This window comes from Mesorhizobium sp. INR15 (genome assembly GCF_015500075.1).
Lineage (GTDB): Bacteria > Pseudomonadota > Alphaproteobacteria > Rhizobiales > Rhizobiaceae > Mesorhizobium.
In genome coordinates this window covers 337,012-389,300 of sequence record NZ_CP045499.1, presented here as the reverse complement: position 1 = coordinate 389,300, position 52,289 = coordinate 337,012, and the positions used below count along the sequence as shown (strand labels likewise).

The 52,289-nt window shown below is 59.8% G+C and carries 44 protein-coding genes and 15 pseudogenes (1 of these 59 running past the window's edge); 25 read left to right on the top strand and 34 right to left on the bottom strand.

All coding sequences use genetic code 11. From position 1 onward, the window contains the following. From GA829_RS36175 to GA829_RS36100, 16 genes and pseudogenes are all read right to left on the bottom strand, one after another. Positions 1-585 (bottom strand): annotated as a pseudogene (locus GA829_RS36175) (cytochrome C); the annotation flags it as partial. A gap of 18 nt (positions 586-603) precedes the next feature. After that, complete coding sequence (locus tag GA829_RS36170; RefSeq protein WP_195180480.1) at positions 604-1,038, bottom strand: cytochrome c oxidase assembly protein; 435 nt, start codon at positions 1,036-1,038, stop codon at positions 604-606. Beyond that, on the bottom strand, positions 1,035-1,307 hold the full coding sequence (locus GA829_RS37755) for a cytochrome c oxidase assembly protein (RefSeq protein WP_195180479.1): 273 nt from the start codon (positions 1,305-1,307) through the stop codon (positions 1,035-1,037). Before GA829_RS37755 ends, GA829_RS36170 begins: the two co-directional genes overlap by 4 nt. Before the next feature lie 572 nt (positions 1,308-1,879). Next, positions 1,880-2,479, bottom strand: coding sequence for a cytochrome c oxidase subunit 3 (locus GA829_RS36160; protein ID WP_195180187.1), 600 nt, complete (start codon positions 2,477-2,479; stop codon positions 1,880-1,882). Then, positions 2,472-4,440: pseudogene (locus GA829_RS37750) on the bottom strand (cytochrome c oxidase subunit I). The gene GA829_RS36160 and the pseudogene GA829_RS37750 overlap by 8 nt, the downstream one beginning before the upstream one ends. Continuing rightward, positions 4,437-4,574 (bottom strand): hypothetical protein, encoded by a 138-nt coding sequence (locus GA829_RS36150; RefSeq protein ID WP_195180478.1) that lies wholly within the window; start codon positions 4,572-4,574, stop codon positions 4,437-4,439. Before GA829_RS36150 ends, GA829_RS37750 begins: the two are co-directional and overlap by 4 nt. After that, positions 4,574-4,918, bottom strand: a complete 345-nt coding sequence (locus GA829_RS36145) for a cupredoxin domain-containing protein (RefSeq protein WP_195180477.1) — start codon at positions 4,916-4,918, stop codon at positions 4,574-4,576. The genes GA829_RS36150 and GA829_RS36145 overlap by 1 nt, the downstream gene beginning before the upstream one ends. Positions 4,919-4,975: 57 nt before the next feature. Next, positions 4,976-5,413, bottom strand: a complete 438-nt coding sequence (locus tag GA829_RS36140; protein WP_195180476.1) for a cytochrome c oxidase subunit II — start codon at positions 5,411-5,413, stop codon at positions 4,976-4,978. A gap of 5 nt (positions 5,414-5,418) precedes the next feature. Continuing rightward, positions 5,419-5,958, bottom strand: a complete 540-nt coding sequence (locus GA829_RS36135; RefSeq protein ID WP_195179918.1) for a c-type cytochrome — start codon at positions 5,956-5,958, stop codon at positions 5,419-5,421. A gap of 15 nt (positions 5,959-5,973) precedes the next feature. Further along, positions 5,974-6,957 carry a PQQ-binding-like beta-propeller repeat protein gene (locus GA829_RS36130; protein WP_463671736.1) on the bottom strand — a complete coding sequence of 328 codons (984 nt, stop codon included), beginning with the start codon at positions 6,955-6,957 and terminating at the stop codon, positions 5,974-5,976. 395 nt (positions 6,958-7,352) lie between these two features. Further along, on the bottom strand, positions 7,353-7,802 hold the full coding sequence (locus GA829_RS36125; protein ID WP_195180474.1) for a hypothetical protein: 450 nt from the start codon (positions 7,800-7,802) through the stop codon (positions 7,353-7,355). A 61-nt stretch (positions 7,803-7,863) separates the two neighbouring features. Beyond that, positions 7,864-8,988, bottom strand: coding sequence for a pyrroloquinoline quinone biosynthesis protein PqqE (gene pqqE, locus GA829_RS36120; protein ID WP_195179920.1), 1,125 nt, complete (start codon positions 8,986-8,988; stop codon positions 7,864-7,866). After that, positions 8,985-9,281, bottom strand: a complete 297-nt coding sequence (gene pqqD, locus GA829_RS36115; RefSeq protein WP_195179921.1) for a pyrroloquinoline quinone biosynthesis peptide chaperone PqqD — start codon at positions 9,279-9,281, stop codon at positions 8,985-8,987. Before pqqD ends, pqqE begins: the two co-directional genes overlap by 4 nt. After that, positions 9,278-10,036: a pyrroloquinoline-quinone synthase PqqC gene (gene pqqC / locus GA829_RS36110; RefSeq protein ID WP_195179922.1), complete on the bottom strand. Its 759-nt coding sequence runs from the start codon at positions 10,034-10,036 to the stop codon at positions 9,278-9,280. The genes pqqD and pqqC overlap by 4 nt, the downstream gene beginning before the upstream one ends. Continuing rightward, positions 10,033-10,971: a pyrroloquinoline quinone biosynthesis protein PqqB gene (gene pqqB / locus GA829_RS36105; RefSeq protein ID WP_195179923.1), complete on the bottom strand. Its 939-nt coding sequence runs from the start codon at positions 10,969-10,971 to the stop codon at positions 10,033-10,035. The genes pqqC and pqqB overlap by 4 nt, the downstream gene beginning before the upstream one ends. 121 nt (positions 10,972-11,092) lie before the next feature. Then, entirely contained in the window at positions 11,093-11,188 is a 96-nt protein-coding gene (locus tag GA829_RS36100; RefSeq protein ID WP_195179924.1) for a pyrroloquinoline quinone precursor peptide PqqA, read from the bottom strand. Positions 11,189-11,560: 372 nt separating this feature from the next. Between GA829_RS36100 and GA829_RS36095 the strand changes: the two are divergent. Continuing rightward, positions 11,561-12,830 (top strand): annotated as a pseudogene (locus GA829_RS36095) (cation:proton antiporter). Positions 12,831-12,837: 7 nt separating this feature from the next. Here GA829_RS36095 and GA829_RS36090 read toward each other — a convergent pair. The 4 genes from GA829_RS36090 to GA829_RS36075 all read right to left on the bottom strand — a co-directional run bounded on the left by GA829_RS36090 (position 12,838) and on the right by GA829_RS36075 (position 19,050). Then, positions 12,838-14,172 carry a DUF2254 domain-containing protein gene (locus GA829_RS36090; RefSeq protein WP_195179925.1) on the bottom strand — a complete coding sequence of 445 codons (1,335 nt, stop codon included), beginning with the start codon at positions 14,170-14,172 and terminating at the stop codon, positions 12,838-12,840. Positions 14,173-14,216: 44 nt separating this feature from the next. Next, on the bottom strand, positions 14,217-16,763 hold the full coding sequence (locus tag GA829_RS36085; protein WP_195180473.1) for a membrane-bound PQQ-dependent dehydrogenase, glucose/quinate/shikimate family: 2,547 nt from the start codon (positions 16,761-16,763) through the stop codon (positions 14,217-14,219). 128 nt (positions 16,764-16,891) lie between these two features. Beyond that, on the bottom strand, positions 16,892-17,353 hold the full coding sequence (locus tag GA829_RS36080) for a hypothetical protein (protein ID WP_195180472.1): 462 nt from the start codon (positions 17,351-17,353) through the stop codon (positions 16,892-16,894). Positions 17,354-17,460: 107 nt separating this feature from the next. Beyond that, the gene (locus tag GA829_RS36075; RefSeq protein WP_195180510.1) at positions 17,461-19,050 is read right to left on the bottom strand and encodes a GMC oxidoreductase; all 1,590 of its coding nucleotides are present in this window, start codon (positions 19,048-19,050) and stop codon (positions 17,461-17,463) included. Between the two features lie 124 nt (positions 19,051-19,174). Here GA829_RS36075 and GA829_RS36070 point away from each other — a divergent pair, with 124 nt between their 5' ends. From GA829_RS36070 to GA829_RS36040, 7 genes are all read left to right on the top strand, one after another. Next, the gene (locus GA829_RS36070; RefSeq protein WP_195180471.1) at positions 19,175-19,648 is read left to right on the top strand and encodes a DoxX family membrane protein; all 474 of its coding nucleotides are present in this window, start codon (positions 19,175-19,177) and stop codon (positions 19,646-19,648) included. 17 nt (positions 19,649-19,665) lie between these two features. After that, the gene (locus GA829_RS36065) at positions 19,666-20,589 is read left to right on the top strand and encodes an SMP-30/gluconolactonase/LRE family protein (RefSeq protein WP_195180470.1); all 924 of its coding nucleotides are present in this window, start codon (positions 19,666-19,668) and stop codon (positions 20,587-20,589) included. 1 nt (position 20,590) lies between these two features. Further along, positions 20,591-21,352: a VOC family protein gene (locus GA829_RS36060; protein ID WP_195179931.1), complete on the top strand. Its 762-nt coding sequence runs from the start codon at positions 20,591-20,593 to the stop codon at positions 21,350-21,352. A 634-nt stretch (positions 21,353-21,986) separates the two neighbouring features. Further along, positions 21,987-22,796 (top strand): SDR family oxidoreductase, encoded by an 810-nt coding sequence (locus GA829_RS36055; RefSeq protein WP_195180468.1) that lies wholly within the window; start codon positions 21,987-21,989, stop codon positions 22,794-22,796. A 20-nt stretch (positions 22,797-22,816) separates the two neighbouring features. Continuing rightward, complete coding sequence (locus tag GA829_RS36050; RefSeq protein ID WP_195180467.1) at positions 22,817-24,250, top strand: GH39 family glycosyl hydrolase; 1,434 nt, start codon at positions 22,817-22,819, stop codon at positions 24,248-24,250. 4 nt (positions 24,251-24,254) lie between these two features. Beyond that, on the top strand, positions 24,255-25,544 hold the full coding sequence (locus GA829_RS36045) for a glucoamylase family protein (RefSeq protein WP_195180466.1): 1,290 nt from the start codon (positions 24,255-24,257) through the stop codon (positions 25,542-25,544). Continuing rightward, entirely contained in the window at positions 25,541-27,028 is a 1,488-nt protein-coding gene (locus GA829_RS36040; protein WP_195180465.1) for a mercuric reductase, read from the top strand. The genes GA829_RS36045 and GA829_RS36040 overlap by 4 nt, the downstream gene beginning before the upstream one ends. Before the next feature lie 353 nt (positions 27,029-27,381). On the opposite strand, the pseudogene tnpC (GA829_RS36035) reads toward GA829_RS36040, so the two are convergent. The 5 genes and pseudogenes from tnpC (GA829_RS36035) to GA829_RS36015 all read right to left on the bottom strand — a co-directional run. Further along, positions 27,382-28,884 (bottom strand): annotated as a pseudogene (gene tnpC, locus GA829_RS36035) (IS66 family transposase); the annotation flags it as partial. Positions 28,885-28,955: 71 nt separating this feature from the next. After that, positions 28,956-29,297: an IS66 family insertion sequence element accessory protein TnpB gene (gene tnpB, locus GA829_RS36030; protein ID WP_258052477.1), complete on the bottom strand. Its 342-nt coding sequence runs from the start codon at positions 29,295-29,297 to the stop codon at positions 28,956-28,958. Then, positions 29,294-29,638 carry an IS66-like element accessory protein TnpA gene (gene tnpA / locus GA829_RS36025; RefSeq protein ID WP_195180462.1) on the bottom strand — a complete coding sequence of 115 codons (345 nt, stop codon included), beginning with the start codon at positions 29,636-29,638 and terminating at the stop codon, positions 29,294-29,296. The genes tnpB (GA829_RS36030) and tnpA (GA829_RS36025) overlap by 4 nt, the downstream gene beginning before the upstream one ends. Positions 29,639-29,817: 179 nt before the next feature. Continuing rightward, the gene (locus tag GA829_RS36020) at positions 29,818-30,024 is read right to left on the bottom strand and encodes a hypothetical protein (protein WP_195180464.1); all 207 of its coding nucleotides are present in this window, start codon (positions 30,022-30,024) and stop codon (positions 29,818-29,820) included. A gap of 207 nt (positions 30,025-30,231) precedes the next feature. Further along, the gene (locus GA829_RS36015) at positions 30,232-31,782 is read right to left on the bottom strand and encodes a Do family serine endopeptidase (protein WP_195180463.1); all 1,551 of its coding nucleotides are present in this window, start codon (positions 31,780-31,782) and stop codon (positions 30,232-30,234) included. A gap of 283 nt (positions 31,783-32,065) precedes the next feature. Here GA829_RS36015 and tnpA (GA829_RS36010) point away from each other — a divergent pair, with 283 nt between their 5' ends. From tnpA (GA829_RS36010) to GA829_RS35995, 4 genes are all read left to right on the top strand, one after another. Then, on the top strand, positions 32,066-32,410 hold the full coding sequence (gene tnpA / locus GA829_RS36010) for an IS66-like element accessory protein TnpA (RefSeq protein WP_195180462.1): 345 nt from the start codon (positions 32,066-32,068) through the stop codon (positions 32,408-32,410). Then, positions 32,407-32,748, top strand: coding sequence for an IS66 family insertion sequence element accessory protein TnpB (tnpB, locus tag GA829_RS36005; protein WP_258052477.1), 342 nt, complete (start codon positions 32,407-32,409; stop codon positions 32,746-32,748). The genes tnpA (GA829_RS36010) and tnpB (GA829_RS36005) overlap by 4 nt, the downstream gene beginning before the upstream one ends. Before the next feature lie 71 nt (positions 32,749-32,819). Then, a complete protein-coding gene (gene tnpC, locus GA829_RS36000; RefSeq protein ID WP_195180461.1) occupies positions 32,820-34,445 on the top strand; it encodes an IS66 family transposase in 1,626 nt (541 codons plus the stop codon). A gap of 2 nt (positions 34,446-34,447) precedes the next feature. Then, a complete protein-coding gene (locus GA829_RS35995; RefSeq protein WP_095204419.1) occupies positions 34,448-34,672 on the top strand; it encodes a hypothetical protein in 225 nt (74 codons plus the stop codon). A 141-nt stretch (positions 34,673-34,813) separates the two neighbouring features. Here the strand turns inward: GA829_RS35995 and GA829_RS35990 are convergent. From GA829_RS35990 to GA829_RS35975, 4 genes and pseudogenes are all read right to left on the bottom strand, one after another. Further along, a pseudogene (locus tag GA829_RS35990) lies at positions 34,814-35,554 on the bottom strand (KUP/HAK/KT family potassium transporter); the annotation flags it as partial. Between the two features lie 84 nt (positions 35,555-35,638). Beyond that, positions 35,639-36,505 (bottom strand): TniQ family protein, encoded by an 867-nt coding sequence (locus GA829_RS35985; RefSeq protein WP_195180460.1) that lies wholly within the window; start codon positions 36,503-36,505, stop codon positions 35,639-35,641. Then, the gene (locus GA829_RS35980) at positions 36,502-37,383 is read right to left on the bottom strand and encodes a TniB family NTP-binding protein (protein ID WP_195180459.1); all 882 of its coding nucleotides are present in this window, start codon (positions 37,381-37,383) and stop codon (positions 36,502-36,504) included. The genes GA829_RS35985 and GA829_RS35980 overlap by 4 nt, the downstream gene beginning before the upstream one ends. Positions 37,384-37,395: 12 nt before the next feature. Continuing rightward, a complete protein-coding gene (locus GA829_RS35975; protein ID WP_195180458.1) occupies positions 37,396-39,009 on the bottom strand; it encodes a Mu transposase C-terminal domain-containing protein in 1,614 nt (537 codons plus the stop codon). 153 nt (positions 39,010-39,162) lie between these two features. Here GA829_RS35975 and GA829_RS35970 point away from each other — a divergent pair. The 4 genes and pseudogenes from GA829_RS35970 to GA829_RS37840 form a co-directional block, all read left to right on the top strand. Continuing rightward, positions 39,163-40,416 (top strand): annotated as a pseudogene (locus GA829_RS35970) (Mu transposase domain-containing protein); the annotation flags it as partial. Beyond that, entirely contained in the window at positions 40,413-41,306 is an 894-nt protein-coding gene (gene istB, locus GA829_RS35965; protein ID WP_195180457.1) for an IS21-like element helper ATPase IstB, read from the top strand. The pseudogene GA829_RS35970 and the gene istB (GA829_RS35965), both read left to right, overlap by 4 nt. Positions 41,307-41,360: 54 nt before the next feature. After that, a pseudogene (locus GA829_RS37215) lies at positions 41,361-41,859 on the top strand (tyrosine-type recombinase/integrase); the annotation flags it as partial. A 9-nt stretch (positions 41,860-41,868) separates the two neighbouring features. Continuing rightward, positions 41,869-42,062, top strand: a pseudogene (locus tag GA829_RS37840) (transposase zinc-binding domain-containing protein); the annotation flags it as partial. Positions 42,063-42,144: 82 nt separating this feature from the next. On the opposite strand, the gene GA829_RS37205 reads toward GA829_RS37840, so the two are convergent. Continuing rightward, positions 42,145-42,336 (bottom strand): hypothetical protein, encoded by a 192-nt coding sequence (locus tag GA829_RS37205; RefSeq protein WP_258052476.1) that lies wholly within the window; start codon positions 42,334-42,336, stop codon positions 42,145-42,147. A gap of 108 nt (positions 42,337-42,444) precedes the next feature. Here GA829_RS37205 and GA829_RS35945 point away from each other — a divergent pair. From GA829_RS35945 to GA829_RS35935, 4 genes and pseudogenes are all read left to right on the top strand, one after another. Continuing rightward, a pseudogene (locus tag GA829_RS35945) lies at positions 42,445-43,013 on the top strand (IS110 family RNA-guided transposase); the annotation flags it as partial. Between the two features lie 81 nt (positions 43,014-43,094). Then, positions 43,095-43,344: pseudogene (locus tag GA829_RS35940) on the top strand (transposase); the annotation flags it as partial. Between the two features lie 1,153 nt (positions 43,345-44,497). Then, entirely contained in the window at positions 44,498-44,722 is a 225-nt protein-coding gene (locus GA829_RS37745; protein ID WP_374940455.1) for a DUF6894 family protein, read from the top strand. A gap of 41 nt (positions 44,723-44,763) precedes the next feature. Continuing rightward, entirely contained in the window at positions 44,764-45,597 is an 834-nt protein-coding gene (locus tag GA829_RS35935; protein WP_195180454.1) for an IS5 family transposase, read from the top strand. Positions 45,598-46,542: 945 nt separating this feature from the next. On the opposite strand, the pseudogene GA829_RS35930 reads toward GA829_RS35935, so the two are convergent. Then, positions 46,543-46,876, bottom strand: a pseudogene (locus tag GA829_RS35930) (integrase core domain-containing protein); the annotation flags it as partial. A 148-nt stretch (positions 46,877-47,024) separates the two neighbouring features. On the opposite strand from GA829_RS35930, the gene GA829_RS35925 reads away from it, so the two are divergent. Together GA829_RS35925 and istA (GA829_RS35920) are read left to right on the top strand one after the other, a co-directional pair. Then, complete coding sequence (locus GA829_RS35925; RefSeq protein WP_195180517.1) at positions 47,025-47,171, top strand: hypothetical protein; 147 nt, start codon at positions 47,025-47,027, stop codon at positions 47,169-47,171. Further along, a pseudogene (gene istA / locus GA829_RS35920) lies at positions 47,120-48,171 on the top strand (IS21 family transposase); the annotation flags it as partial. The gene GA829_RS35925 and the pseudogene istA (GA829_RS35920), both read left to right, overlap by 52 nt. 107 nt (positions 48,172-48,278) lie before the next feature. On the opposite strand, the gene istB (GA829_RS35915) reads toward istA (GA829_RS35920), so the two are convergent. Continuing rightward, the gene (istB, locus tag GA829_RS35915) at positions 48,279-49,055 is read right to left on the bottom strand and encodes an IS21-like element helper ATPase IstB (RefSeq protein WP_195180453.1); all 777 of its coding nucleotides are present in this window, start codon (positions 49,053-49,055) and stop codon (positions 48,279-48,281) included. A gap of 17 nt (positions 49,056-49,072) precedes the next feature. After that, on the bottom strand, positions 49,073-50,626 hold the full coding sequence (istA, locus tag GA829_RS35910) for an IS21 family transposase (protein WP_195180452.1): 1,554 nt from the start codon (positions 50,624-50,626) through the stop codon (positions 49,073-49,075). 171 nt (positions 50,627-50,797) lie between these two features. Here istA (GA829_RS35910) and GA829_RS35905 point away from each other — a divergent pair. The 3 pseudogenes from GA829_RS35905 to GA829_RS37200 all read left to right on the top strand — a co-directional run. After that, positions 50,798-51,142: pseudogene (locus GA829_RS35905) on the top strand (IS21 family transposase); the annotation flags it as partial. Continuing rightward, positions 51,132-51,837: pseudogene (istB, locus tag GA829_RS35900) on the top strand (IS21-like element helper ATPase IstB); the annotation flags it as partial. The pseudogenes GA829_RS35905 and istB (GA829_RS35900), both read left to right, overlap by 11 nt. A 45-nt stretch (positions 51,838-51,882) precedes the next feature. Further along, positions 51,883-52,185, top strand: a pseudogene (locus GA829_RS37200) (transposase); the annotation flags it as partial. Between the two features lie 12 nt (positions 52,186-52,197). On the opposite strand, the gene GA829_RS35895 reads toward GA829_RS37200, so the two are convergent. Continuing rightward, on the bottom strand, positions 52,198-52,289 hold the end of the coding sequence (locus GA829_RS35895) for an SAM-dependent methyltransferase (protein ID WP_195180451.1). It continues 1,183 nt past the right edge of the window; the window shows 92 of its 1,275 coding nt (coding positions 1,184-1,275); its start codon lies beyond the right edge, outside the window; its stop codon occupies positions 52,198-52,200.

Genomic DNA, 52,289 nt, shown 5'->3' with positions numbered 1-52,289 from the left:
AAGGTAAGCGCCGCGGTTCCAGGACGCCGAATGGGACGGATCGTCGTGATAGCGATGCGGTGAGAAGAAGAGGTTCTTCCATCCAGAAACCAGAAGCCGAATATTGAAAGGGAAGATCACTCGATTGGGCAGCGTCGTGTGGGCAATCGCAGGCGTCGCCATGACGGCCGCGTAGAGATCAACAACGTCTTGATCGCTCATCAGCGTCAAATCATTGTAGGGGAAGACGGGGTACAGATTTCCCCTTGGGCTATTGCCATTGCTCAGCGCATCGGAAAATTGCGCTAGCGTCCAGTTTCCTATGCCGGTTTGCTTATCCGGCGTGATGTTGGGCGGATAAAATGTTCCAAACGGTGTCGTCAATGGTTTGCCGCCGGAAAGTGCCGCGCCGCTGTTTTCGTGGTCCGTGTGACACGAACCGCACCCGGCGAGACGGATTATATAGGCGCCGCGGGCGGCGTCGCCCGCCAAAGCCAAGTTGCGTGGGGGTCCCGTGACGGGCTTCAAAAAATAGGTTGCTGTGGCCAACCCCAAAAGGGCCACCGCCGCGATCGACCATTTCCAGCGGGCGCCTATATTCACCATGATGCCTCGGGCTCGATGCTATCTGACATGGGTGCGACTGTTTCCCAACATACGCGACAATGCCCAGATGGTGCTGCCGAGATAGACGAAAGACGCAGGGATGCACATCAGCACGCCGGCCAGTACCTGGTCGTCAAGCCCATTGCCGGAATAGGCAGCGTAAAGCGGATGAGGAGCAAACATAATCAACGCCGAAAGGAACGAGCCTTGTATGCCGACCAATGAGACGAGGACGACCGCCATTGCTGGGCTGAGGCGTCGCTTGCCACTGGTGAGTACCACGCGCCAGAAAAACGTGGCGGCCACCAAAAGCGTGATGTGTTCACAAACGTGGACGGCTTCGTTGCCAAGAGCCCAGTCATAGGCCGCTGGAATGTGCCAGAACCACATCGTGGTGACGAATAAGCCTGCGGCTATCCAGGCGGCAACCTCCTTGTGGGCTGCTTGTTTCATGCCCGGGATCGCGGCGATTGCCTGCCCGATAAACGCCTGGTTGAAATTGAAAACGCTCGCAAAACGACAAGATGGCCATTTGAATATGCGAGGAGCGGCGCAACCGCGAGAATGAGCAGCAGATGTTGAAACATGTGGACCGAAAACAACTCTTCCGAAAGCGCGTCGACAGGTGACAGCAGTGCTAAAACAAGAGCTAGAACAGCAGCAAAAAACGCCAGCACCCTACCCTTGCTGACCGCCCATTTCTGATGTCGGCTCGAAAGCATTGTCACAGCCCGTCAGATACAGCGCCAGCAGAATGGCAAGCAGCGCCTCGACCGTGGGTCTCCAACCATGATGTCCAGACGGCCGAACCGGCGTCGTGGGCTAATGCGGGGCTGGCGGTTCCCGCCACTGCCGCACTCAGAAAAAGGGGACGGCGCATGGCAAGACCAGATAAGGACAAGCAGCGCGAACAGAGCGCCGACGAGAAAGATGGAACTCGAAACAATCCCAAAAGCCCTAGGAAACGAGTTCGGCCAGCTCCAGCCGTCAATGCCTCATGATGGTCCCGGGAGCTTCCGCTCGAGTAAGCCGCCATGTTCGGTGGCGGCGAACAATCCAAAGAGACAGGTTGCCACTGCAATCACCGCGATGATTGCAGTGGGCACAGTGAGGAACGGTATGATCGCAGCGGCGGGGCTTTAGGGCAACGATCGCCGTTTAGAAAATACGAAAGCAGCAATTGCAATAGCCACGCTCCCGGTGCCGCGAAAAGCCCCGCCAAAATCAGGTGGTAGGGCGCAACATGGCGCAAGGCGCAGGGTGTGAACACGTTTGGCAAGGGGGTGTAGAGCGCTCATGAGAATTGAGGGACCACATAGGCGGTGATGAAGACAACGATCCATACCACATCGACGAAGTGCCAGTAGAGCGCGCCAAGTGCGATATGCTCGTGATGTACGCCCCTGAACCGGCCCATAAGCGTCCAGACCAGCAGCATCGTCAGGATCAGTAGTCCCACCGCGACGTGTGCCATATGCACGCCGGTGAGAATGAAGAACGCGGAGCTATATGCACTGGTCGAGAGCACGATGCCTTTTCCCGCCCATTCGAAGGCCTGAATGATGATGAAGGCGGAGCCAAGGATTATCGTCCCTGCCAGCGCCAGCGCAAGTCTGAGGCTGTTCCCGGTCTGCCGGAATTGGCTTTGGCCCCAGGCGACCACGAAGCTGCTGGCGACCAAGATAACGGTGTTGGGGATCACGAGCTTCAGGCTCGGCGGTCCCGTCGGCGGCCAGGGACCGGTCTGCTGCGAGCCGAGATAGACGTAGCTGAAAATCAGATAGACAAACAGGATTGCCTCGGTCGCGATGAGGCAGGCCATTCCCCACCACGCGGTGGAAACAGTTCCGGACCCGCCAACCGGTAGTGTTTCGCTGGCTGTTCGGTCAGTCATGGATTTCGACCTCTTCCAATGCCGCGTGTGGCTCCGGCGTCAGCCATAGTGCCAGAACGCCGAATTCGCATACGGCGCCAAGGGCGACCAACCAGATGACTTGCGCCAACAAACCGAAAAACAACCCCGTCATGCCGACCGAGAGCAAGAACGGCAGAATGCTATCACCGGGCATCTTCAATACGACATTGGGCTCGGCATCGAGCGGTGTCACACCGATTGTCTCCTTGCCTTTATCCAGGACCATTCCGTCACGAACGGCATCGCCGATTATCGACCTCTCTTCGGTCTCCTTAAGGCGATCCTCCCACAGCGGATAACGCGAGGCGACTTGAGGAATCGTCGCAAAATTATAGACAGGCGGCGGAGACGTGGTCGCCCATTCAAGGGTTGGCGTCCCAGGGATTGTCACCTGCCGGCAGCCCGATTTGAGACTTTTTGCTACGTTGATAAGGAATAGAAAAACACCCACGGCGAAGACAAACGCACCGAGGGTCGACAACATGTTCAACCATCCGACGCCCATGTCCGTAGGGTAGGTATAGATGCGTCGGGCATGCCCATCAAGCCGTCACATGCATGGGAAAGAACGCGGCGTTGAACCCGATGAACATGGTCCAGAAGGTCCATTTGCCGAGCCGCTCGTCCATCATCCTGCCGGTCATCTTTGGAAACCAGAAATGCAGCCCGCCGACGACCGGGAAGACATTGATCCCGAGCAGAACGTAGTGGAGATGAGCGACGATAAAGTAGGTGTCGGTCAGTTGCCAGTCGAGTGCGACCGATGCGTCATGAAGCCCGAAACCCCGCCGATGACGAACAGCATTATAAAGCCGGCGAAGAAAAGGAATGGCGTTGTTAACTGAAGTTTGCCCGTCCAGATGGTTGCGATCCAGGCGAACACGGCGATCGCGCTGGGAATTGCGATGACGAAACTCGCGCACTGAAGAACGATAGGGACATTACGGAAGCCCTGTCGCGAACATGTGATGTACCCAGACGCCGAAGCCCAGGATCATCGTTGCCACGGTCGAGATCGCGACCAGCGTATAGCCAACCAGCGGTCGACGGCAGAAGACCGGGAGTGCGTCGGAAACGATGCCCATTGCTGGCAGGACAAGCGCATAAACCCAAGGGTGCCAAATATCCAGAACAGGTGCTGCCAAAGCAGAGGCTGACCGCCGCCTTTAACGTCGAAAGAAATGTGTGCCATATCGACGATCGAGCCAGAGCATGGCGCAGGCGAGGCTTACCGCCGGAACCGCGAGCAGGTTCGCAGCCGAGGCCGTGAGCGTGCCCCAGACAATATTGGCAGTCGGTTGACGGACATTCCGGGCGCACGACCTCAGCAGCGTCACGATGAAATTGCTGAACCGACCACAGTTGAAATGCCGAGAAAGACCAGTCCAAGCGCGAAACGTCCATGTTGATGCCTGGGTCGTATTCGAGGCTCGTGTTTGGCACGTATGCGAACCAGCCACCATTTGGCGCCTGACCAAGCGGAAAGCTGATGTAGAGGAAAATGCCCGCAAACAGAAAAACCCAATAGCTCAACGCATTCAGTCGCGGAAAAGCCATGTCGCGCGAACCCAGCATCAACGGCCACAGGTAGTTGGAAAAACCCGACAGCATAGGCAGGGCATAGAGGAACATCATGGTCGTGCCATGCATCGAGAAAAGCTGGTTGTAGGCATCGGGCGACAGAATTTTAAGGTCCGGCTGGGCCAATTGGACTCGCATCGCCAGCGCTTCGATCCCGCCGATCACCAGGAAGAAGAACGCTGTGCACAGATAACCGCGACCGCCCCCCGCCCCCGCGCCCCCCCCCCGCCCCCCCGGATGCCGATGGTCTTGTGATCGACGGTCGCCAACCAGCCGTACAGACCGGGGGCTGTTTCCCAGATATCGAGGAGTTTCCGGCGTCTGGAGGCAACTTCCATATTGGGGTGCACGGCCGTCATTTCAGCCCCTCCAGATAGGTGGTTACGTCGTCGATCTCACTGGCGAGCATATGGAGTTCCGGCATCTTGACGCCCGGCTTGATGGTCTGCGTGTTGTTGATCCATTTGGCCAGATTGGCGGGCGTGTTGGTCATCAGACCTGAAGCGATCGTCTCGCGATCCCGAAATGCGAGAGGTCAGGTCCCAGAATGCCTCCGGCGGGAGTACCCCTTATCGTGTGGCAGGCAGCGCAGCGCACGAGGAATGTCTTGAGGCGCGGATCATCCCCTGATCCTACGGTCGGTAGAAGCTGGCGGTCCCACCAGGCTTCGAAATCGGGTTTCGACAGCACGCGCACATTGAACGCCATGTTGGCATGCTGGAGACCGCAGAATTCGCTGCATTGACCGCGAAAGTCGCCGACCTTGTCAGCCTGGAGCCAGGTGACATTGGTGCGCGACGGGATCATATCCATCTTGCCGCCGAGTTCGGCACCCAAAAGGAATGAATGACATCCTTGGATGTCAAATTGATTTGTACCGGAACACCTACGGAATCACAGCTGATTGGCGGTGATGAATTCGCGCGCAGGATTCGACGATCGATATTTGACTGCCCACCACCATTCCTGGCCGATGACATCAATGCTGAGCGCGCTGGCCTGTGCCGGCTGACTGATCGAACTCACCGTAAGGAGCGTCCATACTGCCGAGCCAACGAGAAAGACTGTCGAAATTGCTACGCCAAATCCGATCCATCGAATGGCCGTACGATCATTGACCGGCGTTATCGCGAGATCGTGCGCCCGCCGTCCGCGCCATAGGGCCACGACAAGCAACACGCCGACAACAATGCAGACCGCGATCGAAATTGCCGTGAGGCCGAGGCCAAGGCTGGCAATGGCTCCAGCAATCGGGCTTGTCGCGTCGAGATAGCCGAGTGGAGACCCGCTGCAACCGGAAAGCGCAACGGTGAACAAAAAGAGAGACGCCACGCGCCTCATTGCTTTTGTCCCGCCGGGGCTCCCTGTCCCTGGTCAGCCGCCGCTTGCTGCTTGCCGTCACCCGACGAGGCGCTGAATGTACCGCCCAACGACTGCAGATAAGCGACCAGTTGCCACAAGCTTTGGGGAGGCAGAGCGTTACCCCAAGCCGGCATTCCTTGAGGGCGCCCCTCGTAAATGCTCTTGTAGACATCTATCGGGGTGCCGCCATAACGCCAGGCCGTGTCCGTGAGATCCGGTCCCATCCCACCCTTGGCTTTATAGCCATGACAACCCGCACAGTTCATCGACGTGAAGAGTTTCTTGCCTTCCTGGACAGAGTTAGGATCGTTAGCCAATGGATTCGCGGTGCTGGCACTCAGAGTCGGCGACCTACCCGCGCTCAAGCCCAGGGGGACAACCGCGGCAATTCCTTCCGGATAGGCGACGTCTATTCGATTCTGCGACTGCCTCTGTGTCATAATCAGCCATCCCGTCGCGCCTGCGCCGACAGCCAGGAGGATGAGCACGGCGATAAGAATGCGACCGAGTGACATGGCGAATTCTGGCGGTTACTGCTGCTGAGTGGCCGCTCCAACGGGGATAGGAGTGGCGTCGGCCGCTGTCTTGACTGTGTCGCCATCGACGGAAAAAAACATAGATCGTATTGCCGCGCGGCAGGAAGCCAGGCCGCTCCTTCTGCACCATCGCGGCACCTCCCACTCCGGCGGCAACAGCCACATACTGCCGGTTATCAGGCCCAATATAGGTGATCGGCTGTCCAATGATGCCCGAGCCGAGTTTTTGCGACCAAAGAACTTTGCCCGTCCACGCGTCTTAGCGCGCGGAAACCATCCATCCGTGGTGCCGTAAAAGATGAGATTGCTCGCCGTGCAATGACGCCACTCATGACCATGAATTTCTCTGGGACTTTCCCAGATCTTCTTGCCATGAGCTGGGTCCCAGGCGATCAGGCCGCCCCAGTTTCCATCGGGGCCGTCCACTGAAAACCGCTCCATCTCCATGCCATCATAGGGCGTACCGGAAATGTAGGAGACTTCGTGGTCCGTCAGGCCCATACAGATGTTGAACACACCGACATAGAGTAGCCGGTGTTCGGACTGAAGGCCGGCGGCTCCCAGTCCTTCTGCCCTATGTCGGGTGGACAGACCCTGTCGATCTTCACACCGGGCTTGGGGCTCGCGGGCCGGATCTACGATCGGCCGTCCAGCCTTCTTGTCGAAGCCGGTGGACCAGTTCTGATAGGCAAAAGTATTGGCCAGCAGCACTTCGCGGTGTTGCGGTCGATCGTGTAGGCATACGTGTTGCGGTCGAAATGCCACCAGAGTCTGACGCATCTTGCCGTCGATCGGCATGTCAAGCAGAACCGCTTCGTTGACGCCGTCATAGTCCCATTGGTCATGCGGGGTGAACTGATAGGCCCACTTGGCCATTCCGGTCTCTGGATCCCGCGCGAACATCGCGCTGGTCCACAAGTTGTCCGCCGGGACGCTGGGCCGGCACGCGGGACCAGGATTGCTGGTGCCATAGTAAATTGTCTTGGTCTTTTGTCATAGGACACGAACCCCCATGAAGCACCGGCACCCGTGTTCCAGGCGTCCACTGGCCAGGTTTTGATCCCCAGGTCCTTACCCTTCAATCCAGTCGTAATAGGGTTTGAAACTGTCGCCGATACGGACATCCGTGTCCGGGCCGACAGCGTGCGCGCGCCAGATTTCCTTCCGGTGCCGACATCCAGGGCGGCCAACCACCCATTGACGCCCATCTCACCGCCGGAGTTGCCGACGAATACTTTGCCGTCGGCGGGCAAAGGCCGATTGGGTCATGGTCACGCCATGTTCCAAGCTATCCAAGGCCGTCCGCCCAGACCTCTTTTCCTGTCGACGCATCAACAGCGACAGTGTGGTCGTCGAGGAGATTGTAGATCAATTTACCGTCGGCATAAGCCCAACCCCGAAGAACGGCATCGCAGCAGGCCTTGCCAATTGCCTGGGGGGAAGGATTGGGGTCGAACTTCCACTTGATCGAAGGTCCCGCTTCGAAAGATCAGCGCATAGGCCGTGTTGGGATAGGGCGAAACTACATACATCGTATCGCCTACTACCAGCGGCGCGCCCTCATGACCGTATTGCGTGCCGTCCGAGAATGTCCAGGCCACCTTCAGCTTGCCAACATTATCGGGGGTTATTTCTTTAAGAGGGCTAAACCGGGTGTTCGCATAATCGCGTGCCTGACTTGTCCATTCGCCGGGCTTGCCGGCGCCGGCAAAATTTGCCGTGGCGTCCGAGTACGATTTTGGTATCCCCGCCGTAGGTGCTGATTGCGCTTGTCCCGACCCTGTCATGGCAGCTAAAGCCGCTATGGTCAGTAGAATGCGCATGCAACCCTCCCCGCCTTTTCGGATTAACGCCGTGTGGCCTGAACGGTTGCATGCGTTTTTGCTATTTTGAGGGAGGTTGTTGGGCTATGCGGCGATAGACGAACGGGCTGATGTCTTTCTCGCCCGGCACAGCCCCTGACACGGCATTCCTGACCAATATTTCCATACGGGAATGGATGACCGATTTTACGCAAGCCGGGTCTGTTGCCGCGGCATCCCCCGCGATTGCCATCGCTTGGCAGCGACAGCCGCCCCAATCGATTTCGCGCCGATCGCAAGTGCGACAAGGCTCCTGCATCCAGTCGACGCCGCGAAACGCATTGAATGCCGGCGAGTCGCGCCAGATTTCCATGAGGCCGCGGGACCCGAATCGCTCGAAGGAGAGCGACGGTATCGTCTCCGCTGCATGGCATGGAAGCACCGTGCCGTCGGGTGTGACAATGAATGCGTCGCGCGCCCAGCCCCCCATACACGGCTTCGGAAAGGTGGCGAAATAGTCTGGGGTGACGAAGTCAATGTTCATGATGCCCGCCAGCCGCTCGCGCGCCGTCGCCACGATGTCGACCTGCCTGTCGACCGCAGCGCGATCAGGCATCAATGCACCGCGGTTGGTCAACGCCCATCCGGCGTATTGTACATTGGCGATCTCGAGGCGCTCGGCATCAAGCGAAAGTGCAAGTTCAATGAATCCCGGCACCTCTTCGATATTGTGGCGGTGGATGGGTGCGTTGATGGTCAACGGCAAGCCCGCCGCACGAGCGCGTCGCGCGGTGGCGAGCTTCTTCTCGTGGCTACCCCGATGATTGCCGATACGCTCTGTGGTCTCCGGTCTCGCACCCTGAAAACTGAGTTGCAGATGGTCGAGCCCAGCTTCAGCAAATGCCTCGATGCGGCCATCGGCAATGCCGACGCCCGCAGTGATTAGGTTGGTATAAACGCCTTGGGCGGAAAGCCTGGCTATGATCTGCTCGAGATCCCGGCGCAGCGTTGGCTCACCGCCTGACAAATGTACCTGAAGAACGCCAAGTTCGGCGGCCTGCTCGAACAGCTCCAGCCAGGTCCGCGTATCGAGTTCGCGATTAGCCTTCAGCAGTTCGACCGGGTTAGAGCAATAGGGGCATTGCAGGGGGCAGCGATGTGTTAGTTCCGCTAACATGCCGATAGGAGGTAGGAGGGGTGCGCTCATAGCTTGACCAACAGCTGGTCGGACCATCCCTGTAGGAACGCGATGACGTCGGTCGCAACGTCCTCCTCCTGCGCGTCATACTCGGCGGCAAGACCGGCGATGATCTGAGCGACCGAGGAACGCCCATTGCAACGCCGCAATATGTCGAGACTGATCTCGTTCGGCCAAAAAACCTTCTCGGGCGACAGTACGGCGAATGCGCTTCGGACGGGATCGAACTGAATGCGCACGTGTTTTGGCAGGAACGGAACAGAATGTGGTGCCAACAGCGCTCTTTTTCGCAGCTCCGTCATGGCGAAAGTTCCAGACAGAAGGCGCCGGGCGGTATGTTTGTCTTCTCGCCATAGGCATGCTGAAGAGCGTCTAGCATCGCCCAAAGGAGATCGCATTTGAATACGAGGGCATCGACCACCTGCTGCTGTCGCTCCGGCGTGGTGGCATGTTTGAGAACGTATGCCAAGGCGAAGTCGGCATCGCGCGTAGCCTGTTCGGGACGTCGCGTGAAATAAGCCAGCGTGTCCTCGGTGACGTAATCGTATTTAGCCAGCATTGCCGGAACTCGCTCGCCGATTATGGCCGGCGAGAACATCTCCGTCAGTGACGACGCGACCGCCTCCATTAGCGTCCGGTTCGTGCAGAAAGAGAGATAGGCACCGACTGCGAAACGTGTTGCCGGCAGCGCCAGCCGTTCGCTCTTGACGACGTCAGCGTCGAGACCGAGGGAGGTTGCAAGATGCAGCCATCGCTTTATACCCCCACTCCAGCCGTCCGCTCCGTCATGATCCTCGATGCGCCTGCGCCATGCAGCACGAAAGGCGGGATCCTCGGCACGGGCGAGGATCATCGCGTCCTTGCGAGGAATCACGGCTTGGTAACAAAAGCGGTTCAGCGCCCATGCTTGCATCTCCGTTTTCGAGAGTGCGCCGCTGATCATCTTTTGATGAAAAGGGTGACGGTGGTGGTAGCGTTCGGCCCCTACTTGTCTCAGCAGAGCTTCGAGTTTTATGGCCGACAAGCCTCCTTTAGCCGCGCGGTGGAAATCGCTCAAAATTCTATCTCCATTCCGTCGCGGGCCACTTCCCACCCTGCTGCCCGAACTGACATGTATTCGGCCGAGTTCTCATCAAGAACAGGGTTGGTGTTGTTGATATGGATGAAGACCCGGCGACTGATATTCAAATCGGCCAGAGCGGCGATGGAACCTGCGTTGCCCGACATCGCCAGATGGCCCATCCGAACTCCGGATTTATGACTGACACCGGCGGCAATCAACTCATTATCGGCATGGACCGTGCCGTCGAACAACAGGCAATACGCGTCGGTGAGCATTGCACGCAGGACGGCATCGATGCTCGCACAGCCTGGGATATAAAAGACCGCGCCGCCAGCGGTGCCACCAGCAACGCGAATCCCAATCGTGTCACCGGCATTCGAGCTGAAATTCGCATGCGGGTGCTGTCTGTCTTCCAGGTAGAGTGCGATCTTGCCCGATACAGGAAAGCACTCAACCGTCACACCCGTCTCAAGTCCTTCAGCATCGCGGATCGCCACTTCTTCCGCTAGCGGCAGTAAGCGTCTTGGGACAAGTTCCGGATCTAGGACGTTAAAGATAGAATTCGCGTCCAAGGCCGCCAAAACTTGTACCGTCGCATAAATAGCAAAGGGCTGCCGCTCTCGCAAACTGAGCAAGCCGGCGATATGATCGACATCGGCATTAGTGAGTACCACCGCACGGATCGGCGTCGAGCGGAGCTGCGAATTCACGGATGGCTGCAACACCGCCGTCTCCGCGATCTGCTGTCTGATATCGGGTGAGACGTTGAAAAGGACCCAAGCCGCCCCATCGGCCGAGACGGCGGCGCTGGATTGTGTACGTTTATGAATGCCTGCCAAACCAGAACGTGCTGCGCGGCTTAGGTAATAATTACAGTTCCATTGCGGCAAGCCACCGCCTGCGGCAGATCCGAGTATCTTCATGCGCATCAGGACGCCACTCTATTAGAGCAGTCGAATGAATTTTATAGCATTCTTCCGCTGAACGCTAACAGGCCCTTCGACATGGAAGGGGTAGCGCGCCCCGGTTTGGAAGGGCGCGCTTTACTGGCTATTTCTTCGAAGCAATCTCCGCAGGCAAATAGCGCGATATTTCAAAGCCCGCTGCCACCTGGCACATGGTCGGCTTCTTCCAGGTCTTCTTCATAGCTTTCTCCTTTTATACCAAGCGCGTCGGAGTCTGCCGTCACCAACCTAACGATACTTCATGGTGAGGGTTTAAGTGGTTATAAGGCCGTGAGCGGCTTTGCGTTGACACAACGTCGTGATGCGAATCCGGTTCCTCTGGAATTAGCATACGAACTCTTTTGCAACGGGCCTGGCTGGCGCCTCTCAAAGAGCCCCGTGTTCTCCATATTCTCAACTTTGACCGCACCGCGTACCTTTCCCATGGACGTGAAGACACGTACAAGATTGCGGCGCTGCAATCCCGACGGTTGGAACCGAGAACAACCGATACGGCGCTGGCCGCATCTTCGCAGCAATCTATTTTTTACCACCGCGACCTGGAGATAAGCCGCTGCTGTCGATATTCGAAATGTCTGCTCTCCTCCTGACGACGTCAGCGGTGTTGGGGTGGATCAATCATAAATTTCTGCCTATGCCGCACACCATCGGCCTGCTGACAATGAGTGTAGTGGCCTCGCTCATTTTGGTGATGATAGACGCCATCCTGCCAGAGCAGCACCTGTTCGAGCCCCTGACCAAGACGCTGCTCCAAATAGACTTTACATCGGTCGTCATGAACGGGATGCTGGCATTCTTGCTTTTCGCAGGTGCGCTCCACGTAGATTTTGGAACACTCCTCAGTCGCGCGGTACCTGTGATCGTGCTTGCTACTTTCGCCACTATAGCGTCGACCTTCATCATAGGCCTCCTGTTTTGGCAGGCCGCTGGCCTTCTTGGTCTTTCATTGCCGCTGTCGTGGGCGCTGGTTTTTTGGCGCGCTCATCAGCCCCACCGATCCGGTGGCTGTCATGGCCACGCTCAAGAATATTGAGGCCCCGGCAAGTCTCGAAGTAGAGATGCAGGGCGAGTCCCTGTTCAACGACGGTGTCGGCATTGTCGTTTTCACGATCCTGCTGGCGTTCGCGATCGGCGCGCCCGAGGAAAGCACGAGCCTGACGTCGGTCGCCGAACTCCTGATTGTAGAGGCCGGTGGTGGGCTTCTGCTGGGCATCTTAACGGGCTACATTGCCTATTGGGGCATGCGGCTGATCGACGACTACGCAATCGAAGTGCTCATTTCGCTGGCGCTGGTGACGGCAACCTACGCGCTCGCGCAGCGCATTCATGTCAGTGGCCCACTTGCAGTCGTAGCGGCAGGTCTGCTCATTGGCTATCGAGGGCCCCGCGATGCGATGAGCGACCGTACCCAAACATACCTTTTCGGTCTCTGGACACTCATCGACGAGGTTCTGAATTCGTTGCTGTTCCTGCTCATCGGACTGGAAGTGCTTATCTTGCGATTTGACCCGGCTTCACTGCTTGTCGCTGCCGCGGCCATTCCAATCGTGATCGCCGCACGCTTCCTCGCTGTCGGTGCACCCATCCTGGTCCCTTGGGTCAACCGGCTGATGTCGGGCCGCAACGTTCTGTTCCTGACCTGGGCCGGGATCCGCGGCGGCATATCCATTGCGCTGGCGCTCTCTGTTCCCGAAGGCACGGCAAAGCCAACGATCCTGGCGGCAACCTATGCGGTTGTGCTGTTCAGCGTGATCGTGCAGGGATCGACGCTCGGCTACGTCGCGCGCCGCACGGTGCTCAGTTACAAAAGCGGCAATGATTAAAACCGTGCTATTTCTTGGGTGCATTTTGGGTCAGCGCTTCGAGGTGGCCAAAGGGGCCATGGTCCTTCATCGCGAGGAAACCAGAATGCCTTCGGGTGATGTCTTGGATATCTTCGGGCGTTGAAATGTTGCGTTTCGCATCACCTACCACCAGATCGGCATGACGGTGCAAGGTAGCCCGGCGAGATGGGTCGTGCTCGCAACTCGTTACCGCCGTGAGCACGTCCAGCAAGCGAATGAGTACGGCGGCACTGCCTGCTGCATTCTGCCTGATCATGTGGAACATCGCATCCGCAAGTCCGTCATACCCGACGGCTGGAACGACGAGCACCGGGTTTCCTTCGTGCAGCAGCACACCAGCGGGCAGATGAAGTGGGGCGAGTTCACAGAGCGCGGCGCCGAAGCGGTCGATCACGCTCACAGCGGTATGCGGGTCGTTGATGCCCGGAGACAGCGCCCGCACGGCCACCTCGACAAGCTGTCGCACCGCGAATTCGATATCAGCAGAGCTCCCGCGCTGCGCACTCAAGGCGGTTGCATCGCGGATGGCTTCCTCTGCGCCATCTACCGGCGGCGTCATCAACGCGATCGGCGCCCCCGGAAACACAAAGTCGCCGGGTCGCACCAGCAATCTCACCGCCGTTCCTTTGTCGGCCGCCCATTCCGCCAATCCGGTGTCATCCAGCTGCTGCAGGTAACCTCGGCGACCATCCAGAATGACCGCTGCCTCTTTCCAGAACGACAGCGGAGGAGGCGATGGTTGTCTCTCTTTCACGGCTATTCGCCCGAATGCGCGCTGCACGTCCAGGCTGACCAACGCAATGACGGTGTCTACGTTAATGCGCCCCGCCATGTGGCCAACGAAGAAAACAAGAGTGGCGACGCAGACGAAAGCCAGCAGAATGCTGACGGTAAGCGAGAGATGCGGAACGAAAATGCCTTCATCCTGGGTGCGTACCGTGCGTAGGACCATGAGGGCATAGCAGAAAGTGCCGAGGAATGCGCCCAATGTGAATTGGTTGCCGCGGTCCTTGGTAAAGTTCCGCAAGAGGCGCGGTCCCATTTGTCCAGCAGCCAGTGAAAGCGCGGCAATGGTAATGGAAAAGACCGTGCCGGCAACACCTATAGTGGAGGAAGCGACCGCGCCCAACAAGGTTCGCGCACCAGTGCCGCCGCCGTTGTAAAGCCAGGAATTGTCCAGGAGGGACATCGGGATGACGCCGCTCCGATCAACGGCGACCATGCCAAGTGCCAGCACTATGCCTGCAGCGGTCATAGCAGCAGGAACCAGCCAAAACGTGTCGGCCAGAGACGTCAGGAATTTTCTGAGCCGAGCCTTCACGATTTCAAGTCGCGGCGGTCGTTATCTGATCCCAATCTAATCCCTCATCCGGATTTCGGCAGCGCGTAGGCAATGATGGAATCGCCTGCCGCCGTGTTGGTCGAGCCATGGCCGCCGGCAACGACAACAAGATATTGCCTCCCATCGGAGCCGAGATAGGTTGATGGGGTGGCCTGACCGCCCGCTGGGAGCCGGTCACGCCAGATCTCCTTGCCTGTCTTCAAATCATAGCCGCGTACATAATAATCGAGGGTCCCGCTAAGAAAAGCGACGCCGCCCTTGGTTATGATCGGGCCACCAATTCCCGGCACACCCATCTTGAATGGCAGCGGGATCGGCGAAAGATCGCGCACCGTTCCGTTGACATGCTTGTAGATCGTCTTGCCTGTCGTCAGATCGACACCGGCGACATAGCCCCAAGGCGGCGCCTGGCAGGGCAGCCCAAGCGGCGACAGGAATGCGCCCATCTTGGCCGCATAGGGTGCACCGAAATTCTCATTGAAGACGTCCCCACCTTCCTTGGTAACGACGCGTGTATATTGGTCCGGGCGCGGGATCATCTTCGACGTAAAGGCGAGGTAGACGGGCATTGCGAACATGATTTGACGATTGGGATCGACAGCCACCGCACCCCAGTTGAACGCTCCGAAATTGCCGGGGTAGATGATCGAACCCTGCTCTGTCGGCGGAGTATACCTTCCTTTGTAATATAGGTCGCGAAATTCGATCCGGCAGACAAGCTCATCCAGTGGCGATACACCCCACATATCCTTTTCTTGAAGCGGCTCGGGCTTGAACGAAATTTTCGACACAGGTTGCGTCGGCGCCGTCATGTCACCCTTGACCGCACCGGTAGGCGCGGGTTCCTCTTTGACGGGCAGAACTGGCTCGCCCGTCTTGCGGTTTAGGACATAGACCTCTCCCTGTTTGGTCGGCGCGACCAGTGCCGGGACCTCTGCCCCGCCAACAGTGAGATCCACCAGGCTCGGCTGCGCCGGGACGTCCATGTCCCAGAGGTCGTGATGGACCGTCTGGAAGACCCAGGCTGGTTTGCCGGTGTTGACATCCAATGCGAGGATTGAGGACGAATACTTTTCCACGCTGGCGCTGCGGCCGACTCCGTACTGGTCAGGCGATTGGTTGCCCATCGGCAGGTAAATCAGCCCGAGCTTGGGGTCATAGCTTGAAACACTCCACGAGTTTGGGGCGTTCTCAGAATAGGTCTGACCATTCGCGATGGGCGCCGTCGCATCGGGGTTCTTGGAATCGAAATTCCAGACGAGGTCGCCGGTGTTTACGTCGTAGGCCCGGATGACACCGGACGGTGACGTTGTCGCGACGTTGTCGTTGACGGAGCCGCCAACAATCACCAGGCGATCGGTCACGAGAGGTGGAGACGTGGAATAAATAGAACCGGGCGAGATGTTGGGCATGTTAGCCCAAAGGTTGATGGTGCCGTCGTCACCGCCAAAACCTGGGCAGATTTTGCCGGTTTCAGCACTGATGGAGATCAGCCGCCCGTCGGAAGTCGGTGCGAACAACCTCTTGATACATGTCGGATCAAGATTGGCCATTGCCGCAGTCGTCTTGTGGTTCACAACAGGGTTTGGATCGCCGCGCTTTGCCTGTCCTGTGACAACGTTCTGCGGTACCCCAGCCGCACCTGTTGTTACTTCGGCCGCACTTTCCGCTACTCTCTGCTCCTCGGTTTTGGTTGTGCTGTCCGCTGTCACCGGAGGCTGCTGGCCGGCGGCAGCGGGCTTTGCCGATGCGCCATCGAAGTAGGAAACACCACGGCAGGTCAGATGTTGGGTTGTCTGCTTGGCGGTCTGCTTCAAATGCGGGTCGAACCGCCATTTCTCTTTGCCAGAAACCGCATCGAGAGCAATCACCAGGTTGTGCGGCGTACAGACATAAACGGTCCCGTCAATCATGAGAGGCGTGTCTTCGTAGGTCGCTTCCCCCGGGTCGTTGGGGCCACGAATGTCGCCGGTATGATAGGTCCAGGCGACCTTGAGATTGTCGACGTTTGCTGGCGTTATCTGGTCGAGCGGCGAATAACGTCGACCAGCGTTGGTGCGGCCATAAGCCTGCCATTCGCCGTCTGGCACGCCGGTCTCAAGGGTCTTGTTTGTCGCCATCTGGGCGTCTGAAAACACACCGCTGGTGTCGTGAGGGCTCAGGAACATTGAATAGAGTCCTGCGACCAGGGCAACGGCTATTGATCCGGCGAGAATCCCGCTCGACGCGTCATAGCGGGCCCAGCCTATTTCAGGCCTGTGCAGGGAGCGAACCATCGGCGGAAGCAACAAAAGCACACCGATTACAACCAGTAGGCTGCCCCGTGCTGACAGCGCCCACCAGTCGAAGCCGACTTCGTAAACTGACCACACGAATGTCACTAGGACGGTGACGCCGTATAGCGCTAAGCCCTCTGGGCGCCGCTGGAAAAGCAGAAATGCCGAACCGGACATACCGACGCCGAGAAGGATGAAGAACCACGACCCACCAATCACTGCCAGCCATGCACCGCCAATGAAAATAAGAACGCCGAACAATCCTGTCAGCGACGAAACAATCGTGCGGTACATGGCTCAGTTCCTGTTTTTCGGTGCCTCAAGACGCTGGGCATCCAAGCAAATATGAACGCAACGCATTCCTGATAACCGTGAACGCCTAAGGTCGCGGACTGTTCCAAAGTGCAACATTTCGTGATTGACTATCGCCTTGCCGTCAGGAGCCATTGATCGCCGCTGGGGGCTCGCAGGGACCGTGCTGCGCTCAACAGTGACGCTCCATCCTTCGCTGGACCGCGAATAATATCGCGAGCCTGATCCGAACTGATCCCTGTTTCCTTCGCAAGGAACCAAATGCGAAATTCGATTTCCTCTTTTTTGCTGCGAATGTCGTTATCGCCGGGCTCATGTTTGGTCGGTTTTCTCGACCGCTTGCGCAAAGTCCGTTTCAACGGCTCAACCGCGTTCTTCTGCTCGCTGGACATGGGTCGCTGAGCGCCCGCCTTGTTTTGCCTCTCGCCAGGGGCCCGCGCCTCTGGCGGAGAACGCGGGCCGATCAAGCTTTGCCACCTGATCACGGCAAGCACCTCGATGCCTGCCACCCAAGACGAACTCTTAGAAGTGACTAATGTTCCAGTTGCAACGATCCGACTTTCTTCTTCCATGAATGGCTCGGATCCGACAAGGGACCCATCCGCCGCCTTCCTGCTTGCCCAGAACTAACGAGGTGCTTGCACCCAATGCCGCTCGGCCAGTTAGGACAGCGTCGCATTCAGACCAGCCGATCAACGATTCGGTCCGCCACCCGCAGTGCATTTGCGATGATCGTCAGTGTCGGGTTGACCGCACCGATGGAGGGAAAGAAACTTGCATCGGTGACATAAAAATTGTCTATCCCGTGAACCTTGCAGTCGCGGTCGAGCACCGAGTCAGCAGGGTTCTCCCCGAAGCGCAAGGTGCCTGCCTGATGGGCCGTCCCTCCGACGGGAACATCCTTTCCGAGATAGAGCTTGCGTTCGAAAAGATGGGGGTGAATGTCGGTCGCGCTGCATATAGCGCGAAGCTTGTCCTTCAATCTCTGGTGCGCTTCCATGTTGGTCGGCGTCATATCAAGGTGCACCCGACCATCCCGATAGTAGATGCGATTCTGCGACATAGGCAGGTCTTCCGAAGTCAGCCAAAAGTCGATCGAATGCTTGGCGAGCCATTCAAACGGCATTGTTGGAAACCATTGCATGAAGCCCGGCAGGCCTTCAGCCTCGATTTGTATCCCGTCCGACTTTCCCACCATTTGGATATGGCCGAGCGGGAATTCCCAGTCGTTTGCCGGGCTCTTATCGTGGCCGTGGTAGAAGTCGTTAAGGCCCAGGGTTTTCTGGAATTGCGTCGGATTGGGCGTCTTGGAGATTGCCAGAATCGTCGCATTGTTATGCCGCATGTAGTTGCGACCTAGCTGACCGGATGCGTTGCCCAGTCCTTCGGGGTGATTGTCGCTTGTGGAGCGCAGCATCAAAAGCGCTGACGACAAGGCGCCGCATGCAACGACGACGAGATCGCTCGTCATGCGGCATGTGTGGCCATCGAGCGTGACCTCGATGCCCGTCACCACCGTGCCATCCTGGTTCGTCAAGAGGCGTTCGGCATAGGCGCCGGTCAGTAGCGTCAGATTCGGATTGGATGCGAGCGCCGGGTCGACCGTGATGATCTGTGCATCTGCCTTTCCGTTGGTAAGGCTTGGGAAGCCGTCGAAGGGATCACAGCGCAAAAGCGGTGAATGTGGCGTTGCCTGACCGGTCTGGTCCTCGACCAGCAGAGCGCCCATCGGCAAGTGGAATGGATGCAAACCTTCCCGTTCCAAATCGTCGGAGAGCTGCTGAATGCGCGGTTCATGTGAGATTGGCGCAAAGGCGTAGGGTTTCGGCGATGGCGGTTCTGTCGGGTCTTCTCCCCGACGGCCCCGCACCTGGAACAGCTCTTCGGCAGCCTGATAATAAGGCTCGAACTCGTCGTATTTGACCGGCCATTCGGGCGATACGCCGTCGGGATGCCTGATCGTTTCGAAATCTTCCAAGCGAAGTCGGAAGAGAACGCCACCATAGACCTTGGAATTGCCTCCGACAAAATAATGCAAGCCTGGACGAAATTCCTCGCCTGAGGCAGACGTCCAAGTTTCCTCTGTTTGATAGCGACCCTGGCGGAAAACGGCGTCGGAATCCCAATTCTCGCGCTCACGCTTCAGGTAGCCACCCCGTTCGATCAACAGGATACGCTTGCCTGTCTGGGCAAGGCGCCAGGCCATGGTGCCGCCTCCTGGACCTGATCCGATGATGATCACGTCATACCGATCGTTCGATGCAGTCATCATCCAAATCCTTAGCGCTGCAATTCAATGATCCGCAGGCCACCATGTTCCCACCGCACCGCAATGGACGGCTTGTCGAAACGGTTAAGCTGCCCAATATCAGTTATCCCTCACATCGAGGAAAGTGACAGTGGCCATTGCAATAACTTTTACAACACGGCTCCTTCTGATCCTCCTCTTTCTGCCCTTCAGCGCCATGGACAAGGTCATCAATTTCCACGGGGCTGTTGACCAGGCAAATGAGATGGCAGGTTCCAAGATGACCGCTAAAGTGCTGATCCTGACCGGCCTGTTCGTCGAAATCGTCATGTCGCTTGGCGTATTGACCGGCATAGCGGATCGGCTTGCCGCCTTCGTCCTCGCCGGCTACTGCATGGTGACCGCGCTTTTATGGAAGCAGTTCTGGGCGACCGATGATTTCACATTGGTGGGACCGAGTAAGGGCCGTGACGTTTTTTGGGACTTCCTGAAGAATTTCGCGTTGGCCGGCGGCTTTCTGCTGATCACTTTCGGCGGACGCGCCGATGAAGCCAGCGCTTTCGTGCACGCGCCTTTTGCATCGACCTATCCCTACGCGCATGATGTCGCGTTGCCGTAATGACCCCAGCATCGATAATGACAACCGGCAGCCCGATCGAAATCATCGACCCCAAGTTCTCCTCCTACATCCTCGCCAACGCCCCGCTTGAAGAACTGGCGTCAGGTTTCCGATGGATCGAAGGGTTGGTCTGGATGGGCGACTGGGGATGCCTGCTGTTTCAAGACCTTCCGCGCGACCGCACTATGCGTTGGACCGAGACCGGGGGCGTTTCCGTCTGGCGCTCGCCATCAGCCAACGCCAATGGGCAGGCGCGAGATTGCCAGGGACGCGTTGTGTTCTGTTCTCATCTCGACGGGGCCGTCGGTCGCGTCGAACACGACGGTTCTGTCACCACTCTCGTCTCGCATTTCAACGGCCGCCGGTTGAACTCACCCAATGACATCGTGGTGAAATCGGACGGCACGATCTGGTTTACCGATCCCGTCTACGGCATCTCCAACGACTATGAAGGCCTCCGACGGAAGAGTGAGCTCGCACCCGCCGTCTATCGTTTCGATCCGGCCACAAAGGGCTTAACCACTATCTCAAGCGCATTCGAAGGACCGAACGGCCTTGCCTTTTCGCCCGACGAATCGCGGCTTTACATCGCCGAGACTGGCGACCAGACGAAACCGAACCCGGCTCAGGTGATGAAGGTCTGCGACGTATCACCGGATGGCCGTGCCATCTCCGGCCTATGTGATTTCTACAAGGTCGAGCCGGGCTATACTGACGGCTTGGCGCTCGACGAAGACGGCAATGTCTGGTCAAGCGCAAAGGACGGCGTTCATTGCATCAGCCCGCAGGGGGAATTGTTGGGAAAGATCGGCGTCCCCTACCGCGTCTCGAATTTGTGCTTCGGCGGCGGACCGCATCTGAATCGGCTGTTCATCGGCGGATCGCATACGCTCTACGCCATTTTCCTAAATCGGCGCGGCGCGCGCACGCCAAGAGGGTGACATGGCCAGGGTTGAAGCCTTTCGGCTGCTGTCGACCGCGCCAAACGCACTGGCTGGCTTTTATCAAAATGTCTTCGGCTTCAACCGCGCGGACACCGACCGGCTGTTCCTGGGTCCCAGCGCATTGGAGATCGGCCGGGCAAAACTCGCCTATCCTCAAGACATCACCGGCAACGATCCCCGGTTTCAGCATTGCGCCATCGTCGTCACCGATATGGGCAAGGCATGCGAGGCGCTGGCCAAGCATGATGGCTGGTCGCCAATTACGCTTGACGGACCACAGCGGCTGCCAGCGGCTTCAGGTGGCGTAGCGGCGTTCAAGTTCCGGGACCCCGAAGGCCATCCGCTTGAGTTCATATGCTTCCCCCCAGACCGGGTGCCCGAATTGTGGAAGGGGCATGAGGGCATATTTCTAGGCATCGACCACAGCGCCATGGCGGTGGCGGATACTGAGCGCAGCCTTCACTTCTACGAGAGCATCGGTTTGCGTATCGGATCACGGCAAGTCAATCGTGGCGCCGAGCAGGGTCGGCTTGACAACATGGCAGCCGGCACGGCAACACAAGTCGAGGTAATCGGCCTCGAATTTGACGGCAGCTCCGGCCCGCATCTGGAGCTCCTTGCTTACCGCGACCCAGAAATGCGCGCTGAAAAGCCCGTTTCAGATGAAAGCGCCGCAGCGACGCATGTGGTGATCGAGGGGCATCCTGGTTTCGAAGGCATCATATTCGACCCAGACGGTCATCGACTGGATTTCCGATAGTTGTGGTCTCAAGGTCAGCGGAATGCGCAAGGCGCTGCTGGCGCATCCCTATCCTCGAATTGCACAACCATCAACGTGGCAGGTGATGAACCGACAGTGCCTGACAAATGCCCTTTCCTGCCGTTCCGCTCTCGGCATCCCTGGTCGCCCCCGAAGGAAAACTCTCCCGGCCCCATCTCGACGCGCGTGCCGTCCATGGCCTCCACGAACCAGCGGCCCGAAAGTGGGATGATCCATTGCGGCTTCGGGTTCTCGTGCCAAGCGCCGACCCAGCCTACAGGCTGAACAGTCACCATCGTTGTCATTCTGCCGCTTGTCTTGTCGCCTTGCCATTGCGGATCGGCCGGCGGTTGCATCGACCGCAACTGGAAACTTTCCATAAGGCATCGGGTAAGCCGGCTTAAGCCCTCCCTGTCGGTCCAGAGATGCCAATAAGGGATAGTCGGCATATGCGATGCGTCGGCACTCATGGATATTTCTCCGTGTTCAAACAATCGTGTCGAAACCAAAAGAACTGGCCAAGCATTAGGTTGGCATGTCCAATTGCCGCAGGGCACACTTACGTCTGACAAAAATGGCACCAGCACGTTGATTTGGCATCGTGCTTCCCACCCGATGTGAGAAACAATTCAAAATGTCTTTCTTAAAACCTTTAACGGGTCAAAAGGCACTCGTGACTGGCGCAAATTCCGGGATTGGGGAGGGTGTCGCAATCGCGCTCGGTGCGGCGGGAGCCGATGTGGTTGTCAACTATGTAACAAACGAGGACGCGGCAACGAAGGTTGTCGATAGGATCCGCGCTGGCGGGGCGAACGCGCTGGCGTTGCAAGCCGACGTTTCCAGCCAAAACGAAGTCGAAGCGATGTTTGCCAGAGCGATCGAAGAGTTCGGCACACTCGACATCCTGGTCGCGAATGCCGGCCTGCAACAAGACGCCCCCTTTACCGAGATGACTTTGGAAAAGTGGAACAAGGTTCTCGATGTCAATCTGACCGGCCAGTTCCTGTGCGCGCAGGCTGCGACACGGGAATTTCTTCGCCGTGGCGTAGTACCTTCCGTGTCGCGAGCCGCAGGCAAGATTGTCTGCATGAGCTCGGTGCATCAGGTCATTCCCTGGGCCGGTCATGCCAACTACGCCACGTCCAAAGGCGGTATCAAGCTGTTGATGGAAAGTATGGCGCAGGAACTCGCGCCCAAGGGTATCCGCGTCAATGCTATCGCGCCAGGCGCAATTCGCACGCCGATCAACACATCGGCCTGGAGCACACCCGAAGCCATGAAATCGCTGCTTACACTGGTCCCCTATGGTCGGATCGGTGAACCAGAAGATATCGCCAGGGCTGCTGTATGGCTCGCTTCCGACGACTCCGACTACGTGGTTGGCACCACCTTGTTCGTCGATGGCGGAATGACGCTGTATCCAGGGTTTGCGACGGGCGGCTGAACGAAAAAGGAAATACCGGTATGGCTGCGAACTTTTCGGGCGATCTAGGCGCGCGATCAACGCCCTTGCCCCATTTCTGGGAACACACAATCGGAAGCGGCCATGCGACGCTCGGGCTGCGGGCCGATTGGCAAGCGCAGCTCAAACGCGCACATGACGAGCTCGGCATGCGGCATGCGCGCTTTCACGGCATCCTGGACGATGACATGGGAACACTGATCGAGCAGGGTGGAGAATTCATCTATTCGTTCTTCAATGCCGACCAGGTTTTCGACTTTTTGCTGTCGATTGGCATGAGGCCGTTTGTCGAGCTCAGCTTCATGCCGACGGCGCTGGCGTCAGGAGATGAGACACAGTTCCATTACCGCGCCAACATCACCAAGCCGCGCGATCCAGCGCAGTGGTCCGTTCTCATTCGCAACCTGGTGGAGCATTGGGTCGAACGCTACGGTCTGGCCGAGGTTCGGCAATGGTTTTTCGAAGTCTGGAACGAACCTAATCTCAAGGCTTTCGGGTCTGGCAAACAATCGGACTATTTCGAACTCTACCGGTACACCGTCGAAGCCATCAAATCGGTCGACGGAAAGCTGAAAGTCGGCGGCCCGGCCACTGCGGCAAATGCATGGATTGAAGACTTCCTGGCATTCTGCAAATCAAACAAGCTGCCGGTCGACTTCATCAGCACGCACCACTACCCTACCGACGCATTCGGCAATCCAGGCGACGACACCGAGGCCCAGCTTGCCGCAAGCAAACGCAGCGTACTGCGTGACCAGGCACGTGACGTGCGCGAAAAAGCCGGCGGGCTTCCAGTCTATTACACGGAATGGTGCACCTCCTCGAACCCACGCGATTTCATGCACGACGACCCCTACGCGGCTGCCTTCATCGTCAAGACAGTGCTCGAGGCCAACACGCTGGTCGAAGGCTATAGCTATTGGACGTTTTCCGACATTTTCGAGGAGAACTATTTCCCGTCACTTCCTTTCCAGGGCGGATTCGGACTGATGAACATACATGGCATCGCCAAGCCGTCTTACCGGGCCTACCATTTGCTCCATGGCTTGGGCACCGAGATGCTGCCTGTCGGAGGGTCGCATGAAACGGTCGATGCCTGGCTGGTCCGCGGCGAAAGAGGGGCAACGTTAATGCTGACGAACTTCGCTCTGCCCCGCCACGATATCGACAGCGAGAAGGTCTCCTTCACCATGACCTGCACACAGCCGATAACCAAGGCGACGATCCAGCGCATCGATGTCGACCACGCCAACGCGAAACGCCATTGGGAACAGATCGGCAAGCCAAAATACCCGAATGGCGAAAGCCTCGCCGCCCTTCACGAGACGTCGCAATTGAAGGAAGAGGAGATCGCGTTCACGATGGACGGCCATATGCTGAAGCTCGACCTCATCATGCCGCCCCAGGCGGTTGCCGCAATCCGCTTCCGTTTCTAGGCCCATGACCGATCTGGGCGATCTTGACGACGACGCGCTCGTGAAGCACCTGCAGCGGGAGGCGTTCGGCTATTTCAATGAGTTCTGGGATCCAGATACAGGCTTGGTCGCCGATACGTCTCGCGCGAGCTCGCCTTGTTCTATCGCGGTCGTAGGCTTCGCCCTTTCTTGCTATCCGATAGCTGTAAAAAACCACTGGATCACGCGGACCGAGGCCGCCAGGCGCACACTGCTGGCATTGCGTTTCTTCAAGGAAAGCCGGCAGGGCGAGGAGCCCGACGCGACAGGCTACAAAGGTTTCTACTATCATTTCCTTGACATGAAATCAGGGAAACGGGTCTGGAATTGCGAGCTCTCGCTGGTCGACACCGCCTTGTTGATGGCTGGCGTTTGCGCAGCCGGCACGTTCTTCGATAAACCTGACGAACGCGAAATCCGAGATCTGTCCGAGGAGCTTTTCGACCGGGTCGACTGGCGATGGGCACAGAACGGACGCGAAACGCTATCGCAGGGCTGGCGGCCCGATTGCGGTTTCCTGCACTATGGCTGGGAAGGCTACAACGAAGCGACGATCCTCTACGTGCTGGGAGCGGGATCGACCACCCACCCGCTGACAGACAAGAGCTTTTCGGGATGGACCTCGACGTATCAATGGGAACACCTGCTGGGCGAGGACGTGCTATATTCGGGGCCGCTTTTCACTCATCTCTTCTCGCATGCATGGATCGATTTCCGAGGTATACGCGACGCCTTCATGCGACAGGCCGATAGCGACTACTTCGACAACACACGGGCGGCGATCCGAATTCATCGAGAGCATGGTGCACGAAACCCTCGCGCCTATTCGGGTTACGATCTCGATTTCTGGGGCGTGACGGCGGGCGATGGGCCGGGCGACCAGGACATGCGCGAGAACGGGCGCGACCGCCGCTTCTTCGGCTACATGTCTCGCGGCGTACCCTACGGGCCGGATGACGGCACGGTCTCACCTTGGGCCATGCTTGCCTGCCTGCCCTTCGACCATGAAGCAGCGCTCGCCGGTACGAGGCACCTGATCAAACGCTATCGCCAGGTGATCTCTGGTGACCGTTTCTCCAGCGGCTTCAATCCAACCTTGGTCGTCGATGGCGCCGGCTGGCTATCAAAGGGTTGGTACGGGCTTGATCAAGGTTTGCTGGTCATGAGCATTGAGAATGCGCGCAGTGGGTTTGTCTGGGATATGACACGTGGCTGCGCGCCTATCATCAGCGGCCTCAAACGCGCTGGTTTTTCGGGCGGGTGGCTTGCATCATGAAGAAGGCCGAGCGTCCGACCGAGTGGGACAGACAAAGCGAGGCGCTTTTCCTCGAGCGCGTTCGTCCCCTCAACTGGCAAAACCCGAAGCCACGCGAAACATATGACCTGGTCGTCATTGGGGCGGGACCGGCCGGACTGCAGGCCGTCGACGAAGCCCGTCGCATGGGTTTCAGCACCGCGCTGATCGAACAGAACCGGCTCGGCGGAAACTCTTTCAACGTTGGGACTATCGCCTCGAAATCGCTGATCCACGCCGGGCGGGTAGGCGCCACCCTGAACGAGGCGGAGGACATCTGGGGCGCGGATGGCGGAAAGCCATCCCAGATCGATTTTTCCCTGGTAATGGCACGCATGCACCGCGCGCGGGCGCGCGTCGCCGCGTATCATTCAGCCAGCCGGCTTGCACAAGCGGGCGTGGATATCTTCTTTGGGGCGGCCCGGTTCACCGGGCCTAACGAGGTAAGCGCGGGCGAAACTGCCCTCCAATTCCGCAAGGCTTTGATCGCCACCGGCGCGCGGCCCGGTGTTCTGGACATTCCCGGGTTTGAAAGTGTCGATTACCGTACGAGTTCGACCATCTTCGGATTGGTGGCGCTTCCAAGGCGGCTTGCGGTTATCGGCGGCGGCCCGCTCGGTTGCGAAATGGCACAAGCATTTAGCCGGCTTGGCTCGCAGGTTTCGATCATCGACATCGATCCGAAATTCCTACCCGGTGAAGAGCGGGACGCGGCAGAACTTTTGTCGCGTGCCATGGCACGCGACGGAGTGGCCATCCGCCTAAACACGACGATCACGTCCGCGCGTATTGAGGCCGGCGTCAAAGTTCTTGATACGATCAACGCCGGCATGAAGGACAGCGTCGAAGCCGACGAGGTTCTGGTCAGCGTCGGCCGGGTTGCAAACGTCGAAATGCTTGGGCTGGATGTCGCTGGCGTCGAGATCGCAAGCACCGGGTGCGTGGCTGTCGACGAATGCTTCCGGACAAAAAATCCGGACATCTACGCCGCCGGCGATGTGTGTATGGACCTCAAGTTCACCAATGTAGCGCAAGCCACCGCACGCATCGCTGTGGCCAACGCGCTTTGGGGCAAGGCGGACAGCTGGACCAACCTTCTGGTTCCTTGGTGCACTTATTGTGACCCGGAGATCGCGCATATCGGCCTGCAGGTCTGGGACGCCAGGGCGAGGTCCATTCCAGTAAAGACCTTCGCCGTCATGATGGAGGATGTCGACCGCGCGATCGTCGATGAAGAGGATCTTGGCTTTATCAAAATCCATATACAGGATGGTACGGACCGCATAATCGGTGCCACTATTGTGGCCGAACGCGCCAGCGAACTGATCAATGAAATGTCTGTCATCATGCACGCGGGGATCGGTATGAAGGCACTCGCCGAAACCATACATACTTATCCGGCGCAATCCGAAGGCATCATGTTGGCGGCGCTGGAGTTTGTGCGCCAGAAATCAGCCGCTGGCTGACAAATTCGAGCACCTGGCCAAGCCCTTCAGGCTTATATCGATGTTCCGTAGGGTCTGACTGGATTCGAAACGGACGAACTTTGAAACCGGAGATCATGACAACACTAATTCTCGCTGCAAGGATTTCGCCGGTGAGTGTTAACACCGTCCGCGTCGCAGCGCTGGTTCGCGGTATCCCTCCGGTGAGGGACGCGGACGGACCTATTTGTTTCCGTCGCGATGGATGGCGATGAGGTTTTGAAGGCTTTCGATGCCCAATTCGGAGAAGGCCATGACGCCGTCTTCGTGGTCTGGCCCGTAGACCCAGATCAGACCGTCCTCGGGTTCCATTTCGATAGCGATTTGGCCGATGTGTTGAGCTTGGCGGTGCCAATGAGGGCGTAGATGACTGCAGCGCGCTGGCCTCCACGATCGGAGCCACGGAACAGCCAGGCCTTGCGACCGAGCGGGACGCAGCGCAAGGCCCGTTCAGCCGCATTGTTCGTAATGCAGATCCTGCCATCGTCGAGGAAGCGGGTAAACGCCGGCCATCGGCGCAGCATGTAGTTGATGGCCTTGGCGAGATCGTGGTTGCGTGAGAGCTGGGCAAGCTGGGCGATCAGCCAGACGTGAAGGTCCTCCATCAGTGGAGCGCTGCGCTCCTGGCGGGCGCAAGCACGCGCTTCAGCGCTCAATCCGTTGATCTCGCGCTCGATATCGAACAGTGCATCCAGGCGCTGCACCGCCTCCAGTGCGATCGGGTAGATCGCCGCCCCTGTCCGTTCGCCGCGGCTCTTCTTGCGCGCTGATCCCTCGACGTCGGCGAGTTCGAAGAACTTGCGGCGCGCATGGGCAAAGCAGCCCGCTTCGAACACAGGCCCTGGGCGACGATCGGCTGCGTAGAGCTCGCCATAGCCGCCATAGGCGTCTGCCTGCAGGATCCCGGACCAGCTGTCGAGATGCGCTCGTGGATGTTCGCCACGGCGGTCGCGCGAATAGTGGAACAGCGCGGCGGGCGGATCGGCGCCGCCGAATGGCCGGTCGTCGCGGACATAGACCCACAGCCTGCCGATATCGGTCTTGCCCTTGGCGAGGACCGGCACCGTTGTGTCGTCGCCGTGCAATCGGTCGGCGGCGAGAACATGAGCCTCGATCCGGCGATAGAGGGGCATGAGCGCGAAAGTGGCCGCGCCAACCTGGTCGGCGAGCGTCGACAGGCTCAGTGGCACGCCCTCGCGAGCGAAACGTTCAGCTTGGCGGTTCAAGGGTTGATGCTGGCCGTACTTGTCGAACAGCAGCATGGCGAGCAAGCCAGGACCTGCCCAGCCACGCGGCACGACATGGAACGGCGCCGGCGGCTGGGTGATCGTCTCACAGTTCCGGCACGAGAACTTCTCGCGCACCGTCTGGATGACCTTCCACTGACGCGGGATCACCTCCAGCGTCTCGGTCACGTCCTCGCCGAGCTTCGAAAGCCGCGTCCCGCCGCAAGTCGGGCACGAACATGGCGCGGGGATGACGATGCGCTCACGCGGCAGATGCTCGGGAAACGGCTTCTTCACTGGCCGTTTGCGCTCGAAGGCGGTGACACTGGTCGTCCTCGCCGCCGCCGCCTCGGCGGCAAGGTCATCTTCGCTGGCTGTGGCCTCGAGTTCCTCGAGTTGCAACTCCAGTTGGTCCAGGAGCCGGCGGCTGCGCTCGGCGCTGGGGCCATACTGCTCGCGCCTGAGCTTGGCGATCTGCAGCTTGAGGTGCCCGATCAGAGCTTCCGTGGCCGACGCCTTAGCCCTCGCAGCGGCAAGTTCGGCGCCCATCGAAACAACCAGCGCCTTCAGCGCTTCGACATCGTCCGGCAGGGGCGAAACGGCGGCTTCCATGGCCGAAATGAATCAGCACCCGCCTCTCGGTGCAACCGAAAAATGCCGCTTTGGCTGAGGAAATCCGCGTCCTATCCCGCGCTCGCCGGACGCCAGCTGTATTGCGGGTTGCGCCAGTCAATCCCGTCGAGCAAACACGCCAGCTGAGCGCTCGTCAGCGACACTGCACCGTCCTTCGCCTGGGGCCAAATGAAGCGGCCCTTCTCGAGCCGCTTGGCATAAAGCGACATGCCGATCCCGTCATGCCAGATGATCTTTACCAGCGATCCGGCGCGTCCGCGGAAAACGTAGAGATCACCACCGTGGGGATCACGCTTCAGGTGCTGCTGCACCAGCAAAGCCAGGCCCTGCATGCCCTTCCTCATATCGGTGTGGCCCATCGACAGCCACACCCGCGCGCCCGACGGGATCACCGCAGTGCCTTTACCACTGCCGTAACCAGCGTGGGCGTCGCTCCCGCGAAGATGCTCACCCGGCCGCCCGTTACCAGCTCCACGACAATAGCCGGCCGGTGCTCCAGCGGATGGCCGACGTCTTCATCCACAACCACCGCCTCTGTAAGGCACGGGTCCGGGACGTGTTCGCACAGCTTGCGACGCCATGTGTAGATCAGCGCCGTCGAAACGTCATGCCGCTGCGCCACCTGCGTCACACAGGCTCCGGGCGAAAACGCCTCCTCCAAAATCTGGCGCCGTTCTTCCTCGTTCCACCGCCGCCGACGTTCGGGGCCTGTGAGCAACGTGATCTGACCCATCAACTGCTCCTAAGTCCGCTCATAAGAGCACGCTTAAGACCACTCGTTCATCACCCGAACAAGGCGCGACACGCCGGATGGATACGGTTCGCGAGGCATACGCGGGCGTTCAACAATTTCGGGTGCGGAAACCGGTTTCCCAAATCCGAGCCACAAACGAAATCGAAACCAGCCTGAAGTCAGATTTCTCGGTCGGAGACGATCGGAACACCGCAGGCGGCTGCCTTCTTAGTTATCAGACCTTCAATGTCGGCATCGGAACGCTCCGTTCCAGTTTTGTCCCGGAGCATGTTTATTGCTGCTTTTATCGACAGAGGGTCGCCAGAGTGGCTGCCTAGCAATTTATCAACTGATGTTGCCAAATTAGTGCTCTGATTCGGTGCCATATCTTACCTCCTTCAGCTTCAACTCTTCGAGCAGTGACCATTCGGAAAGCTCCGCAGGTTCAAGATAATCTTTACATTTGGGTGTTCTTGGCAATTTAGTCACGCAGCGCCAACCGCTGGCTCGAGTCCATCTCGCCACTTCGGCCTATTTTCCCATGCGGCGACCCATTTATTTGAGCCGCCGCACCGGAAAAGTCGAAGCTGCGATCAGCTCTTGGCGACAGGCAGCGCGACGAACCGGTTGCTGTCGTCGTGTGTGATCTGCATCAGCACCGCCTTGCGTCCGGATTTCACCGCCTCGGCCATCGCCTTGGCGAGGTCTTCGGTACCATTCACCTCCGCCGCGTTGACGGTCGTGATGACGTCACCCGGCTGGATGCCGCGATCGGCCGCATCGCTGTCTGGGTCGACATTGGTGACGACAAGGCCCTTGCCGTTTTCCGACTTGGTGACGGTGAGGCCGAGACCGGCAAGCGTGTCGGGCTTGGCCGGTGCCGCCGGCTGGTCGCCGGCCGAGGCCTGCTTGTCGGTCGACGGCAACTTGCCGAGATCGATCTTGATCGACTGGCTCTTGCCGTCGCGCCATACCGTGACATCGACCGACTTGCCGGGCGCATAAGCGCCGATCAGGCGGGCGAGTTCCTTCGGCGAAGCAACGTCCTTGCCGTCGACCTGGGTGATTACGTCACCAGCGGTAATGCCCGCCTTCTTGCCGGGACCACCATCCTGATCGCTGGAAACCAGCGCACCCTTCTCGGACTTCAGCCCTAGCGATTCGGCGATGTCGGCGGTGACCGGCTGGATCTCGACACCGAGCCAGCCGCGCTGCACGGTGCCGTTCTTCATCAGACCCTGTACGACCTCCTTTGCCGTCGAGGCAGGAATGTCGAACGCAATGCCAACACTGCCGCCGGACGGCGAGAAGATCGCGGTGTTGATGCCGACCACCTGACCGTTGAGGTTGAAGGTTGGGCCACCGGAATTGCCGCGGTTGACCGAGGCGTCGATCTGAATGAAGTCGTCATAAGGACCAGCGCCGATGTCGCGGCCGCGTGCCGAAACGATGCCGGCGGTGACAGTGCCGCCCAGGCCGAACGGATTGCCAACGGCCACGACCCAGTCGCCGACGCGGACCTTGGAATCATCGGCGAAATCGACATAGGTGAACTTGCCGACGCCATCGACCTTGAGCACGGCGAGATCGGTGCGCGGGTCGGTGCCGACGAGCTTGGCGTCGAGCTCCTTGCCGTCATTCATGACAACGGTGAAGGCCGAGCCTTCCTCAACGACATGGTTGTTGGTGACGAGATAGCCGTCATCGGAGATGAAGAAGCCCGACCCCTGGGCTACAGGCCGCGGCTGGTCGTTGTTGTGGTCGCGGCGGCCTAAGCGGCGGTGGCCCTGGTCCTGGCCATTCTGGTTGCCAAAGCCCCGGAATTCCTTGAAGAAGCGGCGCAGCTGCGGATTGTCGGGCAGGTTGTTGAAGCCGTCAGGGCTCTGCATCTGGTCGGAACCGTCATCGGAGGCCGGCTCGATCTTGGCCTTGACCTTGACGCTGACGACGGCCGGCGAAACGCGCTCGACGACATCGGCGAAGCCTGCAACCTGCGGCGCCTCAACACGCACTGCATCGGCGAGAACAGGGGCGGTTCCGGTGGCAAGGGCGCCGAAGCCGACGGCGCCGGCGATGGCCAGCGACCCAGCGGCGGCCAACAGACGCTTGCGGGTGGCGGAATAGGAATTGGGGGCAATATTCATGGGTCTCGTATCCTCTTTGCAAAGGGACGCGCTTTGAATGGCATCCTCAGGCAAATAGGATTACAGAGGCGCACATTACGGCGCTGTTTCCAACGCATGAAACTTTTGTAACGTCGAACGCGGCAACTCCCAGCTGCAGATCAGCCGATATTCAGATTTCCTGGATGAGCGTTGATGTGCGATTGGGCAGCGGATAGCGTATCCATCCGGCGTGTCGCGCCTTGTTCGGGTGATGAACGAGTGGTCTTAAGCGTGCTCTTATGAGCGGACTTAGGAGCAGTTGATGGGTCAGATCACGTTGCTCACAGGCCCCGAACGTCGGCGGCGGTGGAACGAGGAAGAACGGCGCCAGATTTTGGAGGAGGCGTTTTCGCCCGGAGCCTGTGTGACGCAGGTGGCGCAGCGGCATGACGTTTCGACGGCGCTGATCTACACATGGCGTCGCAAGCTGTGCGAACACGTCCCGGACCCGTGCCTTACAGAGGCGGTGGTTGTGGATGAAGACGTCGGCCATCCGCTGGAGCACCGGCCGGCTATTGTCGTGGAGCTGGTAACGGGCGGCCGGGTGAGCATCTTCGCGGGAGCGACGCCCACGCTGGTTACGGCAGTGGTAAAGGCACTGCGGTGATCCCGTCGGGCGCGCGGGTGTGGCTGTCGATGGGCCACACCGATATGAGGAAGGGCATGCAGGGCCTGGCTTTGCTGGTGCAGCAGCACCTGAAGCGTGATCCCCACGGTGGTGATCTCTACGTTTTCCGCGGACGCGCCGGATCGCTGGTAAAGATCATCTGGCATGACGGGATCGGCATGTCGCTTTATGCCAAGCGGCTCGAGAAGGGCCGCTTCATTTGGCCCCAGGCGAAGGACGGTGCAGTGTCGCTGACGAGCGCTCAGCTGGCGTGTTTGCTCGACGGGATTGACTGGCGCAACCCGCAATACAGCTGGCGTCCGGCGAGCGCGGGATAGGACGCGGATTTCCTCAGCCAAAGCGGCATTTTTCGGTTGCACCGAGAGACAGGTGCTGATTCATTTCGGCCATGGAAGCCGCCGTTTCGCCCCTGCCGGACGATGTCGAAGCGCTGAAGGCGCTGGTTGTTTCGATGGGCGCCGAACTTGCCGCTGCGAGGGCTAAGGCGTCGGCCACGGAAGCTCTGATCGGGCACCTCAAGCTGCAGATCGCCAAGCTCAGGCGCGAGCAGTATGGCCCCAGCGCCGAGCGCAGCCGCCGGCTCCTGGACCAACTGGAGTTGCAACTCGAGGAACTCGAGGCCACAGCCAGCGAAGATGACCTTGCCGCCGAGGCGGCGGCGGCGAGGACGACCAGTGTCACCGCCTTCGAGCGCAAACGGCCAGTGAAGAAGCCGTTTCCCGAGCATCTGCCGCGTGAGCGCATCGTCATCCCCGCGCCATGTTCGTGCCCGACTTGCGGCGGGACGCGGCTTTCGAAGCTCGGCGAGGACGTGACCGAGACGCTGGAGGTGATCCCGCGTCAGTGGAAGGTCATCCAGACGGTGCGCGAGAAGTTCTCGTGCCGGAACTGTGAGACGATCACCCAGCCGCCGGCGCCGTTCCATGTCGTGCCGCGTGGCTGGGCAGGTCCTGGCTTGCTCGCCATGCTGCTGTTCGACAAGTACGGCCAGCATCAACCCTTGAACCGCCAAGCTGAACGTTTCGCTCGCGAGGGCGTGCCACTGAGCCTGTCGACGCTCGCCGACCAGGTTGGCGCGGCCACTTTCGCGCTCATGCCCCTCTATCGCCGGATCGAGGCTCATGTTCTCGCCGCCGACCGATTGCACGGCGACGACACAACGGTGCCGGTCCTCGCCAAGGGCAAGACCGATATCGGCAGGCTGTGGGTCTATGTCCGCGACGACCGGCCATTCGGCGGCGCCGATCCGCCCGCCGCGCTGTTCCACTATTCGCGCGACCGCCGTGGCGAACATCCACGAGCGCATCTCGACAGCTGGTCCGGGATCCTGCAGGCAGACGCCTATGGCGGCTATGGCGAGCTCTACGCAGCCGATCGTCGCCCAGGGCCTGTGCTCGAAGCGGGCTGCTTTGCCCATGCGCGCCGCAAGTTCTTCGAACTCGCCGACGTCGAGGGATCAGCGCGCAAGAAGAGCCGCGGCGAACGGACAGGGGCGGCGATCTACCCGATCGCACTGGAGGCGGTGCAGCGCCTGGATGCACTGTTCGATATCGAGCGCGAGATCAACGGATTGAGCGCTGAAGCGCGTGCTTGCGCCCGCCAGGAGCGCAGCGCTCCACTGATGGAGGACCTTCACGTCTGGCTGATCGCCCAGCTTGCCCAGCTCTCACGCAACCACGATCTCGCCAAGGCCATCAACTACATGCTGCGCCGATGGCCGGCGTTTACCCGCTTCCTCGACGATGGCAGGATCTGCATTACGAACAATGCGGCTGAACGGGCCTTGCGCTGCGTCCCGCTCGGTCGCAAGGCCTGGCTGTTCTGTGGCTCCGATCGTGGAGGCCAGCGCGCTGCAGTCATCTACGCCCTCATTGGCACCGCCAAGCTCAACAATGTCGATCCGCAAGCCTGGCTTGCCGATGTGCTTCACCGCATTGCCGGGCACCCCGCCAATCGCCTCGACGAGTTGCTGCCGTGGAACTGGCGGTCCAAGCCCGCCGCAATCGCAGCCTGACAATGCACATCAACAAAATCCATTCCGTGCGAACCATCGCGCTCGTCGCCCGGGACCTCGGCGAAGATGAGGACTGGCTCGGCCAAATCGCTATCGAAATGGAACCCGAGGACGGTCTGATCTGGGTCTACGGGCCAGACCACGAAGACGGCGTCATGGCCTTCTCCGAATTCGGCATCGAAAGCCTTCAAAACCTCATCGCCATCCATCGCGACGGAAACAAATAGGTCCGTCCGCGTCCCTCACCGGAGGGATACCGGATAGCTGGATACCCCCCAACATTTCCGAACGCGGTCCTTGAGAGGTCATCTCATACGGCAAGCGCGCGCGGCCAACTAATTTATTGGCGTGACAACCGTCGTTGACCCTTAGATTATGATCTGTGACCCGATCTCGACGACGCGGTCAGCCGGAATTCGAAAATACTCGGTTGCGTCGGAAGCCGTGCTCGCCAGAAAGATGAAAAGCCTGTCCTGCCACAGTGGCAGCCCAGAATCGGGCGATGCTTTGAGGGAGCGGCGCGAGACGAAGAACGATGTGGCCATAATGTCGAATTTCAAGCCCTGTTTACGACAAATGGCCAAGGCGCGGGGGATGTTCGGCTGCTCTATGAAGCCAAAAGTGACGATTATGCGCGTGAAGAGTTCGTTGACCGGCTCGATGCTGATCCGGTCTTGATCGGCGACTCGCGGCACTTCGGCTGTCACAACGCTCATGATGATGTTTTGTTCGTGCAGAACTCTATAGTGCTTCAGGCTATGCATCATCGCCGCAGGTGCACTTTGCGGATCGCTGGTCAAGAAGATCGCTGTGCCCGGCACAAGCGACGGCGGCTTCTCGGCCAGCTTTGTCGCCAGCTGTTCAAGCGATATTTCACTTTTCCGCGCTTTGTTGAAGAGGTATTTGGTACCGGTGATCCAGGTCGACATGATCAATCCCATGACGCAAGCGACACCGACCGACACCCATCCGCCCTCAAGGACCTTGACGGCATTGGTGAGTAGAAAACCCGCATCAATAACGGCGAAGAACAAAGTCAGCGGCAGCACGACCGCTAGCCCCCACCGCCAGCGACGACGCATGACAAACAGCAGAAGGATCGTTGTTACCTGTCACTTGGCAGTTAAATGCAAGAATGCGTCGGTATGGTTCAGACTTGGCATTTAATTGTGAGAATCTTGGTGGCCGCATTCTCAAATTAACTGCATCTGCGGAGAGACTCTCAACCTGCGCGCTCGGGCGATCATGCTCTCGGCGGCGTCAGTGAATCGGACCTTGTTGTCACCCAACATGTGACCGCGCAGCATCCGGAGCATCTCTGGTCCGGCACGCTCGGCGATAGCAACGCCTGCAAGCAGAGCTGGCCGCATGTAGAGTGGCAGGATCGGTTTTGCAGGGGTCGGGAGGTTCTCGTGTTCTGCGGCAACGACATCGTCGAGATCGGGAATGATGGCGCCGAGCACCCTGTAGCGCCAAAGCTCATGCTCACGCGGCAGGGGCCAGATCACTCTTCGCATCAGCAGAAGCCGTGCGATCTCGGTTGGCGATGTCCATGTTCGGATGCCGCGTTCGGCTTCATCGTCGAGCAGCTTTTCACCACGCAGAGCCGCATGGTGATATTGCCGGAAGGGGGAGGGGAGCTCCCCATCGCCGAGCCCTTGCAGCGATGCTCTGCAATGTGGGCAGGTGATCCGCCATCCCGTCAGCTGGCTTCGAAGGATTGGCGCCGGTTCCGCGCCACCAGGGCAGCAGCACGTACAGATCTGAGCTGGCCTCGCGGCTATGAGCCGATGCGAAGACTTCGGCATATTGGTGAAGGTCATTCGACGCAAGACGGCCGGTTCGATGGCGAACATGCTGGCGAGGCGGATTTCCTGATCAGTGTTCAGATCGAGATCGACTGCTCGCAATGAGGAGGCCTCCGGCAGGCAATGCTGGAGCATGACGAGCGGTGGGACCGCGTAGAAGGTGGCATGGCGACTGATCCAGGACGACAGAAGCTCGTGAGGGTGGAGCGGCAATCTCACCGGTAACTGCCGTGGCGGCGCGTTCTCCGTCATGCGAATGCCGCCTCGGCCTCGAACTCCGGCTCCCAGTTTTCGACAGCTTCGTCTGCAATCTGCTCTCGACCGCTTTCGATGGCCTCAACCGCGAGATCGTTGATCATGTGGAAGATGCTGGCGGTGATGCCCTCCGTGATCTGCAGAATCCGCCGCAGCGATTTCGGCGTGAGCACCGAGGGTCGACGCAGTGGCGTGTTGCGCAGGATCGACGCCACCAGCGTCTCGAACTGCTCGTTCGCGGCCCACCTGCTCAAGGTGAACTGCTCAAACCGGCGTGCAAGCTGGACATCGCCACCAATCGCCTCGCGCGCATCGTTGACGCCGAAGCAGACAAGCGAGATCTGTAGACGGTTGCTCAGGAAGCGCAGCGTGTTCAGGACGATCCGCTGCTCGCGATAGGTTCCGGCGAGGATGTTGTGCACCTCGTCGATGACGAGCACCTGTACGCCGATAGCTTCCATGATCCGTAGCGCTGCCTGCTCCATCTGGGCAATGTCGGCGCGCGGTCGTTGCGGTGCGCCGAGCAGAGTGAGCAGTTCGGCATAAAAGCGCCGCTCGCCAGGTCGGCTGGTCATTTCCATCGCGAGCACCGGCGTCTTCAGCGTGCCTGTCACCAGGTTGAAGCTCGGTGGGTGCTCATCGCGGAACCGCTTCATGATCATGGTTTTGCCCATGCCGCTGTCACCATAAATCGCGACCGAAGGCATGCGTGTGCCTCGCGGATGGTCGAGCAGACGGTTGAGCCGGTCGAGGGCTTGCTTGGCGCGCGGGTAGAGAACCCAGCGGCGCGATCGTATCGCCCGAATACGTCGCTCGTTCGTTTCGGACAGCAGCGCCGCAGCGTTTGGGGTCAGGTGAGAGACATCATCGTTCATATTCGCTCCAGCTCAATCTGTATCCTCGACAAAGGGTACAGGTTTGCTGGAGTCGACGCCGCGGAGCGAGCCCCATCCCCGATCATCCACCTTTGATTTCGACGAAGCCTTCCCGCGTCGCGCCGCCGCCGTCTTTCTGGTCGCCGCTTCAATCAGCTCGCGCTGCGCGATTGCTGTGCGGACGATGGTGCGGGTGTCGAGTTCACGACGACCTTTCGCCAGCAGGCTGCGTCGGGCGGTCACCGCCTCGTGCAGCGTTATCGAAGGCAGGGTCACATCGGCATAGCGGGCTTCCACAAAATTCCCCGATGGCCGTCGCACGAAGACGCGCGCCATGTCGCGGGGGTCGTATTTGACAAGCAGGCGCCGGTCCGACCGCCCGACGTCGGCGCTGAGAGCGGCCGACCAATAACGCAGGCCGAACAGGTGAATGCCCGTCGGCCGCAGGGTTCGCTCCTCTTCGGGCAGGAAGGTCAGCCAAAAGCGCATTCGATCTTGTGGCAGTCGAAGGGGGATCTCACCTTCGTGGTCCCGCCAGACTGCAAGCGGCGGGCGACCAAGGCTGCTGTGGATCGACTGATGGTAGGATCCGACGATGTCCAGGGCGATGTAACGCTCCAGCTCCCGCAGTGTCAGTGCCGCGTGCCGCTTCGGGTCATACTCACCAAGCTCCTGTTCGTTACTGAACGTCGTCCCAGGCAGTAGATGCAGCTTTCCCATCCGCGTTCCGATCAGCCGCTCGATATGACCGCCGAAGCGTGGCTCGCCCGGCGGCCGCCATTCGATTGCAACGCCGGCATCCTGGCACCCTCTCTTGAATGCACGGCTACGGAAGTCGGCGCCGTTGTCGACGTGCAGCAAGTCCGGCAGGCCAGCGACAGGCCATGGATCCGAGATCTCACGTTCCCTCAGCCATGCCGATTTGTCGAAGACGGAGTGCAGCAGGCACAGGCTGGTTGAAAGCCGGGACGGTGCATCCATCGTCAGATAGAAACCGGTGACCATCCGGCTGCACACGTCCATCGCCAACGTCAGCCACGGCCGGCCAACGGGCTGCCGGTGCTCCTCATCGACGACAAAGACGTCGGCCTTGGTATGATCGATCTGGACGATCTCCAGCGGGCGGGACGCGCCAAGGGCGCCAGGAACGGCGGTTGTCGCCTTCACGATCTTCTGTTCGCCACGCCGTTTCGCGCGCTTTTGCAGGTCGATGTCTGTAAGGCGTGCCCCGATCGTGCGGCGATGCGGCGGCTTCACCCCGACCGAAAGGCAGTTCGTCTGCACGTCCCGGACCAGCTGCGAGACCGTCGGCCGGGTCCGCTTCAGGTAGTAAGCTGTGATCGTTGACCGGACGATTTGCTCTCGTTGATCGTCCAGAACACGATGGCCCTCCGGCCGTCCGCGCTTACGACCTACCAGCGACAACACGGTCCCGCCGCTGCGGAACAGCTTGATCAGTCTGTACGCCGTCGCCTGGCTCACTTCCATTTCGGCAGCGAGGTCGGCAACCTGTGCGGCTGTCGCGTTGCCGATCCTGCCTTTCAGGAATTCTCGGATCGCATCCGCCCGCCGGCACGCTTCGTCCCAAAGCGCCTCGTCAATCTCGTCAGGGAAGGGATCGTTCATGGTAAGTCCGCTAGCAAAACACCGCGAACTGTATTCTCACGTTAAGTGACAAAAGCCAACGTGCATTATCAAATTAACTGCTCATTCTCAAATTAAGTGCCAGCGTAACCATTTGAAATCATTGGAAGGGCATTATCACTATTAAGTGCCAAGCAACAGCTGCGGCGGCACCCGGAACTGAGCGCGGGCATTCGCCGGACGTTGGAGCGGCGCATCCGGTCATGGCGCGCCATACACGGCGAAGAGCAGGAGGTTATCTTCCGACAGCTTCACGAACCCGGCCGGCTCGGGCTGTCGGATTTTACCGACATGGGCAGCCTTGGCGTGTCGATCGCCGGCCAGTCTCTTGATCATCTGCTTTACCACTTCCGGCTCGCTTGGTCCGGCTTTGAACACACCCATGTCATTCTCGGCGGCGAGAGCTTCGTGGCCCTGGCCGAAGGACTGCAGAACGCGCTGTGGTCGCTTGGGGGAGCGCCGCTCTATCATCGCAGCGACAGCCTCTCGGCGGCTTTCCGCAACCTCAGCGCCGATGCGAAGGAGGATCTCACGCATCGCTACGAAGAGCTTTGTGCGCACTACCGCATGACGCCGACCCGCAACAACAAGGGCATCGCACACGAGAACGTTTCGATCGAAAGCAGCCATGGCCATCTCAAGGATGCCATCCGTGACGCCCTTCTGATGCGCGGCAGCAGAGACTTCGACGATCTCGGCGCGTATCGCGCCTTCATCGACGAGATCGTCAGCCGGCACAACGCCAATCATGGCAAGCGCATCGATGCCGAACGCCCTCATCTGCAGGAACTCCCAGACCAGCGGACCAGCGACTTCGAAGAGGTGGTCGTCACCGTGTCGCGGACCGGCGGCTTCACCTTGCGCAAGGTCTTCTACACCGTTCCCTCCCGCCTGATCGGACATCGACTTCGCATCCGTCTGTTCGATGATCGCCTTGAGGTCTTTGTGGGAGGAACAAAGCTGATGACGCTGCCCAGGGGTCGAGGCCATGCCGACGGAAGGCACGATCAGGTCGTCAACTATCGGCACGTCATCCATTCCCTGCGCAAAAAGCCGATGGCGCTTCTTAATCTCATCTATCGTGACAAGCTCTTCCCGCGGCAGGAATACCGCAGGGCCTTCGACGAGCTCATCGAGCGGCTGCCGGACAGGCAGGCGTGCAAGATCATGGTCGATCTGCTGGCGCTGGCCCATGATCGAGGCTGCGAGCGTGAGCTTGCCGAGCAACTCGCCGAGACCCTCGACGCCGGCGACCTGCCCGATATTGCCGTCTTGCGAACCCTCTTCGGCCCGGACCCCGCACGGCTGCCGACCGTGTCGGTGCAACTCGCTTCCCTTAACGGCTATGAAGCCCTGATCGGGGCAATCCATGTGGGAGACGTCGCATGAGCAACGCCCACACCATCGACGAAGCCCGCCTCGGCATCATGCTCAACGAACTCCGGCTGCCGACGATCAAGACGCTCTGGCCGCAATTTGCCGAGCAGGCCGATAGAGAAGGGTGGCCCGCCGCCCGGTTCCTCTCGGCCATCGCCGAGCATGAACTGGCCGAGCGCGCGCATCGCAGGATCGAACGGCATCTGGCCGAAGCGCATCTGCCGCCCGGAAAGACGCTCGACAGCTTCGCCTTCGACGCCGTACCCATGGTCTCCAAGGCTCAGGTCATGGCCATGACCGCCGGCGACAGCTGGCTCGCCAAGGGCGCCAATATCCTGTTGTTCGGCCCACCCGGCGGCGGGAAGAGCCATCTCGCGGCAGCGATCGGGCTTGCCCTCATTGAGAACGGCTGGCGCGTGCAGTTCGCACGAACCACCGATCTCGTGCAGAAGCTCCAGATCGCGCGGCGGGAGTTGCAGCTCGAATCCGCTATCGCCAAGCTCGACAAGTTCGATCTGCTCATCCTCGACGATCTGGCCTACGTCACCAAGGACCAGGCCGAAACAAGCGTGCTCTTCGAACTCATCTGCGCAAGGTATGAGCGGCGCTCCATCATGATCACCGCCAATCAGCCCTTCGGAGAATGGAACAGAATCTTTCCAGACCCCGCCATGACCCTCGCCGCGGTGGACCGACTTGTTCACCACGCAACGATCTTCGAGATGAACGTCGAAAGCTACCGGCGCAGATCCGCCATGGAAGCCAAACGCCAGCGCGGCAGGCCCGCCTCTTACGCGACAATCAAGAACACACACGAACTTGTCGCGGAGCGGCAATCAGAGATCGATGAAGGCCTTGCCAGCGACAATCAGCATGATAATTTGCCCGTGACCGCGACCTGAGAATCTCATCCAGATCGCCGCTCACGTCTCATCCTGATCGTCGCGCTATAAACGAGGAACCGGGTCGCTCTGATGACCACCTATGCGGTGGGCTTACGCGCTGCGGAGGCGGCGTGTCTGCAGGTGAGCGACATCGATAGCAGCCGGATGGTCATTCGCATCGAGCAGGGCAAGGGCGGCAAGGGCCGCTATGTGATGCTGTCGCCGCAGTTGCTGGAGATTTTGCGCGTCTATTGGCGGTTGACCAAGCCGGGGCGATGGCTGTTTCCCCGGCGCGATGGCGGCGGCCCGATCCACCCGCAGACCTTGGGGATCCTGTCGAACGGCCTGCGAGTTCCTGGGCGTTGAGAAGCGGGTGACGGTGCACACCCTTCGCCACAGCTTCGCCACCCACCTTTTGGAAGCCGGCACGGACATAAGGATCATTCAGGTGCTGCTGGGCCATCGCAGCCTGGCGACGACTACACTTTACGCCCAGGTCTCAACGGCTGTGATCGGCCGGACCGCCAGTCCTTTTGACCAACTCCACATGGAGATCACGCCGCCCGGCTGAGCCGCGCGCATGCGTTCGGATCTGGAAGTGGCGGATGTATTCCACCGCCACGGGGTTGATTATCGCCGTGATCATGCCGGCCATCTCGGGCGTGTCGAGCGCCGGGTCATGGCTGCGGTGGAGGCGGCCGGACCGCGGCCCTGGACGGTCATGCCGAACACTGCACCGACTGCGGCCTCGTGCGGCAAGCCTATAACTCCTGCCTTATGGGCAGATCCAGTAATGGGGAGCTGGCGGCGGACCTGATCGCTCTTTCACGCATTTCGCCGCCGGCCCGGCTCACCATTACGAAGCGCTCTTGAGCAGTGCCATCAGCTCTCGGTGGTCGCCAGCGTGGCATGGCCCAGCCACAGCGATACTTTCCGGATGTCTTGCGTCGTTGTCGGTCGGCTGGAAGGTGCCGCGCCGCAGATGCGGTGGCACGATCGCTTCCATGGCTTCGAGCTTTTCGGCTGGATCGCCGCGTGTGTAGACCACGCTACATGAAGGGGCCGGAACAAGATGGGGTGGTTGCCGCCCACCTCAGACGGCATCGAATGTGCCAAAATAGTGGGTGACCCACCAGCAGAGAGGACGGCAACCGCGATGAAAGATACGATGATCGGCATTGACCTGGCAAAAACAGTTTTCCAGATTCATGGAGCTTCGATGACAGGAAAGTGCGGTTTCGCAGGAAGTTGTCGCGTCAGCAGTTCCGGCACTTCATGGCCGAACAGCCGCCGGCGATTGTGATCATGGAAGCCTGTGGCAGCGCCCACTATTGGGCACGGGAGATGGCAAGTCTTGGCCATGAAGTGAAGCTGATTGCCCCACAATATGTTCGGCCTTTCGTAAAGAGGCAGAAGAACGATGCGGCGGATGCCGAAGCGATTGTGATTGCAGCGCAGCGGCCGGAAATGCGTTTCGTCGAGCCGAAGCCGAAGTCGGAGGCTCAGCAGGCCAGAGCGGTATTGTTCCGGGCAAGAGAACGTCTTGTTCGACAACGCACGGAGATGGTGAATGCGCTACGTGCGGTTCTCTACGAGTTTGGGCACATTGTCCCCCGAGGGATGGTCCAACTGACCCGCATGCAGGAAATTGCGGACGCACCGAACAGTGGCCTTCCCAAGCTAGCCCGTCTTATGCACGACGACCTGTCTGAGAGGCTGGCGGATGTAGCTTAAGCGCTTGATGTGGCGTAGGATTTTAGTGCTGAAGCCATTCCTGTCGCCCACATTTTGCGAGCCACACCCGCCATGACCGACGATACGTTGCTGCCGTTCTCATTTCCAGCCGTTGGGCGCAAGAAGATCACAGCTGCGTTTGACGGCGCACGCATCACCTCGGATTGGTGGCGTCATGCTTTTGGCCGCGGCCGAGCGGCGCCTGCACCTGGCTGACAGGCTTGCCGCTGCGATCCAGGATCCGCGCGATCCAGCGCGCGTGACGCACGCCATGGCTGACATCCTGCGCGCCCGCATCTTCGCCATCGCCTGCGGCTATGAATGTTCGTCAGCGCGCGTAGTGAACCTTTGAGCCGAGGGGCTTCGCTTATCTGCTCAAGCAGCACGCCGCGGTCGCTGCTCACCAGCAGCCCGGCCTCCCAAGAAGCGCGTCTCGCCTCATGTGCTCAGGCACACCTGCGCGATGATCATCCTGCAGGCGTGACAGCTTCGCCATGATCGGTACCAGAGCTTCAATCACGGCGCGTTCCCCTCCGAGCACTGAGTCCTTTAAGTCGATGGGGCGGGCAATGTCGGCTCCGAGGGAATTTCGGGCGGCGTTTCAGGAGGAATTTCCGTCGGCTCGTTCTCGGGTATCGGATGGTTGTCAGGCGTTGGCGGAGGTACACCAGGCGGCTCTTGGGGCGGGATTTCCGGCGGGGCCGGCGGTCGAGCCGGCTCGGGGTTGGGATCTTGAGGCGTTGGTGTGGGCTTGTCAGGACCAGAGTCATTCATTGCCGGCCTCCTATGATAGCGCTCAACGACGTCCATGGCCTGCTGGTTCCCTCACAAGGGCCCCGCAATGGTCGGACCACGGCACCATAATGGGGCGATGCGCGCCAACGCCATCTGGAAGAGGGCCGTCGAGAATTTCGCAGCCCTCCGCTGGATCAGGGCCGGGCGCAGGCGCTGAAGGAATTCTTCACGCGCGGCCGCGCGACGGCGGGGCTTTGCGATTTTCAGGATCGCTACGTGTGGAAGCTGCTTGCCGGGTTGACACCGTTCCCCAGATGCAAAGGGGTGCTCCTTGGCTTGACGAATGCTCGAAACCGTCAGCTTGCCCGCTGTCGTGGAACAGGTCACAACTACGTTTTCGCCGCCCTTGAGCGTCTTGGATTCGATCCCTTCGGGCAGACGCGATCGTCTCGCCACCCGACGCGAGGAGAGAGCCTGCTGAACGAAGCCAGGTCTTGTCCTCGTCCGATTCCCGGTGGGCCGCCGTCGTAACCGGCGTATTCAGCGCTCAGGCCGCCATCGCCAGCTTTGCACTGCTGATCGCGGGCGGGTCGCTGTTGGCGGCGTCATCGCCACAGCGTGGGTTCTGCTGGTGCGATGGCTTGGCGACAAGCGCCTGATGATCGCCGCCTCGACCAGACTAGGTGGGTCGCTTACCTGGCCTGTGAAGGCGTCACGGTTCCGAGGGAACGCTTTGTAGTATGATGGGTTTATATGCATCGTCGGCATCGTCGTTTTGTGTTGGCGACAAATATAACTGCGCGTGCGGAGCGAGACGAATGCCTCGGTACTTCTACGACATGCATGATGGAAGCGAGTTCTGCAAAGATGATATAGGTATTACGTGTTCCTCGCTTGACGAGGTAAGTCGCCAGGCCGTTTCCACCTTAGAGCCCGATTGGAAAGAGGTTGAGCGATATCAGTGAGTTGTGATTCCTCGTCGTTGTCGAGACGATGGAGGATGATCATGACCTGGACTGATACCGCCCGGCGCGAGCATAATCGGGATCGGGCGCGCTATCCAAGCGATTTGACGGACCGGGAATGGGCTGTGATTGCGCCGCTTTTGCCGGCGGCGAAGCGTGGCGGTCGTCCTCGGACGACCTGTCTTCGGGCTGTGATGGATGCGATCTTGTATCTCGGATCGAGCGGTTGCCAGTGGCGCGCGCTGCCCAAATGCTTCCCGCCGGTATCGACCGTGCGCGGCTACTTCTACGACTGGCGCGACCTGGGGCTGTTTGCCTCGATCAACCATCTGCTGGTGATGGCGGCGCGCGAGCAGGCGGGCAAAGAGGCCAGTCCGACAGCCGGCATCATCGATAGCCAATCGGTCAAAACCACCGAAAGCGGCGGGATTTGCGGGTATGACGCGGGCAAGAAGGTGAAAGGCCGCAAGCGCCATATCGTCACCGACACACTCGGCTTCCTGCTCTTCGTGCTCGTTCATGCCGCCGACATCCAGGACCGGGACGGCGCGCCCGAACTGATCAAGACCATTCGTTTCCGTTTCCCATGGCTGCGCCACATCTTCGCCGATGGCGGCTATGCTGGCGCGAAATTGACCGATGCTCTCGTCGGTCATGGCCTGTGGACCATCGAAATCGTCAAGCGCTCCGACGCCGCCAAAGGCTTCGTCGTCCTGCCGCGAAGATGGGTGGTCGAGCGAACCTTCGCGTGGCTCGGACGCTGCCGCAGACTGGCTAAGGACTGGGAGAAATCCATCGAAAGCACAACCGCATGGGCCAACATCGCATCCATCCGCATGCTCACCCGCAGGATCGCAAGACCCTCATATCATTGAACAACTTTCGAATCGGGCTCTTAGCTGACATCGCTCGTGACGAACCTACCACGGGGCCTCTCAAGACATGCTGGGTTAAAGCTCGCCACGAGAATGGGAGCTATGTTTTTCGGTCAGCGGTCACGCTCACTTCGGCTTGGATCTTGGAAATAGTGGATGGTCAGCGCCAACCTGGGCGAGATCGTTGGGTGGCCGCTCTGCTGCGGACAAAAACACAGGTTAGGGCACTCAGACGAGAATTTGCCGAGGATGGCTTTTCTGGGGATATGGATGCGCTTGACAGCCTCCTCTCAGTGGCGGAAGCGGAAGTTGACCGACTGATGAGGAAGAGGAACCCCAGGCGAATTTCCTAGCAGGGCAACAAAGCCCGTCGCTTTCTAGAGACCCTTTGAAGCGACACCAACCAAATTCACTCGGCGCGAATTTCCAGTGCTATGCACTCGATGCCAATTGTCCGCCAGCTTTCGTCGCTGGCGTTTTCCCTCCGGGACTCGCGGCGTGGCTTTCCATCGAGCCGGGATTGGACCTTTTTCACATTCTGGACAGCGCCGGATTGCCTTGACCACCGCGCCTCCTTCGGCTGATACGCGTCTCGCGAACGGGAGATGCAGCGTGAAGAAGTTTTATGCGAGACCCACCCTTACTAAGGCTGGCAAGCTTTCCTCGGTCGTAGCAGTTAGCCAATCGAAGGGCGGCCTATAAGGAACGGCTGGTAGCCCAACCTTCACACCCGATGTTTAGTGGGCTGGAGTGTTCAGAGATGCCCAAGGGATTGCAGAATCAGGACGCTTGAGAGACCGAGCAGCGCGATTCCATCCAACCGGTCGATCCAAACTGCGTTCGCGCCGGCCAAGAGCCTCGCTGCCCGCGATCCAAGCGTTGCGTAAAGCATCAGAACGAAAACGTCCGTCTGGCCTGCCCCCATCAGGTGGTCCGGGGTTACTGTTAGTGCATGATGGGTCTTGGCGCTACGGCCGGGGTGGCCGGCGAAGCTGGTCCGGTTGCGCAGCCGGCCACATGATTGCTCCGGCGCGGGCGGTCTATAGCTCAGCGATGAATGCGGTCGCACCGTATTGTAATGCTGCTGCCAGCCTTCGATGACGATCTGGGCTTCCTTCAGCGTGTAGAAGATCTCACCGTCGAGCAGCTCGTCACGGAGCTTCGAGTTGAAGCTCTCACAATAGCCATTTTCCCAAGGGCTTCCAGGCATGATGTAGGCGGTCTTGGCACCGACAGCTGCAATCCATTTGCGCAATTCCTTAGCGATGAACTCCGGACCATAGCACCTACAGAAGGATTGGGCGGAGGCGGCCGAGACAGCGGTGCGCGCAGCTTTTCGCTGCAGGCGCGCACCGCTCGATGCAGCCATGGCCAGTCAGAGTTTCTCTAGAATGTGAATGTCACAACCTATTCCGGAGAGACCGACCATGACCATTTCCAATTCTATACCTGCGGACGCCTTGCTGGTAGCGATCGATATCGCCAAGATACGCAATGAAGTTCTGATCGAAGCACCTGGCGACAAGCGCCGCCGCCGCTTGACCCCTTCGCCGAGAAGCTATCCGGCTGGCTGAGGACTGAGGCGGGGAAGTCGCGCAAACAGCGGCGGACCGTGAAGCAGTTGCATGCCGATCTTGTGACGCTCGGCTTCACTGGCTCTTATGGCTGGGTGGCAGCATTTGCGCGGGGGTGGCGGGCAGATCGCCAGCTCGAGCAACAGACCACGGGGCGCGGCACCTTTGTTCCGCTGTCTTTCCGCCCGGGCGAGGCTTTCCAGTTCGACTGGAGCGAGGTCTTCGCAGTTCTGGGTGGTGAGCGCACGAAGCTGCAGATGGCGCATATCAAGCTGTCGCACAGCCGGGCCTATCTTCTGCGCGCCTATCCATTGCAGACCCACGAGATGCTGTTCGAGGCGCATTGGCAGGGGTTCCGGGTCTTTGGCGGCGTGCCCGGGCGCGGGATTTACGACAACATGAAGACGGCGGTGGACCGTGGCGGGCGGGGCAAGGAGCGGCAAATCAACATGCGCTTCCTCGCCATGACAAACCACTATGTCTACGAGCCCGAGTTCTGCAATCCGGCCGCAGGGTGGGAGAAAGGGCAGGTCGAGAAGAACGTTCGGGATTCCCGCCATCAGCTGCTGCAAGGGATGCCGGACTTCCCCGACCTGGCCGCACTGAATGCCTGGCTGGAACAGCGTTGCCTGGAACTGTGGCGCGAGACCCGCATGGCAAACTGCCCGGCACGATCGCCGATGTCTGGGCTGAAGAGCGGGCCGCGCTGATGCCTTTGCCCGTCGCCTTTGACGGCTTCATCGAGTTGAGCAAGCGCGTGTCGCCCACCTGCCTGATCAGCTTCGAACGCAATCGCTACAGTGTTTCGGCGTCGTTCGCCAACCGGCCTGTCAGCCTGCGGATCTATCCGGACCGGCTGGTCGTGGCGGCCGAGGGCAATATCCTGTGTGAGCATGCCCAGATCATTGAACGTAGCCACCACCTGCCGCCGAAGACGATCTACGACTGGCGGCACTATCTGGCGGTCGTTCAACGCAAGCCCGGCGCCCTTCGGAATGGCGTGCGCATTTCGCAAAAAAGGGACAGCCGTTCCGCTAAGTCGCGGACAGCAGTTTCACTAATTCCCGGACAGCTGGATGCGGTCGGTTCCTGGTTGCCTGGTTGAAGTCATTTGCGATTGATTTCGCCGTTTTCGTCGCCGGTCAAGGGCGGCGGTGTTTTTTGCTTTCTCATGCTGTCTCCTTCGAGCGCGATGCGATGGGCGTTGTGGATGATCCGGTCGAGAATGGCGTCGGCGATTGTCGGCTCTCCGATCATGGCGTGCCATTGCGCGATCGGAAGCTGGGCTGTGATCAGGGTCGATTTCCGGCGATAGCGTTCCTCGAAGATTTCCAGCAGATCGAGGCGTTGCTGGTCGCTCAGGCTGTGGGTTCCCCAGTCGTCGAGGATCAGCAGTTGCACGCGGGCCAGCTTGTCGATGAGGCGGGGAAAGCGGCCGTCGAGACGCGCCAGGGCGAGATCCTCGAACAGGCGCGGCATGCGCAGATAGAGGATGGAATGGTCGAGCCTCGCCGCCTGACGTCCGAAGGCGCAAGCCAGCCAGGTCTTCCCCGTGCCGGTCTGCCCGGTGATGATCAGGTTCTCATGAGCCTTCAGCCATGCGCCCTGGGCCAGCGAAAGCGTATTGCGCCGGTCGAGCCCGCGATGGGCAGCGAAGTCGATGTTCTCGATACAGGCATCGGCAAAGCGTAGCCTGGCGACGGCGAGCCGATTGGTCAAACGCTTGTCGGCGCGGACGGCGGCTTCACGATCGAGCATCAGGCCGAGCCACTCATCGCGGCTGAGATCGTCGGCGTTGTTTTGTTCGGCCAATTCCCGGTAGGCGGTCGCCATTCCGCCAAGGCCGAGAGCCTGCATCTGGTCGAGGGTGGGATGTGTCAGCATGGGTTTTATCCTTTCCTTCACTGATAGTAAGAGCCGCCGCGGATGTTGGTGTGCGGCGGCGCGGGTTTGACGGGCTCGGCCGAGGACCTTGCCCGATCGAGGCCGGATTTGAGGATGGCGCTCACCGAGGAGTAGGTGATCGCATTGATGGTCAGCGCCCGTTCACAGGCCGCTTCCACACGCTCGCGTTCGTAACGGCGGGAAAGCGAGAGGATGCCGAACGCGGAGCGGTATCCCTGCTCGGGATGAGGTCGGTCGCGCATCATCCGCTCGACCAGAATGGCTGTGTTGGCGCCGATGCTGGCCGCCTGCCTGATCAGGCTCGCCGGCGTCGTGTTGGCATAGCGCTGGTGCGCCTTGGGCATGTGCTCGTTGACGGTGACATGGCCGGAGCGCTGGGAGCGGCGGATATGGCTGGCGATCCGCTTGTGGTCATGGAAGATCTCGACCACCCGGTGCGTGAGCCGCACATCCACGCGCCGCCCGATCAAGCCATGCGGCACGGAATAGAAGGTCCTGTCGACCTCGACATGATAGTCTGGATGAACCTTCGCCGATTTCCACTCGGCATATTCGAACGGCGCCGGCGGCAATGGCGACAGTGCCGCCCGCTCGATCTCCTCGAACATCTCCCGGCGGGATTTGCCGATATGGCGCATGGGCCGGTTGTTCAGGTCCTCCAGCAGAACTGCGATGGCGGCATTGAGATCAGCGAGGCTGAAGAAGCGCCTGTTGCGCAGCCGGGCCAGGATCCAGCGCTCAACGATCAGCACCGCGCCCTCGACCTTCCCCTTGTCCCTCGGCTTGCGGCTTCGGGTCGGTAGGATCGTCGTGTCGTAGTGCTCGGCCATGGCCGCAAACGTGTGGTTGAGCGTCGGCTCGAACCACAGCGCCTTGACGACGCCGGCCTTCAGATTGTCGCAAACGATCGCCTTCGTCACGCCGCCGAAGAAGCTCAGCGCCCGGCACTGGCCCTCGATCCAGTCGGGCAGTTTCTGGCTGAAGCTGGCGTGGGCGAAAGTGAAGGACGACGCGCCCAGCACCGCCACGAAGATCTGGACCTGGCGGATGACGCCGGTATCGGGATCGACGACCGATACGGTGTGCCCGGCGTAGTCGGTCTGCATCACCGCGCCCGCTTCGTGCCGGTTGCGGAACGTCGCGCTCGCCCGGCGCTGGAACATGCCGAACCTGTCGCAGAACCAGGTGTAGCCATAGCCGTCGGGATGAGCGGCGCGATATTCCTGCCACAACAGGGTCAGCGTTACGCCCTTGCGCGTCAGCTCTCTGGCGATCATCGCCCAATCCGGCTCGCTCAAATCCTGCGGCGGACGGCCCACCCGGCGGAACAGAAGCCGTTCAAGTGCCGCGTCGTCGTCGCAACCCGGAGGCAGCGGCCAGCCCGAAAGCCCCGCCTCTCGCGCCCGCAACAGATACGTCGAAACAGAGGTCTTGCTGATCTTCAGCCGTTCCGACACAGCACGCACCGACAGGCCATGCTCATGCGCCAGGCGCAGGATCGTTCGTATGTCCTTCACGCTCGTTCGTCTCGCTTGCTTCCGTCTTGGCATGGCCCCTCTCAACCCAATGATGAGAGGGCAAAGTGCCAGAACGGCGCTCCCGAGAACCGACCTCAGATCCGCCCCGAAAAGTGTCCGGGAATTAGCGGAATCACTGTCCCGTATTTACTGAAATCGCTGTCCGCGAATTACCGGAATCGGTGTCCGCGATTTAGTGAAACACGCAATGGCGCACCCTTCGTAGAATTACCACCTGCCTTCAGACAGTTGCAGGATCACATGCTGCGCAAACCCGGCGGCGATCGGGAGATGGTGGATATTCTTGCCCTCGTGCTGCAGCACGATGAACAGGCCGTGCTCACCGCCGTGGAGCTGGCGCTGACTGAAGGCGTGCCGACCAAGACCCATGTCCTGAACCTGTTGCACCGCCTGATCGACGGCAAGGTGATCGGCGGGCCGCTACTTGATACCCCGCAGGCCCTGGCCCTGCACCGCGAACCCAAGGCGAACGTAGAACGTTATGATGGCCTGCGCGCCCAAACTGTCGGAGGCCGCCATGCGTCATGACCCCGCCAGCGGCGCCATCGTCATCATGCTGCGCAGCCTGAAGATGTATGGCATGGCGCAAGCCGTCACCGATCTGATCGAGCAAGGCGCGCCAGCCTTTGAAGCTGCTATCCCGATCCTGTCGCAACTGCTGAAGGCTGAGTTGACGGAACGCGAAGTGCGCTCCATCGCCTATCACATGAAGGCCGCGCGCTTCCCGGCCTACAAGGACCTCTCGGGCTTTGACTTCTCCGCCAGCGAGATCAACGAGGCCACCGTTCGGACGCTGCATCGCTGCGAGTTCATGGACGGGGCGCAGAATGTCGTGCTGATCGGCGGACCGGGGACCGGAAAGACCCATGTCGCGACCGCCCTCGGCATTCAGGCCATCGAGCATCATCGCCGGAAGGTCCGCTTCTTCTCCACCATCGAGTTGGTCAACGCCCTCGAACAGGAAAAAGGCCAAAGGCAAGACCGGACAGATTGCCGAGGCCCTGGCAAAGCTCGACCTCGTGATCCTTGACGAGTTGGGCTACCTGCCGTTCAGCGCCTCGGGCGGGGCTCTCCTCTTCCATCTGCTGAGCAAGCTCTATGAGCGCACCAGCGTCGTCATCACCACGAACCTCAGCTTCAGCGAATGGGCCACGGTCTTCGGCGATGCCAAGATGACCACCGCCTTGCTCGACCGCCTGACACACCGCTGTCACATCCTGGAGCTGTCCGCGACTTACCGGAATTGCTGTCCCGCAATTACTGAAACACGCATACTGGCGCCTACGCTTCGAGCTGGTGACATCGTCATCCTCGACAACCTGCCCGCTCACAAAGTCACCGCCGCCCGCCAAGCGATCGAAGCGGCTGGCGCGAGAATGCTCTTCCTAACGCCTTACAGCCCCGACTTTAACCCGATCGAAAATGCCTTCTCGAAGCTGAAGTCGATCCTCAGGAAAGCAGCCGCTCGCAACATCCCCGAGCTTTGGGACGCAATCCGCGACGCGCTGCCACGCTTCACCGCCGAGGAATGCACAAACTACTTCAGCGCCGCAGGATACGAGCCAGAGTGATCAGATTCTGCTCTAGCGATAGATATCAGCACGTGTCGGCGGCAATCCGCTGGAACCTCGCGCCCGCTTGGTCGCGATCGTCTGAAAGATCTGAGCCGAGGCCC

Bases quoted from the DNA above. Each gene is read 5' to 3' on its own strand.
- istB (WP_195180453.1), bottom strand. From the start codon at position 49,055: ATGCTGACACATCCCACCCTCGACCAGATGCAGGCTCTCGGCCTTGGC.
- GA829_RS35980 (WP_195180459.1), bottom strand. From the start codon at position 37,383: ATGAACGATGATGTCTCTCACCTGACCCCAAACGCTGCGGCGCTGCTG.
- istB (WP_195180457.1), top strand. From the start codon at position 40,413: ATGAGCAACGCCCACACCATCGACGAAGCCCGCCTCGGCATCATGCTC.
- GA829_RS36100 (WP_195179924.1), bottom strand. From the start codon at position 11,188: ATGAAGAAGACCTGGAAGAAGCCGACCATGTGCCAGGTGGCAGCGGGC.
- tnpC (WP_195180461.1), top strand. From the start codon at position 32,820: ATGGAAGCCGCCGTTTCGCCCCTGCCGGACGATGTCGAAGCGCTGAAG.
- pqqD (WP_195179921.1), bottom strand. From the start codon at position 9,281: ATGACGGAGCTGCGAAAAAGAGCGCTGTTGGCACCACATTCTGTTCCG.
- GA829_RS36045 (WP_195180466.1), top strand. From the start codon at position 24,255: ATGACCGATCTGGGCGATCTTGACGACGACGCGCTCGTGAAGCACCTG.
- GA829_RS36065 (WP_195180470.1), top strand. From the start codon at position 19,666: ATGACAACCGGCAGCCCGATCGAAATCATCGACCCCAAGTTCTCCTCC.
- tnpA (WP_195180462.1), top strand. From the start codon at position 32,066: ATGGGTCAGATCACGTTGCTCACAGGCCCCGAACGTCGGCGGCGGTGG.
- GA829_RS35925 (WP_195180517.1), top strand. From the start codon at position 47,025: ATGACCATTTCCAATTCTATACCTGCGGACGCCTTGCTGGTAGCGATC.
- GA829_RS36150 (WP_195180478.1), bottom strand. From the start codon at position 4,574: ATGACCAACACGCCCGCCAATCTGGCCAAATGGATCAACAACACGCAG.
- GA829_RS36135 (WP_195179918.1), bottom strand. From the start codon at position 5,958: ATGTCACTCGGTCGCATTCTTATCGCCGTGCTCATCCTCCTGGCTGTC.
- GA829_RS36015 (WP_195180463.1), bottom strand. From the start codon at position 31,782: ATGAATATTGCCCCCAATTCCTATTCCGCCACCCGCAAGCGTCTGTTG.
- GA829_RS36085 (WP_195180473.1), bottom strand. From the start codon at position 16,763: ATGTACCGCACGATTGTTTCGTCGCTGACAGGATTGTTCGGCGTTCTT.
- istA (WP_195180452.1), bottom strand. From the start codon at position 50,626: ATGCCAAGACGGAAGCAAGCGAGACGAACGAGCGTGAAGGACATACGA.
- GA829_RS35975 (WP_195180458.1), bottom strand. From the start codon at position 39,009: ATGAACGATCCCTTCCCTGACGAGATTGACGAGGCGCTTTGGGACGAA.
- GA829_RS36020 (WP_195180464.1), bottom strand. From the start codon at position 30,024: ATGGCACCGAATCAGAGCACTAATTTGGCAACATCAGTTGATAAATTG.
- pqqB (WP_195179923.1), bottom strand. From the start codon at position 10,971: ATGCGCATGAAGATACTCGGATCTGCCGCAGGCGGTGGCTTGCCGCAA.
- GA829_RS36040 (WP_195180465.1), top strand. From the start codon at position 25,541: ATGAAGAAGGCCGAGCGTCCGACCGAGTGGGACAGACAAAGCGAGGCG.
- GA829_RS37745 (WP_374940455.1), top strand. From the start codon at position 44,498: ATGATGGGTTTATATGCATCGTCGGCATCGTCGTTTTGTGTTGGCGAC.
- tnpA (WP_195180462.1), bottom strand. From the start codon at position 29,638: ATGGGTCAGATCACGTTGCTCACAGGCCCCGAACGTCGGCGGCGGTGG.
- GA829_RS36125 (WP_195180474.1), bottom strand. From the start codon at position 7,802: ATGCGCATTCTACTGACCATAGCGGCTTTAGCTGCCATGACAGGGTCG.
- GA829_RS35935 (WP_195180454.1), top strand. From the start codon at position 44,764: ATGACCTGGACTGATACCGCCCGGCGCGAGCATAATCGGGATCGGGCG.
- GA829_RS35985 (WP_195180460.1), bottom strand. From the start codon at position 36,505: ATGACGGAGAACGCGCCGCCACGGCAGTTACCGGTGAGATTGCCGCTC.
- GA829_RS36160 (WP_195180187.1), bottom strand. From the start codon at position 2,479: ATGACTGACCGAACAGCCAGCGAAACACTACCGGTTGGCGGGTCCGGA.
- GA829_RS37755 (WP_195180479.1), bottom strand. From the start codon at position 1,307: ATGCTTTCGAGCCGACATCAGAAATGGGCGGTCAGCAAGGGTAGGGTG.
- GA829_RS35995 (WP_095204419.1), top strand. From the start codon at position 34,448: ATGCACATCAACAAAATCCATTCCGTGCGAACCATCGCGCTCGTCGCC.
- GA829_RS36080 (WP_195180472.1), bottom strand. From the start codon at position 17,353: ATGGAAGAAGAAAGTCGGATCGTTGCAACTGGAACATTAGTCACTTCT.
- GA829_RS36170 (WP_195180480.1), bottom strand. From the start codon at position 1,038: ATGAAACAAGCAGCCCACAAGGAGGTTGCCGCCTGGATAGCCGCAGGC.
- GA829_RS36050 (WP_195180467.1), top strand. From the start codon at position 22,817: ATGGCTGCGAACTTTTCGGGCGATCTAGGCGCGCGATCAACGCCCTTG.
- GA829_RS36075 (WP_195180510.1), bottom strand. From the start codon at position 19,050: ATGACTGCATCGAACGATCGGTATGACGTGATCATCATCGGATCAGGT.
- GA829_RS36060 (WP_195179931.1), top strand. From the start codon at position 20,591: ATGGCCAGGGTTGAAGCCTTTCGGCTGCTGTCGACCGCGCCAAACGCA.
- pqqE (WP_195179920.1), bottom strand. From the start codon at position 8,988: ATGAGCGCACCCCTCCTACCTCCTATCGGCATGTTAGCGGAACTAACA.
- GA829_RS36055 (WP_195180468.1), top strand. From the start codon at position 21,987: ATGTCTTTCTTAAAACCTTTAACGGGTCAAAAGGCACTCGTGACTGGC.